Raw genomic sequence first — 57,671 nt, forward strand, 5'->3', positions numbered from 1 at the left:
TTGAATATTACTCAATTATTTATAACTTAATTAATGATGTTAAGGCTATTATGAGTGGGTTACTCAGCCCAGAATTGAGTGAAAATATTATTGGTATTGCCTCTGTTAAAAATATATTTAAATCTCAAAAAATGGGTGATATTGCTGGGTGTATGGTGGACGAGGGTACGGTTAAACGTGATAGCCTAATTCGAGTATTACGTGATAGTGTAGTTATCTTTGATGGTAAACTGGAATCATTAAGACGTTTTAAAGATGATGTTAATGAAGTTAAGTCAGGTACTGAATGTGGTATTGGTGTACTTCATTATACAGATGTACAGCCAGGTGATCAAATAGAAATCTTTGAACGTGTTGAAAAGGCACGTATACTTTAAGTTTTATATAAGTGTTAGAACAAGTTTCTTATAGAGTGGAAAGAATTAACGAATTAATTCGTCGTGAGTTGACGTTATTGTTAAGAACTTCTATTAAAGATCCAAGGTTATGTGACATGATAATTACTGATGTATTGATAAGTCGTGATTTAAGTAGTGCTAAGGTTTTTTATACGGTTATTAAAGAAGACAAAAAAATGATTGAATTACTACTTGATAAAGCCAGTGGCTTTTTTCGTATACATTTATCTAAAACAATTGATCTTCGTCACACACCTGTACTTAGGTTTATCTTTGACTCTTCGCCTAACACAGGAATAAGAATTGAACAACTACTATCTAAATTGTAAAAGACTATTACATTAACTATTATATGTTAAGGCGTAATTCAAAAGGTAGAAGTATTAATGGTATTGTTCTATTAAATAAAGATATTGGGTTGAGTTCTAACACTGCCTTACAAAAAGTAAAACGACTTTTTTTTGCTAAAAAGGCTGGACATACAGGTGCACTAGATTTTTCTGCTAGTGGTATTTTGCCAATTTGTTTAGGACAAGCTACTAAAATTGCACAGTTTTTACTAGAAGAAGATAAACGTTATTTTGTGCGTGGTAAGTTGGGGCAAATAAGTGATACTGGTGATTGTGAAGGTAGCATTATCAAAACCCAACCTTTTGAACATTTAAGTGATAGTGAAATTGCTAAGGTAACTGCAAGTTTTAAAGGTAATATTTTTCAGATTCCTCCTATGTATTCAGCACTTAAAAGAGATGGACAGCCATTGTATAAGCTTGCTAGACAAGGCATAGAAGTAGAAAGAGAGTCTCGTCTAGTTACCATTTATAAAATTATCTATCTTGGATATAAAAACGGTATACTTTCACTTGAAGTAACGTGTTCTAAAGGTACTTATATTCGTACTTTGATAGAAGATATTGGAAAAAAATTGAGTTGTGGAGCTCATGTTGTTGAGCTTAGGCGTACAGGTTTTGCACATATTGATATCAGTCAAACCTTAACATTTTCTGAACTTGAAATTTTATCATCTAATGGTTATCAAGCACTAGATGATAAAATACTTGCCAGTGAAGATATGTTATTAAACCTTGAAGGTGTTTATCTGAGTAAGGTCCAAAGTGTGGATATAAAATTTGGTAGAGAAATCCAGACAGATAAGCAAGGATTACTTAAAGTGAAGTTATTTAATGAGAAAAAACAATTTTTTGGTATTGGACAATGTCAAGGAAATGGAATAATTTTACCAAAAAAATTATTTGTATGAGCACAAAAAAAAGATACACTAGTTGGTAGTTGCTTTAATAAAAGTTCAATATATTCCATCAAGCGCGATAAAAGTTTGCGCGAAAGTGTTTTTAATTATGAAAATTTTTTAATTATATTACTATTTAGATAGGTCATTCTATAGTTGACTGTTTTTATTGATTAAATAAAAGCATATATTGTTTGTTGATTGAGTTACATCATTGTTGTATTGTTATTTGATCCGTTTAATGTTGAGATAAATTTAGCAGATTATTTGTTAAAGTATAAATATGTTGATTTTTATTTTAAAAAAATTAGTTTTTATGAAAAAGATAAATTTATTAAATGTATTTATTTAATGTTTACAAAAAATATTAAATTTTTGTCTTGTTCTCAATTTGTCATATAAAAATCAAAAAAATGTAATAGTTATTACATGAGATTAATTTGTATCAATGTTGATTAATGATTATAGTCTATAAATTATAGCACAACAAATTTAAGTAATTTATTACGGAATACTTATGAAGGTTTTAGTTATTGGTGGTGGTGGTCGTGAACATGCTTTGGCTTGGCAGTGTAGCAAATTTGATACAGTAAGTAACGTGTTTGTTGCTCCTGGTAATGCCGGTACACAGTTAGAAAGTAAATTGACTAATATTAATATTCCTACGGATGATATAGTAGGTTTAATTAATTTTGTAAAAAATAATCAAGTAGATTTAACTATTGTTGGCCCTGAAGCGTCATTAGTAATAGGTGTAGTTGATCATTTTCAATACGAAGGATTAGCAATTTTCGGACCAACTAAGGCTGCTTCTCAACTTGAGTGGTCTAAAGTATTTTGCAAGTATTTCTTAGATCGTCATAATATTCCTACAGCACATTATGGTGTATTTACTGAAATAGATCTTGCTATCGAATATGTTAAGAGTAAAGGTACACCTATTGTAATTAAGGCTGATGGTTTAGCTTCTGGAAAGGGTGTGATTATTGCTCATACACAATTTGAAGCTAAAAATATTATTTTTGATATGTTACAAGGTAATTGTTTCGGTAAGGCAGGTTTATGTGTGGTGATTGAGGAGTTTTTGAGTGGTGAAGAAGCAAGTTTTATTGTGATGTGTGATGGTAAAAATATTTTGCCAATGGCAACTTCACAAGATCATAAAGCTCGTGATAATGATGATAAAGGTCCAAATACTGGTGGTATGGGTGCTTATTCTCCAGCGCCTATTGTTACTGATGAAATTTTTCAATCAGTTATGGATACCATTATTTATCCAACCGTTAATGCAATGGCAGAAGAAGGAAATATTTATATAGGATTTTTATATGTAGGGCTAATGATCGACCAAGATAATAATTTTAAAGTATTAGAGTATAATTGTCGCCTTGGTGATCCTGAAACCCAGCCGATTATGATGCGTCTCAAGTCTAATTTAGCAGATTTATGTTTATTAGCAACACAACAAAGCTTAGATCAAGCGAATATTAAGTGGGATGAGCGTATTTGTTTAGGTGTGGTTTTAGCTGCAAAAGGCTATCCAAATACTTATGATACTAATGAATTAATTATATTGCCAGAAGATAGTCAAGATACCAAAGTTTTTCACGCAGGAACAAAACTAGAAAATGGTAAAGTGTTTTCTAGTGGAGGACGTGTTTTATGTGCAACTGCTTTGGGTGAAAATATTTCTATTGCACAAACAAAGGCTTATAAGTTGGTAAAAAGAATCAATTGGAATGGTTCTTATTATCGAGATGATATTGGATGTAAAGCTATTAAAAGGCTATATTCTATTTAAGTATTAGAATAATATTTAAATCTTTTTAAAAGGTTATCTTTTAGATAAGTTGATTAGAAGTTATAGTAACAAGTTTTAGTTTTTGCTTGGAAAACCGTTGTATTGAAATAATATATGTATTGATTTTGACTATTATAAAGATAATGTAATTAAGCTTTAGATTAGTAGTATCGTTATCGTAATAACATGATAAAAAAATGATTGAATTAGATTAAATCTAGATTAGATATGTTTTATTCAATGTATGAACTTTGCTAAATATAAATGAACGCTGCTAATAATTAACTCTGGTGAATATTTTTATTTAAAAACTTTATTTGGTGTTTTAGATTATCTTTTTAGTTTTTTTTATTTCAACTTTAGCTTTTGTTTAATTTTATCACACTTTATTTCAGCTTTTTAATCTCAGCCTTGGGGCGAGTTTTTATGTAATCAAATAATTTAATAACTTTGTAAACACCTCTGGCTTTAGCGGCAGTTTTGGCGGCCATATCAGCCTCTCGTTTAGTTACGGCTCCCATAAGATAAACTACCTGATCTTCCGTCATCACCTGAACGTGAGTTGGATGAAATACCTCTTGATTCTGAAATAGGAATTCAACCTGTATAGTGATGGTTGAATCTTTAGCTCTACTAAGTAGTCCATTTGAAGGGCTTAATTTAATTTCATTAAATATTTTTGAAATTTTTGGTACTTGAAGTTGTGCTTGTTTACTTGCATAAATACGTATCTTAGGTGTTTCTACTTCTCCAGTAATTAGTACTGTTTTGTTATAAACCATGAAATTAAGATGTGCATTGTTTAATGTTAAATCTTTTCTAGACCAGTTAAATAACCTTAGAGTAATGGTTTTATCATCTAACACTTCTCCAGCACTACGTCTGTCATTACTTATTGAGATAATTGAGCTAACAGTTGAAACACCTTGAATAGCTGATACACAAGCTGTTAGAAGTAAGAAGTTTGTCATTAGAAGTGTCGATAGAACGAATTTTTTCATGATGTTATATTTTTCAAGGAGTCTGTACTTTATAGACTATATTTAAAATATTTTAAATCAAATTTGTATAGATAATTTTGATATTTTTTTTGAGTAATTATTTATAGTATAGAACTAAAATAAGTGTTAGAACGATATATATTTTCAATAAAAACTAGTATTTAGTTGATTTTATCAAGCATAATAATATCTAATTTCACTCAATCATAGTATTAATATGTTATTTGAATAAATATGTTAATACAATTTCTTTCATCCAATATCTAATTTTTTGTAAAACTGAATATGAATGGAACACTTTATATTATCGCTACACCAATTGGAAATTTAAATGATATCACTTTTAGGGCTATTAAAACGTTGAAAACAGTTGATATTATTCTAGCAGAAGATATATGTCACTCTAAACACTTGCTTAATCATTATGATATTAAAACACCAATGCATACTTTTCATGAACATAATGAAATATGTAAAACTCCTGATGTAATTAATAAATTATTAGAAGGAAAGCATATTGCATTGATTAGTGATGCAGGAACACCACTTATTAGTGACCCAGGCCATGTATTAGTGATAGAAGCGAAGAAAGTAGGTATTAATGTATCCCCTATCCCTGGGTCTAATGCAATGATTAGTGCAATTAGTGTATCAGGAATTGCCAGTAATAAATTCAGTTTTTTTGGTTTTTTACCTAGTAAACAATCGGCTCGTCTTAAAGTGATTCAATCTATTGTAAATATCAATGAAATGGCTATTTTTTATGAATCACCTAATCGTATTCTTTCTTGTGCACAAGATTTACAAGCAGTATTAGGTGATGAACGCATTGTTTGCTTTGCTAAAGAACTGACTAAGTTGTTTGAGACCATTAAGACAAATACATTGCCACAATTGATTGATTATTTACAAGCAGATCATACACACCAAAAAGGTGAATTTGTGATTCTTATTTCTGCAGTAAAGAAAAACAATAAAGTCTCAGGAGAGGAAATGTTGAATAAAGTATTACCAATTTTGCTCATTGAGATGGGTACGGCAAAAGCAGCTAGACTTGTAGCTAAAATGACTGGTTTTGATAAAAGATACTGCTATCAAAGAGCTATTGAGTTTAAGTATCCTTTATGAACTTTTATACAAAGGATGTTTTAACACTAGTTAAAGACGTTAAAGTCTATTGTCTATAATTTATTAAAAAATGTATCGTTATATATAAGAATAGATTTTGTATAAAAATGTATTATAGGCGAGGAAGTAAGAAGTTATGCTATTTAAGATGTTGTATAGATAATATTGACGAAGAAGAACATATTAATAATATATCCAATAAACAGTAATATTGTTAAGAGATTATAAGTTAATTAGTTTTTTGTACAACTGATTAGTTTTATGGGCTAAATCAGTAATTTCTAGGTTATTTTTAATGATATCAGTAGGTAATTTGTAACGCAATTTTAAGCGTAATGAATGACTAAATTGTGCAGAAACCATATTTTTTGCTTCCTTTGTATTAATATTATCACGATTAATTAATCTTTTCAATTGTTGTTTTTTATTGCAGCTAATAATAATTGCTCTATTAAATAAATGAGTAAGATTCTTCTCAGCCAATAGTGGCACTTCAACTACCACTAATTTGGCTTTTAGTTTTCCAATTTCATTTTCCATACGTATTAATATTCTTGGATGTAGTATTGCTTCAATCAATTTTTGATTAGATTTTCTTTCTAATAAAATTTTTCTTAAAATACTACGGTTAAGACTTTTATTAGTATTAATAATACCATCACCAAAGTGTTTGATTAATTCTTTAAGTTCAATCGTATTAGGTCTAACAATTTTTTGTGCAAGTTTATCAAGGCTTATAATATTTAAGCCTAAATTACTTAAGATTTGACTTACTTTTGATTTACCACAAGCAATTCCACCTGTTAATGCTATTTTAATGATTGACATATTAATTTGATTTTATCAATATTACATCTTATCTATTGACATTTATACTAAATCTTTCGATAATGTTTCTTTTTATAGTTATGTGGTTATGTAGCTCAGCTGGTTAGAGCACAGCATTCATAATGCTGGGGTCGGTGGTTCAAGTCCACCTATAACCACCATATTATATAAGGCTTTTAGCTTTTTATACTTGTTCATAAACAACTCTAGGATAACATAAGGACCATATTTAGCGGTTAGTTTAGAGTTATAACTATGGTATACGTCTTTGGTTATATTTTAAGTCTATTATTTACACCAATTTAATTTCTTGCCACCATAATAACTATAAGCCAACTCATTATCAAGTAGCTCCTGTCCTAAACTAACACCATCAACCATTATATTGGCAATAACCCTGAAGTACTTACCTCTCTGTAAATTAGTTAACTTAATTTCTTCAGCATTGTTTAGTTTACCTCTTACAAAATTTCTTGCCTTAATGGCTATATTCTTTTCATACTGGCACTTTCCTCGAATTTCTGGAGTGTCTATTCCATTCACCCTAATAGGTATATTCTTACCTATGATAGGTGGTAGTAAGTCTATATTTACTCTGAAGGTATCGCCATCATAAACACTGATGACTTTTGATACTATTACTGTACCGTATTGGGGTTTTGATTGTACTTGAAAAACAAGAGTTCCTATTAGGATAGATAAAAATAGTTTCACAAATTTAATGATTAGAGTCTATTTCTTATATGCATCTTTAACTGTTTTACATAATTCTTTTTTAGTCTGGTTATATTCATCAATACAAAAAATATCAAACTTACTTATCTTTTTATTGTAGGATACAACATTGAATAGCCCTTTATTATCTGAGATAGTACTTTGAAAACAATCAGAGTCGATTATCCTTATTTTAGGATTTTTATCAAATTGTAAATATTTATATAATTAATACAAGTCATATGAATAGTAGCTGGTATTTTTTAATTTTATTTGTTATTTTTATTTAAATATCTAATAATTACAATCACTTTACTAAATACAACCATTACCAATTCTCAACAAAATTTTTATAAATTTCATTCTGTTTCTGCTTGCTCAATTCAACCATACAAGGAATATATGTGATAAATCTTGTACCTCTTTTATAGTTAAAAGTATATAGTATTACATTGATTAAGCCAATACGTTTGTAATTGTTTAATCTAATCAGAAATCCAGTCTAATTTCTTGGAAGCTTTGTTAAACATATCATCTAGTTTATGTCACTCTATTTCTAACTGTACCTTATAACAAGTAACCATAGCAGTTGGTTGTTAGTAACCCTAACAATGGATTATCTTTTTAATCTTATAATCTACCTGAACCTTTCTTTATACTCCAACACACACGCCTATATAAACATAGATAGTTATACTTCATCTGTCTAATAGGTTTAGTTTTATTTACCTTCAACTTTATAGACTTTACATACAAACACTACCTGACCGCATAATTTTATAGTTTTATTCAGTAGTTCAAACTGAGTAAAAGAACCTATTTGATTGAATGGAATATCAGTCAATAGAGTATTATTTTTATACACTATAAAGAAGTAAAAGAGAAGCTACGTAATGTATTTAGCTATATGGTTGTATGAGTTTCTAGATCCTATAATAGCATTATTTTGTCCCTTTGATTGAAACCCATAACTGACAAAGTTAAATAAGCATGCTTGAACATAAGTATAGTCTTATATTTATCGATGTAAATACTATTGGTACTAGTAGAAGACATTAGAATATATTTCTATCCTAAATACAGGTATCCATACTCTATCGGTTATTAAAATTAGCATTAGATGAAGAATGTGATTGATTTTATTTTGATCAAATTTATGTTTGATTTATTGTAGTTTTAGTTCTATTTTCCAGCTTTTAAGTTTTTAGATAAAGAGTTATTGATTGAATCATTTTTTAACTTCAGCTTTTTTATTAATTTTGCTACACTTGAATCTACTAAATTATTAATAATTTAGAGTCAAAATTAATATTGTTATTTCAATTACGCTAATAGCGTTAAAATTTTCCTTAATTTAGTTTCTGTTTCATTCTTTCTAGTTGTAGTTCATAATGATTCAATATATTTACCGCTTTGGTACCATTTCTATCTGAAGTACTACTTAATCATTATTTTTATTCCAATATATTAATGTTCATTACTACAACTATAGAACACTACTAGTACTTTTAACCATAAAGGAAGAATAACCTCCGTTCTTTAGTCTTTTTATTTAGCGAATAACCAATAATTATCTGAAGATAGTTAATCATATCTTAGTCATTATTAATAGCCTAATTTAGGAACTATATCCATAATGAGAACTTTGATTTAGAGTTATAGACAACTAACGCTTGTTTAGTAAAAAAGTCAGCTTTGGAGCTTTATTTAAGACTTTATATCCTTATTAGCTACACTTAATAAGTAAGGGTCTGTGTTTAGGTCTTATTATTAATGGAATTTCTAGTTCATTCTTTGCTAAATGAATGTTTGACTTGATAGTTTGTCTAGATTCAGATCGAGTTGCATATTTAGTCATCTAATGCCTTCTATCATAATACTTAATTCTGATATTTGGCTATATCGGAATAATGCATCCTTTTTTGTTAGTTTATAGATATATCTATCATCATTAAAACACCATCTATACCAATCCAAATACATTTATTTATCATACTTATGTGTAAACCATTTGTACTATCTAGCTTAGTTAAGTGTTCTGAACCTTCTTTTTCTGTACTGTTAAAGATACTTAATTATGAATAGTTAGGTGTTTTGCATTTAGTAGTATCTGTAGTTCGGCTGCTTCATAAGGCGTATCATCACCTTTCTAATTACTAGTAAATCTAAAGGTATTACAATTAGTGCTACTTTCTTGACACTATTAATAACATTAGAAGCCGGTATTTCAAAATGCATCGAGTCTAGTTGGTTAGTTAGTTAATACTATAAACAGTTCTTGAAGAAGTTTGGTAAGCTTTTTATCCTTATTCTAAAATTCGTAGGGGTTTACTGTCAATACTAAAACCTGGTACAACTATATATTCGCGATTAGTATGGATGTTGATACCTAGTTTTGTCTATTACCTATAGGGTAATTAAAATAGTAATACAAATTATCTGTGGATGTATGTACCTACTTTACTATTAAAACTCAACATATTTTAATAGTTGTTATACTTCTAGTATCGCTGTTCACATCTATATCAACGACAAACAAGTTGTTTATCTTATGAGTTGTGGCAACCATCGGCATCAGAGTTTGTCTAACCAGTAATTAATTGATGTATGTATCTTTATTAGCTATTAACGTATTCTTTTTATTATATATAAGGAAATACTTTTAAATTAAGTAGATATAATACTTAAGATATTCTTTAAGTTAATAGTTCACCTACTTGTTACCCAGTGTGATTAAACCTAGTTCCTTATATCAGATTTTGTATCTAAATAATTTATTTATTTTAATGTATAGGAGACTTGGAGGTCATATTTTTTGTATCTGCTGTTTACGAGAGGTTTACACGATATTCTAAGAATGGCACCGACTTCATTTTTATCGAGTAACTTCTATACTTTGTTATTAATTAGATTCATTAAATACTTTTTATGTAATTTATCCTTTTATCCTTCAGAAGTTGAAGTTCTTTTGTAAGGCATTAGTAACTTTGATGGGATTAAATGTAGTACAGTGTATTAGAGTTTACTTAGAATGAAAAATAATTTTAAATCTTTCTTCACATAAACGTAGAATTTTACGATAGGATGTTTAATAATCTATTTTTTCGAATTATATGACTTTATTATTGCTCTTCTACGTGTTTCTCTATTCCAGGTTTTAATGTGGCTAAGCCTTTTGGTTGAGTTATTAATTATTATAGGTCGACCATTATTTCATACTCACCTTGTGCTTAATTAACTAAGCAGTCTCATAGAGAGTGTTTGATTTTGTTGTAGATTTTTAAGTCATGTCTATGTGTTTTTTTTCCACATCGTAACGAGTAATACTTAATATTTTTATCTTTCTAATCATATAGATAGTTCTTAATAATATGAGTATTCAAGTTAGTACAACGACTTGTGATATAATTATCCAGTATCTGCTAAATGGCGATAATTGTAATAGATTCACTTTTTGCTTTTTTGATTAATTCCATTACTAATAGTGTTTAATATTTTTAAAGTTTTACTTCTTGCTTTCTATAATACTTTTAATATAACTACGTCTTTGTACAAGTATTCTAGTGAATATGATGCATGTAGGTTAAAACTGTAAGCATATATTTTATAATGTTGTGGTTAGTGGTTCAACTCCATTCATAACCACCATAATAATGTCATGATTGATATTATGTTTTAATGTGTATCTTTTATATTAATCTAACTTAGAAAGATTAGCCTCATAATTTAATCAATTTTTACCATGATTATGATTATTTTTTTTGTTGTAAGAAATCATTTTTGGAGTGGCTTGATTAAAGAGTAGTTTTTTACGTATAATTATTTAATATTTTGTTCAAGGAATTTTACTATGCCATCACGCAGAGATTTAGCAAATGCCATTCGTGTTTTAAGTATGGATGCAGTTCAAAGGGCAAACTCAGGTCATCCAGGTGCGCCAATGGGTATGGCAGATATTGCACAAGTGCTTTGGAATGATCATTTAAAGTATAACCCAATGAATGCTAAATGGTCTAATCGTGACCGTTTTGTGTTATCAAATGGACATGGTTCAATGCTTATTTACTCATTGCTACATTTGTCAGGTTACGACCTTAACATGGATGATATTAAAAATTTTCGTCAATTACATGCTAGAACTGCAGGGCATCCTGAATATGGTTATGTAGATGGTATTGAAACAACAACTGGCCCATTAGGACAAGGTATTACTAATGCAGTTGGCATGGCAATTGCTGAGAGAACATTGGGTGCACAATTTAATAAGTTGGGTCATAATATTGTTGATCATAATACATATGTGTTTATGGGTGATGGTTGTTTAATGGAAGGTTTATCTCATGAATCTTGTGCTATGGCAGGTACATTAGGACTTGGAAAATTAATTGTTTTTTGGGATGATAATGATATTTCTATTGATGGCCATATTTCTGATTGGATGGAAAAAGATGTGGCAAGTCGTTTTGAGTCTTATGGTTGGCATGTTGTTCGCGATGTTAATGGTCATGATCCTGATGCAATTAATTCTGCAATTAATGCAGCTAAAGATGAAATTACTAAACCTTCATTTATTTGTACACGTACAACTATTGGTTTTGGCTCGCCTAATTTATGTGGTACTCATAATTGTCATGGTGCTCCACTTGGTAATGAGGAGATTGCAGCAACTCGTAAAGAGTTGGGTTGGGATTTTGCTCCATTTGAAATTCCTGTAGATATTTATGAAGGATGGGATCATAAAAAAAAAGGCATTGCTGATGAATTAGCTTGGAATGTTAAATTTGCAGCTTATAAGGCGGAGTTTTCAGTAGATGCTGTTGAGTTTGAACGTCGTATGTCAGGTGATTTGCCTGCTAACTTTGAAGTTGAGATGGATTCATTTATTGCTAAAACACAAGATGAAATGCCAAGTATTGCTTCTCGTCAGGCCTCTCAACGTACTATTGAAGCTATGGGTTCATTATTGCCAGAAATGTTTGGTGGTTCTGCTGATTTAACTGGTTCTAATTTAACTAATTGGTCAGGAACTGTTAAAGTCAATGCACAAAATGCAAATGGTAATTACATTTCATGGGGCGTACGTGAATTTGGTATGGCACATATGATGAATGGTATAGTGCTTCATGGAGGTTTTAAGGTTTATGGTGCAACTTTCTTTATGTTTATGGAATTTATGCGTAATGCATTACGTATGTCAGCACTTATGAAAATTGGTACAATTTATGTTTATACCCATGATTCTATTGGTCTAGGAGAAGATGGACCTACGCATCAGCCAGTTGAGCAGTTAGCAACTATGCGTATGATTCCTAATTTCCAGTCTTGGAGAGGGTGTGATGCAGTTGAATCAGCAGTTTCTTGGAAGGTGGCGATGCTTAGAGGTGATGCACCAACAGGATTAGTATTTTCACGTCAAACTTTGATAGCAATGGAACGAACTTCTGAACAAGTAGAAAATATTGAAAAAGGAGGTTATGTTCTTAAAGATTGTGAAGGTGTGGCTGATATTATTTTTATTGCAACTGGCTCTGAAGTAAATTTAGCAATTAAAGCGGTAGCGGCAATAAATGTTAAGGTTCGTGTAGTTTCAATGCCTTGTACAAATGCTTATGATGATCAAAATCAAGCTTATAAGGATTCAGTTTTAACGCCAGGTGTTAAGCGTCTTGCGATTGAGGCAGGTGTTGCTGATGGATGGTATAAATACGTAGGCTTAGATGGTGGCGTGGTTTGTATGACAACTTTTGGTGAGTCTGCACCGGCAGATCAATTATTTAAAGCATTTGGTTTTACCATAGATAATGTTATTGCACAAGCAAAAGCCATTATTGGTTAGATAATACATTTAAACATGGTAAAAATGACTGACACTTTTTAAGTGTTTTGAATGAAATTTATATCTAAATGGTATAATTTAATGAAGTAAAAAAGGAGTAATAAAATGGCAATAAAAATAGGTATTAATGGTTTTGGTCGTATTGGTCGTATGGTATTTCGTGCAATTGCAAAAGATTTCCCAGAATTAGAGGTAGTTGGTATTAACGATTTATTAGAGAATGATTATTTAGCATACATGCTTAAATATGATACAGCCCATGGTCGTTTTGATGATGATATTACAGTTGATAGCGATAACTTTTTTATTAATGGTAAAAAAATTCGCTTGTCATCTGCACATGATCCTTCTAACCTTTCATGGGGTGATATTGATGTAGATGTAGTAATTGACTGTACTGGTTTTTTCTTAACTAAAGAATCTTGTCAATCGCATATTGATGCAGGTGCAAAAAAAGTGGTTCAATCAGCACCATCTAAAGATGATACACCAATGTTTGTTTATGGTGTAAATCATATCGAATATTCAGGTCAAGTTATTATTTCAGCTGCATCTTGTACTACAAATTGTCTTGCACCAATAGCTAAAGTGATTAATGATAATTGGGGCTTAAAGCGTGGTTTAATGACAACAATTCATGCATCAACAGCAACACAGAAAACAGTCGATAGTCCTTCAATGAAAGATTGGAGAGGTGGTCGTTCGGTATTTGAGAATATTATCCCTTCATCAACAGGGGCTGCTAAAGCAGTAGGTGTTGTATTGCCAGAACTTAATGGTAAGTTAACAGGTATGGCATTTCGTATTCCATCAGTTGATGTTTCAGTTGTTGATTTAACTTGTGAGTTAAACAAAAGTGCAACTTATGAACAAATTTTTGACGCTATGAAAGAGGCTTCACAAGGATCAATGAAGGGTACGTTGGCTTATACTAAAGATGCAGTTGTTTCAAGTGATTTTCGTGGTTTTAGCGCTTCTTCAATTTTTGATTATGATGCAGGTATTGCCTTGGATGATACGTTTGTGAAAGTTGTATCTTGGTATGATAATGAGTATGGCTATACCTGTAATATGCTTCGCTTGGTTGAGTATGTTGCTTAATTTATTAAAAAGATACGTCTTGTATTGCTTATTAGTTGTGCTCTTATGTTATATTTGTATATGGAAAATTCACAACTTAATTTTGGTTAGTTGATTGGAAAATTAAAACAAGTTATTATAAATAATCAGTTTAGTATTTTGATATTAAAGATATACTAGAGATTTTAGATATAAAAGACTAAAAATTAGCAGAGGAGTTTTGCATATTTAAAATTTGCAATTTAAAATCCGTAAAAGATATCCTTGAAAAGGATATCAATTTAGTTACAATGTTGTTGTGTTGAATTTCGGTATATATTAAGAATAATTTTACCAAAGTTGGGTTAGTATTACTATCTAAATAAATGATTCAACTATCGAATGCCAATATATGATTATCGTTAGTTGAGCTTGTTGAAAAATCCTGATTAAATTTGTTGATCAGACTATTGAATATAGGAGAATTATTATGTCAGTTATTAATTTATCAGATTTAGATTTAAACTCAAAACGAGTGTTAATTCGTCAAGATCTTAATGTGCCGATTTCTAATGGTGTTGTTACCAGTGATAAGCGTATCAAAGCTTCATTACCAACTATTAAAATGGCTTTGAAGCAAGGTGCTAAAGTAATGTTAATGTCACATCGTGGTCGTCCAATTGAAGGCGATCCCAGTGATGGATTTAGTCTGCAGCCTGTTGCAGATCGTTTGAGTGAGTTATTAAACATTCAAGTGCGTTTAGAAAAAGATTGGTTGGATGGTATTGAAATGAACAATGGAAAGGTAGTGCTTTGTGAAAATGTTCGCTTTAATGTCGGTGAAATGGTTAATGATGATAAGTTATCTAAGCGTATGGCGGCTATTTGTGATATTTTTGTGATGGATGCATTTGGTACTGCACATCGTGTGCAGGCATCTACTTATGGCGTTGCTAAATATGCGCCTATTGCTTGTTCTGGTCCTTTATTATCAGAAGAACTTGATGCACTTGGTAAGGCGTTAGACAATCCTAAACGTCCAATGGTTGCAATTGTTGGTGGCTCTAAAGTTTCAACAAAATTGACTGTGCTTGAGTCGTTATCCAAGATAGTTGATCAACTAGTTGTAGGTGGTGGTATTGCTAATACTTTTATTGCAGCCCAGGGCTTTAACGTAGGTAAATCTTTATGTGAGTATGATTTAATTCCAATAGCTAAAAAGCTTATGAAAGATTGTGAAATTCCAGTATCAAAAGATGTAGTATGTGGTAAGGAGTTTTCAGATGTTGCTAAGGCTGAAACTAAAGCATCAAAAGATGTTGCTGATGATGATATGATTTTTGATATCGGACCTAAATCTGCTCAGCAGTTAGCTGATATTATGAGAAATGCAGGTACGATCGTATGGAATGGTCCAGTTGGTGTGTTTGAGTTTGATCAATTTGCTGCTGGTACGGAAACGTTAGGTAAAGCGATTGCTGAGTCTAATGCATTTTCAATTGCTGGTGGTGGTGATACATTAGCAGCTGTTGATAAATACGGTATCGAGGATAAAATAAGTTATATTTCAACAGGCGGTGGTGCATTCTTAGAATTTCTTGAGGGTAAAAAATTACCAGCAGTAGAAGTTTTAGAACAAAGAGCTTTAGAGGTTATAAAACTTGCCTAGAAGAACTAAAATATTAGCGACACTTGGCCCTGCAACGGATAAAGATGGTGTATTAGTTAGTATTCTTGAGGCTGGTGTTAATGTTGTGCGCATTAATTTTTCACATGGTTCAGAGAAAGAACATTTGAACAGAGTTAAGGCAGTACGCGCTTGGGCAGAAGCTAATCAAACTTATGTAGGTGTTTTAATGGATCTTCAAGGCCCTAAAATTCGTATTGCTGCTTTTAAAGGTGGCATAAAGATTAAGTTGAATAATGGAGATATTTTTGCACTTGATGCTGATTTAGATGAAAACTTAGGTAATAAATATTCGGTGGGTATTGCATATAAAAAATTACCACAAGAAGTGCAACCTGGTAGTATTTTGCTTCTAGATGATGGAAAAATAATACTAGAAGTTACTGATATTAAAGGTAATAAAATTAATACCAATGTGGTTCAAGGCGGTATTTTGTCAGATAAAAAAGGAATTAATCTTCGTGGTGGAGGTTTATCTGCTAATGCACTAACCAAGAAAGATAAAAAAGATATTTTAATTGTAGCAAAAGCTAAAGCGGATTATGTGGCTTTATCATTTCCAGTTAGTGGTGATGATGTACGTGAAATTAAGAAATTATTAAAACAGGTAGATTGTGATGCTGGCGTAATTTCAAAAATTGAACGTGCTGAGTCCTTAGTAGAGAGTGTTATTTTAGATATTATCAGAGAATCAGTGGGAATTATGGTGGCGCGCGGTGATTTAGGTGTTGAAATTGGTGATGCACAATTACCTGCACAACAAAAACGTTTAATTAAGTTAGCTAGATCAAATAATCGAATAGTTATTACTGCAACACAAATGTTAGAATCAATGATTATTAATCCAATTCCAACTCGAGCTGAGGTTTTTGATGTCGCTAATGCAGTATTAGATGGTACCGATGCAGTAATGCTTTCAGCTGAAACAGCAGTAGGTAATTTCCCCGGTAATGCTGTTAAAGCCATGCACGATGTTTGTATTGAAGCTGAAAAAAATCCAATTGCTAAAATATCTCATCATCGTCTTGATGAAACCTTTACTTATATTGATGAAACCATTGCTATGAGCGCAATGTATGCCGCTAATCATATGGGCGCTAGAGTGATTTCTACTTTAACAGAAGGGGGTAAAACCGCTATATGGATGTCAAGAATTAGCTCAGGTATTCCTATTGTAGCAATGTCTGATAAGATATCTACTTTGCAAAAGGCTACGCTTTATCGGGGAGTTCATCCTTGTTTTTTGTCCACTAAAAAAGATTGGACAGAGATAAATAAGGCCGTTATTAAGCGCTTACAAATTGGAGATTTTGTTTATGATGGCGATACTGTTATCTTAACTAAGGGTATGTATAAAAATAAGTCTGGCGGTACAAACTTGATGAAAATTTTGACAGTTGGTGATTCAGAGTATTAAAATAAGAGTAAAAGTAGTTTTATTTATATAAATAATAAAAGTAGTAAATTTTAAAAAAACTTAAAAAGGAGAAAAATATGTTAATTTCGTTAAGAGAATTATTAGATCATGCTGCAGCTAATAACTATGGCATGCCAGCATTTAATATTAATAATATGGAACAAGTCCATGCTATTATGGAAGCAGCAGATAAAACTAATAGTCCTGTTATTATGCAAGGTTCTGCTGGTGCACGAGGCTACGCAGGTGAACCGTTTTTACGTCATTTGATTTTAGCGGCAATTGAAATGTATCCACATATTCCAGTGGTGATGCATCAAGATCATGGTTCTGATCCGTCTGTTTGTTTGCGTTCAATTCAATCTGGCTTTTCATCAGTGATGATGGATGGTTCATTAAAACCAGATATGAAAACGCCAGCTTCATTTAAGTATAATGTTAATGTAACTACTGAAGTTGTAAAAATAGCACATGCAGGAGGTGTTTCTGTTGAAGGTGAATTGGGTTGTCTAGGATCATTAGAAACTGGAATGATGGGCGAAGAAGATGGTCATGGCTCTGAAGGTAAATTAGATTTAGACATGTTGTTAACTTCAGTTGAAGAAGCTGCTGATTTTGTTAAATCAACTAATGTTGATGCATTAGCTATTGCTATCGGCACTTCTCATGGTGCTTATAAATTTACTCAAGAGCCAACGGGTGATGTGTTGCGTATTGATAGAATCAAAGAAATACACGCACGTATTCCAAATACTCATTTAGTGATGCATGGTTCTTCTTCAGTGCCACAAGATTGGCTAAAAATTATTAATAATTTTGGTGGTGATATGGGTCAAACTTATGGTGTTCCTGTAGAGGAAATTCAAGAGGGTATTAAGCATGGCGTACGTAAAGTTAATATTGATACTGATTTACGTATGGCGTCGACTGGCGCGATTCGCAAACACCTAGGTGAAAATACATCAAACTTTGATCCCCGTAAATTCTTAAAAGAAGCAACTAATGCGATGAGTGATATTTGTTCAGCGCGTTTTGAGGCATTTGGTTCAGCAGGTAATGCTGATAAAATCATCGTATCTTCATTAGAGACCATGAGTAAAAAATATCTTTCTATTGAGTTAGACTCTCAAGTAAAGTAGACATATAATAATTAATAATAAACAAGGCTCGTTAAAAGACGAGCCTTGTTTATTTAAACTTCATAAATATGAAACAATCTAAGCGTTATTTAGTTATTGTTATTGGAGGTGGTCATGCTGGTACAGAAGCGGCACTTGCGAGTGCACGTATGGGAGTTAGTACGTTGCTCATTTCTCATAATATTGAAACACTTGGACAAATGAGTTGCAATCCTGCAATTGGTGGGATTGGAAAAGGACATTTAGTTAAGGAAATTGATGCGATGGGTGGTATTATGGCACACGCGATTGATAAATCTGGGATACAATTTCGTACATTAAATGCCTCAAAAGGTTCTGCAGTACGTGCTACTCGTGCACAGGCTGATCGTATTTTGTATAAGTCAGAGATTCGTTATGCTTTAGAAAATCAAGATAATTTATCTTTATTCCAACAAGCAGTTGATGATTTAATTATTGAAGACGGTCGAATTAAAGGTGTAGTGACTCAAATGGGGCTTGCTTTAATGGCAAATAAGGTTATTCTTACATCAGGTACTTTTTTAGGCGGTATTATCCATATTGGGCAACGTAATTTTCAAGGTGGTCGTGCAGGCGATGCACCTTCCAATGCTTTATCAATAAAATTACGTTCTTATGATTTAGGTGTTAATAGATTAAAAACAGGTACACCACCAAGATTAGATGGAAGAACATTGGATTATTCTCTCATGCAAGTACAACCAGGAGATATGCCACTACCGACATTTTCATTTATAGGTGTTAAAGAAGAACATCCAAGACAGATTCCTTGCTATATTACTTATACAAACAATAGAACCCATGATTTAATTCGTAGTGGATTAAAAGACTCACCTATTTTTACTGGAAATATAGAAAGTATTGGCCCTAGATATTGTCCATCCATTGAAGATAAAGTAGTACGTTTTAACGAACGTGATTCACATCAAATTTTTGTTGAACCTGAGGGACTAAGTACTAATGAGGTTTATCCAAACGGAGTGTCTACATCGTTATCTTATAAAGTGCAACTAGATTTTATTAATTCAATCAAGGGTTTCGAGAATGCACAAATCATACGTCCAGGCTATGCGATTGAATATGATTTTTTTGATCCTAAAGGATTGAAACAAACATTGGAAGTTAAAAAAATATCAGGATTGTATTTTGCTGGACAGATTAATGGCACTACTGGTTATGAAGAAGCGGCAGCTCAAGGGTTGTTAGCAGGTGTTAACGCTGCATGTGCCATATTAGAAAAAGACGCTTGGTTACCGAAACGAGATGAGTCTTATATTGGAGTTATGGTAGATGATTTAATTACAAAAGGTACTAATGAGCCTTACCGAATGTTTACCTCGCGTGCTGAATATCGCTTATTATTAAGAGAGGATAATGCAGATGAGCGCCTCACACCAAAGGCTAAAGAACTTGGGTTAATTAGTGAGGCTCGTTGGCAGTCTTTTCAAGTTAAATATAAGGCTGTTGAACAAGAAAAAAAACGTCTTAAAAACACTTGGATACAAGCAAATGACACTCAGGCAAATACGATTTTAAATCAAAATATAAGTCATGAATATTCTTTATTTGAATTACTGAAACGACCGAAAATTGATTATCAAATATTAAGTAAAATAGAATCTGGTAAGCCATTTTTGACGGATATTATTTTAATGAGAGTGATCGAAAATCAAATTAAATATGCTGGCTATATTAAGCGTCAACTAGTGGAGATTAAAAAATATCGTAAGAACGAAAATACAGTATTATCTACAAATATAAATTATAACTCAATTAAAGCGCTCTCTGCTGAAGTTAGACAAAAACTTGAACTATATAAGCCAGAGACTATTGGTCAAGCAAGCCGTATTCAAGGTGTCACTCCCGCTTCTATTTCTATTTTATTAGTTTATTTAAAAACACGCATTATTCAAGATGAATGTTAAAGGACACTTTAATAGGCATGAAGTTTGAAAGTGAACAAGTCAATAAAGTTATGAACTATGTTACATTGATTATTAATTAGAATAAGGCTTACAATCTAAGTATTATTAGAATTTTGGAACAATGTAATTTTATGCAATTTGATAAATTTAATGATGATTAACAATTTTTAATTTAGTTAATTATAGACTAGAACTATGTCAGATTAAATTTTGCTTTAGATAGATTATTTTAATAGTTTTTTTAGAAGGTTGAAAAAATATTGAAATTGATTCAATAATTATTATGCGATAATAATGGATACTTGTTAATAAAAGGAATTGATTAGGAGAGGAATGAAAAAGATAGGGTATTTTTTAATAGTATTAATTGTTATTTTGGTTCTTATTATGATGTTTGTATTTGATCCAATAGTAAAAAAATACGTACAAAAGTATGCACAAAATATACTTAAAACACCGATAACTATTAGTCAATTTAGCAGTAGCTTTTTGGATAAGCGTTTAAATATTGATTTTATTGAAGTGCATAATCCACCAAGTTTTAATAATAAAAATGCTTTTTATTTGGATCACCTTGTATTAGAAATCGGTGATGATAGCACTCTAGATTTAATTGTTATTGATGAGCTATCTTTTGATGGAATACATTTTATTTTGGAGCAAAATAAGACTAATGTAAATTTAGTTACACTAATTGATAACTTAGGTAAAAATAGTAATAATACCACTTTATCTTCATCTGATAAAACTCATGGATTTATCGATAAAAGAATTAAGATTAATCAATTTAATGTTATTAATACCACATTAAAAATTGATACTAAATGGCTTAAAGAGACAATTAAAGTACCTAATATTAATCTTCAAAAATTTGGTGGTAGCAGTGGTATCACACTTAGTAAAGTTGGTCAAGAATTGATGGAAATTATTCTTAATAATTTAGAAGATGCTTTAGATAAAAAAAGTATTGAACTAGGAGAGAAAGAAATCAAAGAAACTCTAATTCGAAGATTATGGATTAATAATATTCAAGAAAATTTTAAATTGGATAAATTCAAAGAATCATTAGATTTTAGTGAAACTAATAAGATACAAAATCAAGCTAAAGATTTATTTCAGAAACTTGGTTTTTAATTAATTATGCAAATAGTTGACTCGCACTGTCATCTTAATAAGTTAGATTTTGTTAATTTTGGTGGTAATATTGAGAGTGTAATCGCTCATGCCAAAGAATTATCTGTTATAAAATTCTTGTGTGTGTGTATTGATTTAGAACATTTTGATGAAGTACTATTTTTGGCGAAAAAGTACCCCCAAATTTATGCTTCAGTTGGTGTACATCCTGTTAATACAAAAGGCAAAGATCCAAGTATTTGTCAGCTTTTAAAATTAGCAAATTATGAAGAGGTTATTGCTATTGGAGAAACTGGTTTAGATTATTTTCATATTGAAAAAGCAATAGCTGATTGGCAACGAAATCGTTTTAGGCGGCATATTAGAGCTTCGAATCAATCAGGCAAGCCAATGATTATTCATACACGTAATGCCAAAGAAGATACTATTAAGATTATGCAAGAGGAAAAAGCCAAACAAGGTGTAATGCATTGTTTCTCTGAAGATTGGGAAACTGCTCAGATGGCATTGGATTTAGGTTTTTATATTTCTTTTTCTGGTATTATCACTTTTAGAAGCGCTAAAGATTTACGTGAAGTTGCAAAAAAAGTACCAAGTGATAAATTATTAGTTGAAACTGATTCTCCCTATTTAACACCTATGCCTTATAGAGGCGCTTCTAACTTACCAGCTTATAGTTATTATGTTGTTGAGAAGTTAGCTGAAATTCGTGGTGTGAGTATTAATGACATCGCTTGTACAACTACAAGTAATTTTGAACAACTTTTTTTAACATGAATACTATCTTTCAAACTATTGATGAATTTTCACAGGGTCAACGTTTGGATAATTATTTATTTAAAACACTTAAAGGCGTTCCTAAATCTCATATCTATAGAGTTATTCGTAAAGGCGAAGTACGTGTTAATAAAGGTAGAAAAAAATCAGAATATAAATTAAACTTAGACGACATAGTTCGTATTCCACCAATTAAAGTGTCTACAACTAAGTTTATGCATACTTCATATGGTTTAAAAAAAATATTAACCAATTCTATTTTATATGAGGACAAAGGGTTACTTATTATTAATAAACCAAGTGACCTTGCGGTGCATAGTGGTTCTGGTGTTAATGTTGGTGTTATTGAAGCGCTTCGGCAAATGTATAAAGAACCTATTGAACTGGTACACCGATTAGATAGCGCTACTTCTGGGGTTCTGTTAGTTGCTAAAAAGCGTCTAGTGTTAAAAAATTTGCATGAGCAACTGAACCAACATACCATAGAAAAAAATTATATAGGCTTGGTGAAAGGGGTGTGGTCAAAAAAATTACATACTATTGATGCACCCCTATATAATAATTCAAGATATACAAAGGTAGATGCTAAAGGTAAATATTCAGTTAGTCATTTTCATCCACTTAAAAATTTTAGTACTGATAATTTTGCTGCTTCATTGGTTAATATTAGCATTGAAACTGGTCGTACTCATCAAATCCGTGTACACGCAAAGTACGCTGGACATGCGCTTGCTTATGATAATAAATATGGAGATAAAGAATTTGACAGGCAAGTAAAATTCAAAGGCCTAAAAAGATTATTTTTGCACTCGAATCAACTTATTTTTATTAATCCATTGACTAGTGATATTCAAAAAGTGAATGCACCTTTGCCGGTTGAATTAGAAGATTTCTTAGTTAGATTATGAGTTTTAATTTTAAGAGTACTTCTTTTGTGGCATATTTACGTCTAATGCGTTTGGATAATCCAATTGGTATTTATTTATTATTATGGCCAACATTATGGGCGTTATTTTTGGCATCAGAGGGGTTCCCTAATTTAAAATTATTATTAATTTTTGTTTTAGGTGTTGTCTTAATGCGATCAGCAGGTTGTGTGATTAATGATTATGCAGATAGATATATTGATAAACTAGTAGAACGTACTAAGCATAGACCTATTGCCTCAGGTGAAATTCATCATAGATCTGCACTTAATTTTTTTGTATTATTAATTATGTTGGCATTTTTATTGGTATTATTAACTAACTGGCTAACTATCAAACTTGCTATGATTGCGGCGTTATTAGCAATTTTGTATCCATTTACTAAGCGTTGGACTTATTTTCCACAATTTGTGTTAGGCTTAGCATTTGCGATGAGTGTATTAATGGCTTTTTCAGCAACCCTTAATGAGATTCCAATTACTGCTTGGTATGTATTTGCAGCAACAGTTGTTTGGACAGTAATTTATGATACGATGTACGCCATGGCTGATCGAGAAGAAGATTTAAAAATTGGGATCAAATCAAGTGCTATTTTATTTGCAAAATTTGATAGATTAATCATTGGAATTTTACAAATTATATTTTTGCTAATTTTGATAAAAATATCAAATGTTTTTAATTTGACTATTTCTTATAATGTTACGTTATTTTTAGTTGTATTATTAATGATTTATCATCAATATTTGATTAAAAATAATGATAATTATTCTTATTTACACGGATTTTTACATAATAATTATATAGGTATGGTAATTTTTATAGGGATTATGTTATCTGTTGTATTATAGATATTCTAATGAATTAAATAATACTAAAAAATTTGTAGATGGTAATTCTTGACTGGTCAAATAAATTAAGCTTGATTGATACTTGTAATCTTGTAAGATTCATATTAATTATAAGGTTGTTTGACTTTGTATAGGTTGTATAGATTTAAAGATATGATTAATTTTTATGATATTAATTTAGTTAGACAGTACAGTTGGTATCTATATTAAACATTATTAAAGTTATATTACTGAGAAGGTACTTATTGTTAAATTAATAGTAATTGGCAGGTATTTAAAGAAAATAGCAACAAAAAAAGATATTAGTATTCATAAAAATCTTAGTTTTGTGTAGGTTAACTTAGTTACAGAATAAATATAAGATTAAGTTTAGTATTAAAATCAAAGAAGGTTTATTGGTTTCTTATATGCCTCGTAAAAGCTCATTTATACCGATTTTATAACGTGTTTTTGCATCGACTTGTTTAACAATAACTGCGCAATAAAGTGAATAAGTACCGTCTTTACTTGGTAGGTTTCCAGGTACAACTACTGAACCAGCAGGAATACGTCCATATGTGATTTTATTTGTTTTACGATTGAATATTTTTGTGGATTGCCCAATATAAACACCCATTGAAATAACAGCACCTTCTTCAACAATCACACCTTCTACGATTTCTGACCTAGCCCCGATAAAACAATTATCTTCAATAATCGTCGGACTTGCTTGTAATGGTTCCAATACTCCACCGATACCAACCCCTCCTGATAGATGTACATTTTTACCGATCTGAGCGCATGATCCCACTGTTGCCCAAGTATCTATCATTGTGCCTGAGTCTACATAAGCACCAATATTAACATAACTTGGCATCATTACTGTATTTTTAGCAATAAAAGATCCGCATCGCGCACTTGCTGGTGGAACTATACGTATACCAGCTTTATTGAATTCATCTATTGACATGTTAGCAAATTTAGAAGGTACTTTATCGAAGTATTGAGTGAACCCCCCTTTCATAGGTATATTTTCTTCCAATCTAAAAGATAACAAGACTGCTTTTTTCAGCCATTCGTTAATCTTCCAATCACCTACACTTTTCTGTTGTGCAATACGTGCTTTACCAGAATCAAGTAAATGAATGGCGTCAGCAACGGCCTGTTTTACTTCTATATTGACTGTTTGTGGATTAAGATTAGCTCTATCTTTAAAGGCTTTTTCAATAATATTTTTCATGTTAAATTCTACCTCAATAAATTAAGAATTATATCAGTAATTATGCATTATTGATAAGTGGTAGATGTAAATTGTTGTATTTCTTGATAAAAATTAAGAAAAAATTAGGATTAATGATATGATACTTAAAATATAAAACTCCTCCTATAAAGAGGTAAAAGATGAAAGATAAGAAAATCCAAGTAGAAAATTTATATGAAGATGGTGAGTTATGGGTGCAGAATCTAGGAGATAAAACCATTCATGCAAAACGTATGAATGGAAAATTCCGTAATTTAAAATGGTTAGCTATTGTTGTTTGGGTGCCATTTTTTATGGGCCCATATTTTACTTGGAACGACAAACAGGCTATTTTATTTGATATAGATAACAGGCAATATCACTTATTTAATATTACTATTTTCCCACAAGATATTTGGATGTTGACTATGGTATTACTATTTTTGTCTATTTTACTTGCAATAATGACCGCTGTTTTAGGTCGGATATTTTGTGGTTATTTTTGTTTTCAAACAATTTGGACAGATATTTTTACCAAAATAGAGCAATGGGTTGAAGGTACACCAGTACAACGTCTAAAATTAGATAAAGAACCAGTGAGTTTTAATAAACTTAGACTCAAGTTAGTAAAACACTCTATTTGGATAGCAATTGCACTTTTCTCTGGTGTTACTTGGATGTTGTATTTTGGTGTTACTTGGACTGATTATGTTAAGGGTGAGATTACCTCTACAACTATGGTTATCACTGCTATTATTTCATTTGGTGCTTATGTATTTGCTGGATTTATGAGAGAGCAAACTTGTTTGTGGATTTGTCCATATGCGCGTATTCAGGGGGCTATGATTGATGAACAGAGCATTTTACCAACTTATGATTATTATCGTGGCGAGCGTCGTGGCAGACTTAAGAAAGGTAAGTTTGTCAAAGGTTTTGGTGATTGTATTGATTGTCATCAGTGTGTTGCTGTTTGTCCAACAGGTGTTGATATTCGAAAGGGCCAAGAATATGGTTGTATTACTTGTGGGCTATGCATTGATGCTTGTGATTTAGTGATGGAAAAAGTTGGCAAGTCTAAAGGTTTGATTTGCTATACCTCCTTAGCTGAGATGAAATCTAATAAGCCAGTTAAGGTGTTTTATAAACGCCCAAGGGTTATTATTTATGCTTCAGTATTATTTTTGGCATTATCAATATTGGTTTATGGTATTTTAAATCTTGTACCAATGGATTTAAAAGTACTACATGATAGACAACCATTATTTGTACAGCTTTCTGATGGCTCTATTCGCAATAAATACGAACTTAAAGTTATGAATAAGACAGATAAAATTATGCCAATTAGTATTAGTTTTAGCAGTAAAATTAAAAATCTAAAATCTAAAAAATCGTTCAAGACAGTGATGATTCCAAGTGGTAATGTTAAATCTATTTATGTTTATTTAATAGCTTTAGAAAGTGATGTAGGTTCTGATAATAATGTTATATTTGTGGTTAAAAGCGAACAGGTTACTTTAGAATATAAAACTTTATTTTTTACGTCTAAGAGTATGTAATGAGTATTCATAAAAGTCCAATAATGATGATTATGCTAATACTTTTTATTATTTTAGTGGGCGCAACTGTCTATCGAATTATTATTGCACTTGAAACTCATCCAGGATTGGTAGTAGAAGATGCGTATTCAAGTGGTCAACGCTATGCAATAACATTAAATCACAAAAATCAATTAGCAGAGCTTGGCTGGGTATTAAATCTTGTCACTCCAGAAGCGGTAACTCATAATATTAAACAAATTTACACGGTTAATAGTACACAGCATGGTAAGACTTTGTCAGATGCTTTGGTTATAGCATATTTTTATCGTCCTTTAGAAAAAGAACACGATTTTTCTATTAATATGGTATTTCGTCAAGGAATTGATCAATACCAAGCATATATAATATTACCTTTAAAAGGACGTTGGGATTTGGTGGTTGAAGTGGTTAAAGAGGGATTAGTGCAAAGAGCTTCTAAAAAATTATTTGCTCAATAGTTTCAATTTTATTAGGTTGTAATTAGTTAATAGATTCTTCTTTTAAATTCTTTTAATAAAAATCTTAAAAGATTGAATTAATAATAATATGTATTACTATGGTTGATTTACATTTAAGAGTATTTATAAATTATCGCTTTTTGCTCTTTATTGGTATCGCTTTTTGCTATTTCTTTTATTTAAAGCGATATAGAATTTATCAACACTTTTTTTATTGTTATCAAAATAATAATTAAATAATTTTTTCAATAGCAACAATCTTAATAAAATTGTTGCTATTGAAAATGAAATACAACCATAATTTTTATCCATATCAGGATAAAATAAATTTAGAAAACCTGAATATATTAAGCTAAATAAATATTGAATACTAAGTCTGATAAAATCTAATAGATATTTTCATTATAAACAGTAAACTTATTGACTACAAAAAACATTATTATGGATTCAATTATTTAGAATGGTTTAACTATTGTTGTAGGTTATGAAAAACAATTATTAAAAATACCATGATCGTTGGTGTTGGCTATGACAATTATAATAATAATAACAAATGAAATAAGTGGGACTATACTTTCAAAATATGAACCTCCTTTTATTTGTTATTATTAATACTTATGTTCATGATTATGATGATGTTCATAAGTAGCCATTAGTTCATCTATTTGGTCAGCAAATAGATCATTAAATTGCGCATCTTTTAAAATAGTATCTGGTCTCCCTATGCAACAAATATGGTGGTATAGGCATAAGACTTGGGTTGATTCTTTCATTACTCTATGAAGGTCGTGTGATACCATAAGTACAGAACAATTTTGTTGTTTATGAATATCTTGAATGAGTTTATAGAGATGTATTTGACCACTTACATCAAGGTTTTGAGTAGGTTCATCAAGGATTAAGACATTTGGCTTTGCAAGTAAGGCACGTGTTAGTAGTACACGTTGCATTTCACCACCAGATAAATTTTTTAATGCTAAATGTAGTAATTTTTCAATACCTGTGAGTGTGGTTGTATTTTTTAAGAACTTGGCGTCAATTTTTTGGTTAAGTTTGAGAAAATCAACCACTGAAATTGGGATAAACTCATTAGGAATGAATTTTTGTGGTGTGTAGCTTAGTCTGATATGTTTAGATTTTTTAATCTTGCCATTGTCAGGAGTAATTAGCCCAAGTAGAATTTTAATTAATGAGCTTTTTCCAGCACCATTTGGGCCAATTAAGGTAATGAATTCTCCTATTTTTAATTCAAAGCTAACGTTATCAAGCACTTTTTTACCATTATGGCTAAGACTAATATGATTCGCACTAATAAGGATTTCTGACATGGAGTAATAAGGATTACTGACTAGCTTTTATTTTATACGTATAATCGTCTTTGTGTTTAAAAATTGATAAAACATGGAATTTTATGCCATATAAACTAATTTTAATGGATGGCTCTGCTTTTTTATTCAGAGCTTATTTTTCTACGTTAAAGCAGAACTTAACTAATAAAAATGGATTTCCTACAGGTGCTATGTTCGGTGTTATTAATGCTATAAAAAGTCTTCAAAGGAAGTACCAAGAGGCTAGAATAATTATTATATTTGATGCGAGAGGTAAAAATTTCAGGCATGATATTTACCCACAATACAAGGCGAATAGAAAACCAACTGATAGTGGATTGGTGGTTCAAATTGAACCTTTGCATGAGATGATTCAAGCCATGGGTATTCATCTTATATGTGTGTCCAAGGTTGAGGCAGATGATGTAATTGCTACTTTAAGCTGTTATGCTAATCAAAATAATATTAAGACTATTATTGCAAGTGGTGATAAAGATTTAATGCAGTTAGTGGGTACGAATATTTCGCAATTAGATATGAAAGGTATTTTGCATGACCGCCAAAGTGTGATTGAAAAAATTGGTGTTGCACCAGAGAAAATTTTAGATCTCTTAGCCTTGACTGGTGATAGTATAGATAATATTCCTGGTGTACCTAGTGTTGGTCCTAAAACAGCTATTAAATGGCTACAAATTTATAGTGATATCTTAGGAATCAAGGAAAATGCAATGCAGATTAAAGGAAAAGTGGGTGAAAAACTACGTGATAATTTTGATCTTTTAGATTTATCTTATCAACTAGTTAAGCTTAAATTTGATGTAGTGTTGCCTTGTAATATTTTATATGATGATCCAGTGAAAAATATTGATAAATTGGCTGATTTATATCAGCAATATGGTTTTTTTATGTGGTTAAAACAATTAGATAATGTGTCTGTATTAAAGCAAAAAAGTATTCAGGTTATGGGAACAGATACAGGAATTAATAATTCGGTTGATATTCTTAAAGGTTATTCACAGACATTAGTATTAGATTTGGATCTATTTAATACAATAGTTGGTCGTCTTAAAATCTTAAAGACATTTGTATTTAGTTTAGAAGCTACTTCTCTAGATTATATGAATGCTTCTATTGTTGGTTGGGTATTTTTAATTAATAAGGATAGTTTTTATGTGCCTGTTGGTCATAATTATTTAGATGTACCAAAGCAGTTGAATTTTAATAATGTGCTTAATCAACTAAAGCCAATTTTAGAGGATGTGTCTATTAGTAAAATTGGACAAAATTTAAAATACGATGCACATATTTTATCTAATTATAAAATTGATTTGAAAGGCATTAGTGATGATATTATAGTGAAATCCTATTGTTTAAATTCAGTTGCTACAAGGCATAATATGAATGATTTGAGTGAATATTATTTGAATTATCAAGCCATTCATTTTGATGATATATTAGGTAAAGGTAAAAAACAAGTTACTTTTAATCAAGTTAATGTGGAAATTGCTCTTCTTTATGTTTGTGAAAATGTGATAGTTACAAGTTTATTAAATCATATTTTAGATGAAGAAATTGCTCAATATCCTAGATTAGTTAAATTGTATCAGAATCTAGAATTGCCATTGATTAAAGTTTTATTATGCATGGAACGTAATGGTGTTGAATTAGATGCGAACGTACTAAGTATTCAGCAGTTAGATATTACGCAACAAATGGAGGATATTCAGAATCAAGTATTTGAACTGGCAGGCAATGTTTTTAACCTTGAATCTCCTAAACAAATTCAACGAATTTTATTTGAGTCTGAAGGTTTAGGCCTAATTCCTTTGAGAAAAACGCCTAAAGGCGTACCTTCTACTAATGAAGAGGCTTTAAAACTTTTAGACCATCCGGTGGTAGATCTAATATTAAGTTATCGAACATTAGTGAAACTTAATTCTACTTATCTTGAAGTACTTCCAAGTAAGATTGATTTAAATACGCATAGACTTCATACTTCTTATAATCAGGTAGTAACTGCTACAGGTCGGTTATCATCAAGTAATCCAAATTTGCAAAATATTCCTATTTTCTCTAAACAAGGTTCATGTATTCGTGATGCATTTATTACAGGTAAAGACAATGTTATTATTTCCGCTGATTACTCACAGATTGAATTAAGGATTATGACACAATTGTCCAAAGATCAAAACTTATTAGAAGCTTTTAATAATGATAAAGATATACATAGCGAAACCGCATCAACTATGTTTAATATACCAATTGATGAAGTAACATCAGAATATCGTAGGCGCGCTAAAGTGATTAATTTTGGTTTGATTTATGGTATGAGTGTATTTGGATTAGCAAAGCTAATTGGTGTATCTAGAACAGAAGCAAAGCAATATATGGATACTTATTTTGATAAGTATCCTAGTGTGCTACATTATATAGACAATATCAAAGAAATTGCAAAAATACAAGGTTATGTTGAAACTATTATGGGTAGACGTTTGTATTTACCACAAATTAATGCCAAAAATAAAATGTTACAACAACATGCACTTAGAACTGCTATTAATGCTCCCATGCAAGGTTCTTCAGCAGATATAATTAAAAAATCCATGCTTGATGTTTATACATGGATTGGACAAGATAATCCAGATATTAGAATGATTATGCAAGTACATGATGAGTTGGTATTTGAGGTGAGTGCGTCAAAAGCTGATGAATTTTCCCGTAAAATACAAGCTTTAATGGCCAATGCTTATTTATTGGATATTCCTCTTAAAGTAGATGTAGGGATTGGCAGCTCTTGGAAAGAGGCACATTAATGATTTAATTTACAAGTTTTATTTTGTTATGTTGTTTCTTGATTTTAATCAGTCATTTATGTTTGTTATACTCCTTTGTAAAAAAAATAGTAAATTAGCAAGGTTCTTGTAAAAATATAGATTGACTTATTTATTAAATCAAATAATTATTTTAATTTAGAAGGTGAATTTTTAGAGTTATAGGCCGAAAAGGTTTTGAGGTAAAATCATAATTATCATTTACAAGAATGACAGTTTTACGTCAAAGATATAAAAAAATATATATAATCAATTAAAATGAGTAAAAATACTACCATTTCAGATAAAATAACTTTAAAAATATTAATAATTTTTGCTTAAATTGGTATCGATATATTTGGATATTTAGAATTTTTTCTATTGTATTGTATTGCTTATTTCTTTGTAGTTTATCTAATGTTTATAATGCATAATATTGGAAGGATTATTCATGGTTTATAAATTTAACACATAAAGTAGAATTGATAGCAAAAGAATGCTGAAGCGATTATTTTTTGCATTCAGAAAGTACAGAAGATAATTATGAAACAACGATTAAAACAATTGCTAATACAATCTTTAGAAGTATTAATCGACAATAATATACTTGAAAGTATACCTGAGAATATTCGTATTGATCATTCTAAAGATAAAATTCAAGGAGATTTTGCTTCTAATATTGCGATGTTATTGTCTAAACAAGCGCAGTGCCACTCCAAAGTATTGGCACAAAAAATTAAAGCTAATTTTCCAGACTCTGTTGATGTGGAAAAGATTGAGATTGTAGGTCCTGGTTTTATTAATTTTTTTATGTCGCAGAGTTCGAACGCTTTAGTGGTAGAGGATATTATTAAGCAAGGTGGGAATTATGGTTTGTCTAATATTGGTATGGGACAACGAGTTTTATTGGAATTTGTTTCTGCTAACCCAACAGGCCCACTTCATGTAGGACATGGTCGTGGTGTAGCATATGGTGCAGCGATTGCTCATCTTCTACGTGCAGTAGGTTTTAAAGTTGATTGTGAATATTATGTGAATGATGCAGGTCGGCAGATGGATATTTTGGCGATTTCGGTTTATTTACGCTATGTTGAAACTAAACAATTTCCAGATAACGGCTATAAAGGGGATTATATTTTTGATATTGCTAAAAAAATTAGTGGTGTCAAAAAACTTGATATTTTTACTAATACTTGTAAAGATACATCCGAATGGAAGGTTCAAAAAAATAGTATCGACAAGGAAAAATATATTGATGATTTGATTGCTAATTGTAAGTCCCAATTAGGAAGTGATTATAGAAAAGTTTTTGATTTTGCGATTAATAGTATTTTGAGTGATATTAAGATTGATTTAGCTGATTTTGGTGTTGAATATTATCAGTGGTTTTCTGAACAGTCTTTAGTGGATAGTGGCTTGAGTAAAGAAATTGTTAAAAAATTACAAGATTTAGGATATATTTATGAAAAAGGAGGCGCTCTTTGGTTTAGAACTACTGATTTTGGTGATGATTTAGATCGTGTTGTAGTTCGTGATAATGGAATACATACTTATTTTTCCTATGATATTGCCTATCATTTTGGAAAGTTTGAACGTGGTTATGATAGGATTATTAATATTTGGGGTGCTGACCACCATGGTTATATCGCAAGGGTGAAGGCATCAATTAAGGCGCTTAATTATAATCCTGATAAGTTGGAAATCTTATTGGTACAGTTTGTTAATCTTTTTAGGGGTGGTAAAAAGGTTTCTATGTCAACCCGTAGTGGTTCGTTTATTACTTTAAAGGAATTGCGTGAAGAAGTGGGTAATGATGCAGCACGTTTTTTTTATATTTTGCATAAATCAACACAGCACATGGATTTTAACCTAGATTTAGCCAAATCAAAAAGTAATGAGAATCCAGTATTTTATATTCAATATGCTTATGTACGTATTTGTTCAGTTTTAAAACAAGGTAATCCTGTTATGGTAGATATTGATCTATTAGTATTAAATAATGAGTTAGAAATTTTATTAATTAAAGAACTTAATCGCTATAAAGATATCTTACAGTCATCTGCACTTAATTATGAGCCACACGTATTAGCTTGTTATTTACGTAAATTAGCTGGATATTTTCACAGCTATTACAATAATAGTGAGTTTTTGGTAGATGACGATAAATTGAGGAATTCAAGGTTATTGCTCATTACAGCAGTTCAGCAAATATTGGCGAATGGTTTAAATTTATTGGGAATTAGCACACCTAATTCAATGTGAATGATCAAAAACAAAGGAGACAAGCATTAGACGTTAGTCAATCTTTTATTATTCAAGCGCCTGCTGGCTCAGGGAAAACAGAGTTATTAACGCAACGTTATTTGAAATTATTATTAGTCAGCACTTCGCCTGAGAGTGTGATTGTGATGACCTTTACTAAAAAAGCGGTGAGTGAGTTGACCACTCGAGTGATTGAATCATTAGGATTGGCTCAAGGAAATCGACCAAAAGATCCACATAAACAAATTATTTATGATTTAGCTTTTCAAGTATTAGAAAGATCTAAGGCGCTTGATTGGCAATTATTAAACACACCTGAGCGATTTAAGATTTTAACGATTGATAGTTTGTCAAGTTTGATTACCAATCGTTATCCAAGTAAAAATCAATTAGTGCCTAAGAAAGTTATATCGCAAAATTGGGCACGATATTGTATGTATTTTCAGGCCGCTAAGCAAACTTTATTAGCGATCGATGAACTTGAATATCAAGATAGTGTTGAGTCGATTCTTTTATATTTGGATAATAATGTTGATAGATTTTATCAGTTGGTTACGGATATGTTGGCTAAAAGAGATCAGTGGATTTTGAAATTGTATCAAGATGGTACGCTTAATATTGAAACTTTGCGGTTAAGTTCTGAAAAGGTTATTATTCAACATTTATTTTTGTTAAAAAATGAAGTAGAATATTATTTTGATCCAACTTTTTTTAAATTGTTAGAATATAATTCTAAGCTAGAATTTGCTCAGATTAAAGGCGTTCCAGATGCCACTATTAAATCGCTAGAAGTTTGGAAAAATTTGAGTAGGTTATGTTTGACTGTGCAAGGCAAGTGGCGTTCATCATTGAATAAAAATAATGGTTTTCCTACAGAGTTAAAAATGCAAAAACGTGCTATTATCAAAATATTTCAATCCTTGTCTAGTCATCAACAATTAAGAGAGTTATTAGCAGGTGTTGAACAATTACCTGATATTAATTTTTCAACTGATCAAATTAATGCTCTGCAAGATATTGCACAAGTATTAAAGTTGGCTGTTTCTCAATTGAAAATTTTATTTGATGTTAACCAAACGCATGATTTTATTCAAGTCTCCTTGGATGCAGATCAGGCTTTAGATGAATATCATGTCAGTGATATAGCGTTATTCTTGGATAATAAAATCCAGCATATTTTGATTGATGAGTTTCAAGATACCTCAGTTATACAGTTCTCTTTATTAGAAAAATTAATTGCCAACTGGCACTCAGGTGATGGAAAAACACTATTTTTAGTAGGTGATCCTATGCAGTCTATTTACTTATTTAGGCAATCTCAGGTGGGTTTATTTTTGCAGGTTAGAGCACGAGGAATTGCTAATATTAAGCCTGAATTTTTACAACTTTGTACTAATTTTCGTTCCTCTCAATCTGTGGTTGAGGGAAATAATAAAATATTCTCAAAGATATTTCCTAATCAGGAAGAGGTTTATAAGGGCGCAATTAAGTATGATTATTCAAAGGCTTATTCTACGGATAAAAGTAAAAGAGCTATTAATTTTTATCCATTTGCATATAAACGTTATGATTTTGAGGCACAACAAGTATTAAAAATCATTCAGAATAATCCAACAAAAGAGATTGCTATTTTAGTTAGAAATCGTTCACATTTAAATAATATTGTGCCTGTTTTAAAGCAGGCTAACATTAAATTTAATGCAGTGAAAATACTTCCATTAAAAGATGACTTATTTACCCGTGATTTGCTTAGCTTAACTCGTGCATTAATATATTTAGGTGATAAACTTGCTTGGTTAGCTATTTTAAGAGCTCCTTGGTGCGGATTGTTGTTAGAAGATTTACTTGTATTATCACAAAATAATGAACGTGTTATCTTTGATCTTATTCGGGATGATCAGATATTACAAGATCTGAGTTCAGATGGACGTATTCGTGTGGATAATTTTGCCAATGTTTTAGGTGATATTGTTAATCAACAATCTAGATTTAGTTTTACTCAAGTACTTGAATTTGCAATTAATCAATTAGTCCCTCCAAATTCTTTATCTGTTAAACAGTCTATGATTAAAATGCAGTTCTTGCAAATTATTTATGACTGTGAGTTTGAGCAACAGTTGGATATTGAAACTATTAATCAAATGTTAGATGAATTGTATACACCTAGTGTGAATGTATTGAATGCACGAATTAAGTTAATGACTATTCATGAAGCGAAAGGTTTGGAATTTGAATTGGTGATTATTCCTGGGTTGGGAAGAATGTCACAAAATAATAAATCACCTATCATTCACTTACAAGAATTTAGTAATCAGTCTTTATTATTAGCGCCGATAAGATCTTATACACAATTAAATGATAGTTGTACTTATGTTTATTTAAAGCATATTAAATCACAACAAGATAGGTTTGAAACCATGCGTTTATTGTATGTAGCTATGACACGTGCAAAATATAAAATTCATTTATTAGCAACATTAAGTCAAAGTAATCAAGCTACTAGAAATACTTTTTTAAAATTATTAGAACCTATATTTCAAAACCAGTTTAACCAGATCAAGCCATCAGTTATTGAAGATAATAAACAACCCATCCGAGCGCCAGAGTTAGTACGTTATATTAAGCCTATAGAATATAATATTTTGCCTGATAGAAGTAAGAAAAAAATGAACTTTCAGCTTAATGTTGATTTGCAATATAAAAGCTTACTTGGTACTTTATTACATCAATATTATGCAGATGAATTGTTCGTGCCAGATAGGCAAAATATAAGACTAAGATTAGTTGAATACGGTATTGGTAATATGGATATAGATGATTCTATAGACTTTATTATTAATATGCTTAATTTAACGAAGCAAGATAAATATTTTTCGTGGTTGTTTAAACAAAGGGTATCAACTCAGGTTGAAGTAGAATTTATTAATGATAAACGTAACATTATTATTGATAGATTATTTATTGATAAAGGTACTTTGTGGGTTATTGATTTTAAAACTGAAAGACAAGCAAATAATGAGTCAATAGTACAATTTATACAAAGGCAAAAAATTAAACATAGCCATCAATTATTATTTTATAAAGATGCTTTATCAGAATGTTATTCAATGGAGGTAAGGTGTGCTTTATATTGTCCAGCAGTACAAGAATTGATTAGAATTAGCTAAATATTTTTTTCTTTTATTTTTTAATATTGCTTAGTTGATATGAAATTCATATTATGTTTTTCGACTAAATATATATAAGCTATAACCAATACGGAGAACATGATTTAACGGTTTTTATATTGGTTTTTAATAAATTTTTTAGTTTTTCTAAAACCATTTCACTTATGATAAGTTTATACTTAATAGTATTATACTTAGTAATATTTTTATTAAATGCATTGTCAGTAATTTGTAATAAATATTGGGTGGATAAAGTGAATAGTGCTAGGTTTTTTATCGAGCATATTTTTAGTTTTTACTAAAATCAATCATTTTTTATGAACTACTATGAGTGATGATTTATTTAGAGTTAACTTATTATTTAGATAAATAAGTTTTTTAACTTGTATCCGAATGAATTAAAAGATTTTTTGGTTTAAGTAGTTTGAAGATAGATGTTTTAAGTTAAATTTATTTTGTGTTCGGTTTTGAATTTAACCTTAATATTTATTTAAAAAGATTAGACACAAGATTAATTTAGTGATATTAAATCAGACTTTAAGTTTAAGTATTGTGTACTAATCTAAATTTATACGAAAGAGTTTATGATTTCTAGTGATAATTTTTAAACAGAGTATTAATCATTGCTACTGCATCACATCCAGCATCAAAAGCTTGTTGTTGGTTGTAAAGGTCAACACCACCAATACCAACAATTGGTATGTGTAATAGTTGTTTTGCTTTAGTAATTAGATTAAGTGGGCAATATGATGCATTGGGTTTTGTTTTAGAATCAAATAGCGCGCCAAAGGCTACATAATTAGCACCTTGCTTTTGAGCTTGAAATGCTAAATTAATATCATTATAGCAAGATATACCAATGATAGAATCAATACCTAATTGCTGTCTTGCTTGTTGTATTGAACCATCATCTTTTCCTAAATGTACACCATCAGCATGGACTTTTTTTGCTAGATTAATATCGTCATTTATTATAAATAAAGTATTATGAGCTAAACATAGTTGACGTAATACATATGCCTCTTTGAGTTTTATATTGTCGTTATTAGTTTTGTGTCGATATTGGAGTATACTAATCTGATGTTTAGTAATGACCCATCTTATTAGAATAGAATTGAGTGAAGCGTCTGGGGTTATTGCATATATATGGCTAATTTCTTTATTAAATACCATGTTTGACTCTCGGTTAAGACATAGTTTGTTAAGTGTAGTTTTTATAATAGCAATAATTGCTATTATATGGTTTTTTATAGGATTATTTTTGGTTTCATGTTCTGTCCAGGAAGATAAACAGAAAGAACTATTAATACATGATCAAACTTCTTTTGAAGAAGTGACCTATCTTGAAAAAATTGATAATTTTTCTTTACAGGTGTTTGATGCTAAAGCAGAATTATCATATTTCGTTAAAGCTAAAAGCTATTTTAGTTTTAAAGACTCCCCAGCACTATTAATAGAGCCGAAAGTATCATTTTATGATTTAAAAGGTAATAAAAATTATGTATTAAATTCTCAACGTGCTCATTATGTTAACAATAGTGGAATTAAGTTTAAAGGGGAAGTTGGTATTCATTCTTGCAATGGACTTAATCATAAGATAAATACAGAAGAATTATTAGTCGGTTTTGAGACTAGAGACTTGATGAGTAAGAAACAAGTAACTTATTTAGGTGAAACCGTCAAGATTATATCTCAAGGTATACAGATACGAGCTAAAGATGATATAATAAAGTTAGTAGGTAATATTAAGATTAATCAAAGTGATGGTCAACAAATTTTGACTAAAGACTTGTATATTAATCAAATTGAAGGTCAAAAACATTTTTATTCAAAAAATAAAATTGTTTATATATTTCAGAAAGATAAGATTTATGCTGATGGTGTAGATATAAATGAACAAGAACAAATTATAGAATTATTAGGTAAAGTAAGAATTATAAAAGACTCTGGTTCTAAGATTAGTACTAAAGATTTGTCTATTGATCAATCAAATAGTTTGGAAATATATAGAACTAAAGAAAAAGTGCACTACCAATCTGATACTGCTGATATTCATGCTGTTGGTATGATTTATGATGTAATTAAGCAAAAAATAAAGTTGATAAGTGATGTGGTGGGGATACTATAAATAAGATTAATTTTTAATTAAAAGTCTCTGTAAAAATTTTTATATTATCAATAATCCAAACTAAATTAGTCCTATTTTAAGGACGCTAGTATTTAAATATAATTTATATGACTGAAGAAGAACCTGCACATCTTAAAGATAAAGCATATCTCGTATAGGATTTTAGCACTAAATATAGTTATATTTTTTATTATTCCTGCTTAGATATTATTAATTTATATATCTATAGGGGTATGTTTAAATATCCCCATAGAGTGATATAGGTAAAAATGACCATAGGTATAATTTTTGGTTTTATATTGAATATAGGATTATAATATGTCAAAACTAGTTCCTCCACATGGAGGTGACAAATTAAAGCCTTTAGCTTTAGAAGGTAAATCTCTAATATCTGAGGTAGAAAAAGCAAAATTACTACTAAAAGTTATCTGTTCTTCAAGAGAAGTTGGTGATATTATTATGATGGGTATTGGTGGTTTTACCCCGTTAGAAGGCTTTATGGATAATGTAAATTGGCAAAGTGTATGTGATAATATGACCATGTCAAGTGGTTTATTCTGGCCAATCCCTATTACTTTGTCTACTAATAATGAAGATATTAAGCAGGGTGATGAGGTTGCTTTGGTTAATGGAGAAACGAATGACATTATTGCTACTATGGTTGTCAGTGAAAAGTATTCGATTGATAAATCTTATGAGTGTAATACTGTTTATAAAACAACTGAAATGGCGCATCCAGGAGTTGTGATGGTAATGGCTCAAGGAAAATACAATCTTGCTGGTTCTATCAAGGTATTATCAGATGGTAATTTTCCTAAAAAATATGGCAACTTATACATGACTCCTATGGAAACTCGTGCTTATTTTTATGATAAAGGTTGGAAGACAATAGCAGCATTTCAAACACGTAACCCAATGCACCGTTCACATGAATATTTAACTAAGATTGCAGTTGAGATTTGTGATGGTGTTATGATTCACTCAGTATTAGGTGGTCTTAAGGATGGAGACATTCCTGCTGATGTACGTTCAGAGGCAATTTCAGTATTAATTAAAAATTATTTTGTAGATAATACAATCTTACAATCTGGTTATCCATTAGATATGCGTTATGCAGGCCCTCGTGAAGCATTATTACATGCATTATTCAGACAAAATTATGGCTGTTCACATCTTATCGTTGGTCGTGATCATGCCGGTGTTAATGATTATTATGGTCCATTTGATGCACATAATATATTTGATGTGATTGCTAATGATGCGTTAGTGATAAAGGCGTTAAAGTTTGATTGGACATTCTGGTGTCATAAATGTGGCGGCATCTCTTCAATGAGAACTTGTCCTCATAGCTCAGAAGATCGCGTATTACTATCAGGTACTGAAGTTCGTAAGATACTTTCTGAGAATAAAGAGTTACCAGAGACTTTTTCTCGTCCTGAAGTAGCTAAAGTGTTACAAGTATACTATGCTAGCATTAAAAATGAAGATAAGGTAGAAAAATTGAATAATCATTCTACTCAATAGTGTTGAATATCTTAATTTTGTATATCTAAAGAGATACGCCGTAATATTACCATAAAGCAATAGGTTTGATTTTGTGAGTTAACTTTATGCAAGTATAATAAGTCGAATTTTGACAAAATGCTATTAAGTGTTGAAACAAAAAATAGGGAATGCTAATTAAAAAAAGTTGGCACAATTTAGGATGAGAGTGATTTAACTTAAGGAGAAGAACTAATGATCGATATCAATTCAACACCAATTGCTAGCTTATTAGCAGAAGGTATTTCATATGTAAATATGCAAATATACGTAGTTATTATGATTGCTTTAGTGGTCATTATGACAGTATTAGATTTGTTACATAAGAAAAGTTCAATCTACTTTTTTAGAGCATCAGCAAAATCTGAGAAGGATTTATCTGCTGGTAATGCGCCATGTTCATTGGGTAAAGAAGAAGATAGACTTAAAATATTAAGCGTTAGTGATAAAGTAAATATATTGGCAAGTACGGTTGTAGTAGATATTTCAACAGCTGGTGAATTTAGTAATGGACTTCGTAGATTAGTACATATTTTAACTATGTGGGGTTTTATTTTCTTTAATGTAGCAACTATAATTATTATTTTTGGTGCGCAAGAAACTCAGATGTTAGCACAAGTATGGAATATTGGTGCAATAATGCTATTTATTGGTACATTTTGGTATTGGTTTGGGTTTAAAGTAGACAGTCAAGCAGAAGGTTATTCTTGGACAAGAGTGGTTATTAGAAGAGATATGTTTAGTTTGTCATTAATGGCAACTTCGGTATCTGTGCTAGGTTGGAATATATATGGCGGTGGTACTGGTGTATGGTTCATTTTAGTTATTTTAGCTACTATATCACTCTTTGGTGGTGTATATTGGTCTAAATTTTCTCATATGTTTTTTAAGCCTATTGCTGCATATAATAAGCGAATTATTAAAGCTAATGGTACAAATGAGAACTTGCCTCATGAGACAAGAAATGATGTGTGGCAACAGAACAGACATTCAATGGAGCTTTTAAAAGATGCTCCTATGGATATGGGCCTTGGCATTAAGCGTGAAGCGCCTAAGCATTATTAATATTAATTAAATAAGAAGAGAGGAAAATAATATGCCAACTTTTGTATATATGACTCGTTGTGATGGTTGTGGACATTGTGTAGATATCTGCCCATCTGATATTATGCATATTGATGATAAATATCGTCGTGCTTATAATATTGAACCAAACATGTGCTGGGAATGTTATTCATGTGTTAAAGCATGTCCACATCAAGCAATTGATGTACGTGGTTATGCAGACTTTGCGCCATTAGGACATAGTGTTCGTGTTATTCGTGATGAAGAGAAAGGCACTATTGCATGGAGAGTTAAATTTCGTGATGGACGTGTAAAGAATTTTTTATCACCAATTACGACTCAGCCATGGGGAACTAAGATTCCTGATCTAAGAAATGAGCCTGAGCCTAGTGATGATATGCGTAACTCACAGTTATTAGCATTTGAACCTAAATATATTCGCATGGATGATGGTGATATTCATACATTAGAATCTAATGGCTTGAAATTTAAAGAAGGAGTGTACTACTAATGGGTATTAAAACAATTGTAGAAGATAACATTGATATTTTAGTTGTTGGTGCTGGATTAGGCGGTACAGGTGCTGCTTATGAAGCTAGATATTGGGGTCGTAATAAAAAAATTATAATTGCAGAAAAAGCAAATATTAATCGTTCAGGTGCTGTTGCTCAAGGTTTGTATGCGATTAACTGTTATATGGGTACTCGTTTCGGTGAAAATAATCCTGAAGACCATGTGCGTTATGCGCGTATGGATTTGATGGGTATAGTCCGTGAAGATTTATTGTTTGATATGGCTCGCCATGTTGACTCTGCAGTACATAAGTTTGAAGAATGGGGTCTTCCACTAATGAAGGATCCTAAGAGAGAAGCTATTGGCGCTTATATGCGTGAAGGTCGTTGGCAGATTATGATTCACGGTGAATCATATAAGCCTATTGTTGCTGAAGCTGCAACTAAGCAAGCTGATAAAGTCTATAACCGTATTATGGTTACTCACTTATTAATGGATGATAAGAAAAAGAATCGTGTTGCTGGAGCTGTAGGTTTTAATGTACGTACTGGTAATTACCACGTGTTTAAGTCTAAGACTACTATTGTTGGTGCTGGTGGCGCCTCTAATATTTTTAAGCCTCGCTCAGTCGGTGAAGGTATGGGTCGTGTATGGTATGCACCATGGTCTTCTGGTTCTGCTTATGGCTTGTTGATCGAAGCTGGTGCGAAAATGACACAAATGGAAAATCGTATTGTTCTTGCAAGGTTTAAAGATGGTTATGGTCCTGTTGGTGCATACTTTTTACATCTTAAGACTTATACCCAAAATGGGTATGGTGATGAGTACGAGTCTAAGTGGTTTCCAGCACTATCAAAAATGGTAGGTAAAGAATATTTAGATACAGAAGGTCAACATTTATCTCATAAACCAATTCCAACTTGTTTGCGTAATCATGCATTTATTAGCGAGGTAAACGCTGGTCGTGGTCCAATTCATATGGTAACAATGGAAGCATTTAAAGATCCTCATCTAGAAGAAGTTGGTTGGGAAAATTTCTTAGGTATGACTGTTGGTCAAGCAGTACTTTGGGCTGCAACAGATGTTGATCCTAAATACGAAAATCCTGAATTAACAACTTCTGAGCCATATGTAATGGGTTCACATGCTACTGGTTGTGGTGCATGGTGCTCAGGTCCTGAAGATATTTCTCCTGATGAATACTTTTGGGGTTATAATCGCATGACGACGGTAGATGGTTTGTTTGGTGCTGGAGATACTGTTGGTGGTACGCCACATGCGTTCTCATCAGGTTCATTTACAGAAGGCCGTTTAGCCGCTAAGGCCGCTTGTAAATATATTGATGAAGGTAAAGCAGAAGGTATTGTTGTATCTAATAAGCAAATTGCTGAGCGTAAAGAACAAATTTATAAGCCTTTAGAGAATTATACGATTGGTCGTAATGAAATTGTTGCTGGTACAGTATCTCCAAGCTACATTCTTCCAATGAGTGGATTACAACGTTTGCAAAAGATTATGGATGAGTATTGTGGCGGCGTTACTGTTTCTTATGTAACTAATGATAAGTTGCTTAATATAGGATTGAAGAAGTTATCTATTTTAGAAGAAGATTTAGAACATATTGGCGCAGAAGATCTTCATCAGTTGATGCGTGGATGGGAATTAAGACACCGTCATCGAACTTCTGAATGTGTGACTCATCATACATTGTTTCGTAAGGAAACTCGTTGGCCTGGATATTATTATCGTGGAGATGCTATGAAATTAGATGATAAAAATTGGCATGTATTAACAGTTTCTCATCGTAATCGTGTTACTGGTGAATATACATTAGAGAAGGCACCTTGTTACCATTTAGTTGATGAAGGGGATGAAAAAGTAGAGGTTTAATTAAAATTTCTATTTTAATTAAAAGACCAATACTCATATGTTGGTCTTTTTTTATTTATCGTGTATTTTAAGAAAAAACGTTTTATTGGAGTTATTGAATCAATGAACATTATTGATAAAACAGATGAGGAAATTTTAGCAATTGCAAATCCAATGTGGAATAATTTAGTTAAATATTCTAATAATGGTAATTACGGTGCTTTTAGTCGTCATTTTTCAGAGGATTTTTTGCGTGGTGCTAATGAAATTGAAATGGGAAAGCAATTTGCTCGTAGTGAATTAACTAAAGGTCTTGAAAAAGGTGCGGGATATTTAGGTATGATTCGCCGTGGTCAATATGTAACTGTGTTGTATAAACAAACTCATTCTAAAAAAGAAGGCGAGTATTTAGGAAGACTGGTGCTTGGTTATGAAGATGATGTGGTTAAAATTTTTGGTACAACAATTTTTTAGAAATTGTGGATAATATTATTAAAGAGTTTAAATATGTTGAGCTGATCTATAAAGTTATTGATAAAAAGACTGGTAATATTTTTTTATCAATTGAGTACCCAGTCGGCTATGTGCATGGTATTAATGATACATTAGGTAAAGAGGTTATTAATGAATTAGAGGGTAAAAAGCAAGGAGATGTTATTGAGGTTGATATTGATGTAGACAAACTCTATGGGATTCGTGATGAATCTTTAGTTTTTATTGATAATATAGAAAATATTCCCCAGAAATATCAGAAAGTTGGTATTAAGATTGTTATGGAGAATTCTAAAGGAGAGTTTAAGGATTTTTTGGTAACTAAAGTTGATGATAAAACAGTTACTATTGATGGTAATAATCCTCTTTGTGGTCGTGAGGTTAAGTTTATTCTTGACATTCATTTGGTTCGTGATGCAACAGATGGAGAGATGGAAGTAGGTGGTATGACAGATGAACATCCAGATATAGAACAATTATTAACAGTGCATTAATGATGAGTATTGATTTTTTAGAATCAGAAATAAAAACCATTCAAAGTGCAGTTAATAAGCGTTGGAAAAAAGAAAATATTAATGTTAATTTAGCTGATATTGAAATTACTAAAGAAGGTGTATTAACACTTATTCCAGCTGCTGTTTGGGAAGATGAAAACTCAACTTTTATTATTTTAAAGATGGGTATATTCTCTTACAAAAGTTTATTTTATTATCTAACTAGTAAGCGTTTTGATACTGGTGTTTCTGAGTATAACGATTTGTATGAATGTGCGAATACATTGTTAAAAGCGCAAGCAGATTTTATTTTAAGTGAACATACTAAAGACTTGAATTTACATAGTCTTAAATAAATATTATTTAAGACTCAAATTTTAAAAAAGACATATTGCATAAGGAATATTAATTTTTACAAAATAGGGATAATCATGATTGCAACAATATTGATAATTTTAATTAATGGATTGATTGCAGGTCCAGCTGTATCTTTATATGGATCTCCTACCGTATCACCAGTAATAGCAGCTTTATGGGCGTCTGATCCCTTTCCGCCAAAGTGACCATCTTCGATGTATTTTTTAGCGTTATCCCATGCCCCCCCACCAGTGGTCATTGATATTGCAACAAAAATACCAGTTGTGATAGAACCAATTAATAATCCACCTAACGCTTCAGCACCTAATAATAAACCAACCATAACTGGAAATACGATTGGTAGGATAGAAGGTAGTATCATTTCTTTAATGGCTGATTTGGTTAACATATCAACTGCTTTAGAATAATCAGGTTTTTGTGTGTAATTCATAATACCTGGTATTTCTTTAAATTGACGACGTACTTCGTTAACAATTCCACTTGCAGCACGACCAACAGCTTCCATTGCCATTGAGCCAAATAAGTAAGGTATCAAGCCACCTAGGAATAAACCAATAATAACTTTGTGATTTGAGAGGTCAAATGGTATATTACTACCAAATTTAATTGAAATTTCATTGGTAAAATCTGCAAATAAAACTAGTGTTGCTAAACCGGCAGAACCAATTGCATAACCTTTAGTTACTGCTTTAGTAGTATTACCAACAGCATCTAAAGGATCGGTAATATTGCGAATTTTTTCTGGAAGTTTAGCCATTTCTGCTATACCTCCAGCATTGTCCGTAATTGGACCATAAGCATCCATAGCCACAATAACGCCTGTCATTGATAACATAGCGGTTGCTGAAATTGCAATAGCGTATAAACCGCCAAGTTCATACGCACCCCAAATACTTGCGCATACTGCAAGGATAGGTAAGGCAGTGGATTTCATGCTTAGGCCAATGCCAGCAATAACGTTAGTGCCATCGCCTGTGAGAGACGCTTCTGCAACATGTTGTACAGGGCTATATTGAGTTGACGTGTAATACTCTGTTACTACAACCATAACAGCTGTTAGTGCTAAACCAATGAGTGATGCGTAGAATAAATTTATTCCCATATTCATGTTATTGGTAATAAAGTAGAAAGTAATTGCAGCTAGTATTGCTGAAATGGTTAGGCCTTTATATAAAGCACCCATGATAGAACCAGTATCAGAAACTTTAACAAAAAAAGTACCTATAATGGATGTAATAATTGAAATTGCCCCTAGAGCTAACGGGTATAAAATAGCATTATCACTTAAGCCTAAAATGCCTGCAAGCATCATAGTTGCAATAATAGTCACTGCATAAGTTTCAAATAAATCAGCAGCCATACCTGCACAATCACCAACGTTATCACCAACGTTATCAGCGATTACTGCAGGATTGCGTGGATCGTCTTCTGGAATACCAGCTTCAACTTTACCAACAATATCAGCACCAACGTCAGCACCTTTAGTAAAGATGCCACCACCTAAACGCGCGAAAATTGAAATGAGTGAACCACCAAATGCAAGACCAATCAGTGCATGTAATGCGTCTTTTTGTGCAATGCCGTATTCAATCATACCGGTGTAGTAACCAGAGACACCTAATAGCGCTAAACCAACAACTAACATACCTGTAACAGCGCCACCCTTAAAAGCAACTTGGAAAGCAGCATTTATACCATTATGAGCTGCTTGTGCTGTTCTAGCATTAGATTTAACTGATACATTCATGCCAATATAACCTGTTATACCTGATAATACTGCACCAACTAAAAATCCAATACCAACTGTGTAGCCTAAAAAGTAAGTAATAATGATAAGTAAGATAGCACCTGCTATAGCGATGGTTGAATATTGACGGTTTAAATAAGCACTTGCGCCTTGTGCGATTGCGTTTGAGATTTCTTTCATTTTGTCATTACCTAAAGGTTGTTTGTTAATCCAGGTAATTGTTAATAAGCCATATAAAACAGCGACAGTTGATGCCGAAATGGCAAGGATAAGAATTATGTCCATTATTTTATTTTCTCCTTTCTAGTTGTGTGTTTGAATTTTATTCAAGGTTGATTATAGTTAATAATTTCCTATATAGTGAAATGATAATTAAAATAATTTTATAGAATAAAACTTATTTTAATTATCATTTAGAGTGTTAATAAATGCTAGTATTTGTTTCAGTATTTATATGATCAAATTTTCCATTATTTAAATATAAACTAAAGTTTTAAGTAGTTTTTAATAAAATTAGGTTTAGCTTGTTAACCGAAAATATTTGAGGTGTAATTATAAGAATTATTGTTGATTGAGTTTTAGGGAATAGTAAACTTTAATTGTTGGTTAATAAACTGTTTTTTTTATTATATTTTGAATATATTTATTTTATTCTCTGATGTTATTTACAAGAAACAGGATGAAATAGTATGTTACTTTTTCTTGCATTATTTTTAATCATAAGAAATTAAACTGTTTAACTTAATTGGGTATAGATACGATCTTTAACTTCATCAAGCGTACCTATACCAATGGCTGCAGCATATTTAGGTGCGCTACTATCCTTATCCATCCAGGATTGGTAGTATTTAACTAGTGGTTGAGTTTGATTATGATATATATCTAGGCGTGATCTTACCGTATTTTCGGAATCATCTGAACGTTGTACTAGTTTTTCGCCAGTAATATCATCAATTCCTTCAATTTTAGGTTGATTATAGGTAACATGGTAAGTACGACCTGATTTTAGGTGAGTTCGACGACCTGACATACGGGCAATAATTTCTTGATCTGGCACTTGAATTTCAATCACAAAGTCAATTTTAACATTATCTTTTTTTAAAACCTCTGCTTGAGTTATTGTACGTGGAAAGCCATCAAATAAAAAGCCGTTTTTACAATCATTTTGTTGTATTCTTTCTTTGACTAAATTAATAATAATATTATCAGAAACTAAACCACCAGAATCCATGATTTTTTTAGCCTCAATACCTAATGGTGTACCTACCTTAACAGCAACGCGTAACATGTCCCCAGTTGAAATTTGAGGTATTGAATATTTATGACAAATATTGGTTGCTTGGGTGCCTTTACCTGCCCCCGGAGGGCCTAATAAAATTATGTTCATTTTTTCCTTGTTTGTTTTTATTTAATGGCTTTATCTTAGGAGTAAAATTTAAACTTCAAATGGAGGTAATTTCTTATCCGCCATTAATTTTTTCATTACTACATAATCAGGTAAACCATTTTTGTATGGTGGATAGTCCTCACCTTCTATAAGTGGTTGTAAATATTCACGACAAGCCTCAGTAATGCCAAAGCCGTCATTAGAAATATAGTTCATAAGCATCGTCTTTTCAATGTTAGCAATATCTTCTAACTTTCCTGAACCAATTTTCCAAGTATAGGGATTATTTGATGTTCGAATAATAGCAGGCATGACTGAGTTTTTACCTTCAAGCGCCATGTTAACAGCTGCCTGACCTAATGCATAGGCTTGTTTAACATCGGATTTTGAGGCTAAGTGACGAGCAGCACGTTGCAAGTAATCTGCAACTGCCCAGTGATACTTATAACCTAAGGCATTTTTGATTAATTTAGCAATAATTGGTGCTACGCCACCAAGTTGAGCATGACCAAAATCATCGTGTGTATTTTGCTCTGATAGGAAACGACCATCTGGCCATTTTGTACCTTCGGATACAACAATTGTACAGTAGCCAAATTCTTTGACATTTTTATCAACTTTATCTAAGAATTTTTTTTCATCAAAACCAATTTCTGGGAATAAAATCACGACAGGGATAGAGTTGTCAACTAAACCACCTGCTGATGCAATCCAACCTGCATGACGACCCATAACTTCAAGGACAAATATTTTAGTTGAAGTTGCTGCCATTGAGGCGACGTCAAAACTAGCTTCCATGGTAGAAACAGCAATATATTTAGCTACTGATCCAAAACCTGGAGAATTGTCTGTAATAGGTAAGTCGTTATCGACTGTTTTAGGTATATGAATAGCTTGAATTGGATAGCCCATTGATTCAGATAATTGAGAAACTTTTAAACAAGTATCTGCTGAATCACCACCACCGTTGTAAAAAAAATAACAAATATTATGCGCTTTAAAAACTTCGATTAGTCTTTCGTATTCTGTTTTGTTTGTCTCTAAAGATTTCATTTTATAACGACAAGAGCCAAAGCCACCAGAAGGTGTGTGTTTTAAGGCTTTAATATCGGTAATAGATTCTTTTGAAGTATCTATTAAGTTTTCAGTTAACGCACCGATAATACCGTTTTTACCTGCATAAACTGTACCGATTTTATTTGAATGTTTACGAGCTGTTTCAATTACACCACAAGCTGATGCATTAATTACAGCAGTAACACCCCCTGATTGTGCATAAAAAGCATTTTTCATTATTTTTCCTTAATTTCTTAAAGTTTTAATAATTATACCTTTAAATTATTGATTTCAATTGAAAATATAAGGAGTAATTTTCCATTTTTGTAAGTGGTTAATTTTAAGAATAAAGCATTTTGAACCACCATGATTACGTATTTTCCCAGCAGCACCAGGGTTAATAATCCAAGGTGTTTTTATTTTATCTATGACTTGTTTGTGAGTATGTCCATAAATGATAATTTTTGAATTGGGATAGGCGGCTCTTAACGAATTATGAGAAGGTTGATGATGTCCATGTTTGTGTCCATGTTCGATAATGATGTTTCCACTTGAAAAACTTAATTTTTCTATTAAATTTAGATGAGTTATGTGTGTGTCATTATTACCTTGGATAGCGATTAATTTTTGTTTAGGTTTAAGTGCTTGAAGGGTTTTCTCATCAATAATATCACCAGCATGAATAATAATATCGCATTTGTTCATCAACTTAACAATGTTGGGATGAATAAATCCATGTGTGTCTGAGAGAATGCCAATTGATGTATTCATCATATGTTAATATTCCTTGATAGGTCACAATCTTGTTCAAAATTTTTGATGTTTAGTAAGTTATTTTATTGATTTTATTAATGTCAATGACAATGCTAATGCCATATTGTTTAGATGAATTTAGCATAGATAAAGAGTTGTCAAAAAAAGATATTTTTGTTTGTTAGACTTATTTTAGTTTTCTATTTTGTGCCAAAATTACTATTCTTTTTTTGTTTTCAATTGGAATGGTGTTCCATGAATGTTAGTAACTAAATAAATGCACTTTCTCCTGTGCCTTCTTGTCTATAAGACATAGTTTATCATAAAAGGATGTATTTGAGTCATATGAACTATATTCTTTTTTTGGTTTGTTAAAATCCAGTTTAAATACTTCTTTATCAAAAATTCAAAGAATATGAATGCAGCCTTATTTTACGAAAAATAAGATAGATCTTATTATTTATATTTTGATTTTTTGGGGATTAGATTGTGATTTATTATTACAATTAATAAATGGATTGTATCATATTTTATATTGAAAAATTCAAGTTTAGCAAAGTACTATTTATGTTTAATAAAATTAAAACAGTGTCTATTGAAGATTAGTTAATACTATTTTTTATGCCAAGTTGTACCATTAATATGATCCTCTAGTATAATATTAAATTTAGCTAGTTCATCTCTGATATAGTCACTTAGTGTAAAATCTTTATTGATTCTGGCTTTATTTCTATTTGTGATTTTTGTATTAATTTGTTCATCAGATAAAGAAATACCTTGTTTTAAAAATTTATCTGCATTCATCTGTAAAATACCAATGTAACCACCGAGTTTTTTTAATAATTGTGCCAAGATGTTGGCTTGATCAGTGTTATTTTCACGTTGTATATTGACTGTTTTTGCTAATTCAAATAAAACACTTAAAGCAATAGGTGTGTTAAAGTCATCGTCAAGTGCTTCATTAAATCGGACTGAATAATCAAAATGTATAGATATTTCCTCAGTTCTTATATTAGAAGTATTTAAGCCGCGAATAGTGTTGTATAAACGAGACAGTGATGATTTTGCTTTATTAAGATTTTCATCTGAGAAGTTTAGTGGACTGTGGTAATGAGAACTCATGATGAAATAACGCAATATTTCGCCATTATAGTTTTTTAATACATTACGAATTGTGAAAAAATTATTCAGCGATTTGCTCATTTTCTTATTATTAATATTCACAAAACCAACGTGCATCCAAATATTAACAAAAGTGCAATTGTTTGCACCTTCAGATTGGGCAATTTCGTTTTCATGATGAGGGAAGGTTAAATCCATGCCCCCCCCATGGATATCAAAATGATTACCCAAGTGATGTGTGGACATAGCAGAGCATTCAATATGCCAACCAGGTCGACCCTTTCCCCAAGGAGATGACCAACTTGGTTCGTTAGGTTTGGACATTTTCCAGAGGACAAAATCTAGTGGGTCTTTTTTGGCACTTTCCATCTTAATTCTAGCTCCTACTTCAAGTTTATTAAGGTTTTTCCTTGAGAATTTCCCATAATTTTTAAAATGTCGTACTGAATAATAAACATCACCATTATGAGCTTGATAGGCAAAGCCTTTCTGAATTAGCGACTTAATCATACAAAATATTTGTTCCATTGTGTTGGTTGCACGTGGTTCAATATCAGGTGGTAGTATGCCAAGCGCGTGTTCATCTTCGTGCATGGCGTCAATAAAGCGATTGGTCAATGTGTGTATATCTTCTTTATTTTCAATGGCGCGCTTGATAATTTTGTCATCAATATCGGTGATATTACGCACATATTCAACATTTGAGAAATGTCGTCTAAGATGGCGGGTGATGACATCAAACATTACCAATACTCGTGCATGACCCATATGACAATAATCATAAACTGTCATTCCACAAACATAGATACCCACTTTATCATTATTAATTGGGTGAAAAATCTCTTTTTGTTTACTTAGAGTATTGTAAATTTTAAGCATAAGTAGTATTTTACTTAAGTATTTGTCCAGTTTTGTCTTGTCAATAAAATATAAACCCTTACTTGCTGAATAATGAATTATTAGTACAATTAACTGTATAATTGACTTAATAATTATTTAAATTATATCATAGGATAAATATATGAATGTTTTAGTAACACAACAAGCTCCAGATTTTAAAGCTGCTGCTGTTTTAGCAGATAGTACTATTGTTAATAATTTTCAACTTTCTGACTTAAAAGGTAAGAAAATTGTATTGTTTTTTTATCCATTAGATTTTACCTTTGTTTGTCCTTCAGAAATTTTAGCGCATCATCATAGAATGATACAGTTTAATGACAAAGGTGTTGAAGTGATTGGTGTTTCAGTAGATTCTCAATTTACGCATAATGCATGGCGTAAGATTGCTCCAATGGATGGCGGGTTAGGCATTATTGATTTTCCATTGGTAGCTGATACTAATCATGCTATTATGAAGTCTTATGGTATTGTGCATCCAACAGGTGTTGCATTGCGTGCATCGTTTTTAATTGATGAGAATTTTGATATTCGTCATCAAGTAGTGAATGATTTACCACTAGGACGTAATGTTGATGAAATGTTGCGGATGGTTGATGCACTTGATTTTCATAGTAAGCATGGCGAAGTTTGTCCAGCAGGTTGGAATAAGGGTGATGAAGGTATGAAAGATACACCTGCAGGCGTAGCTAATTATTTATCACAATATGCCGATAAATTGTAAGTGAATAAGTATTATTTTCTTATAATCTTATGCATGGAGGATTGGTAATGGTAATGAAGAAGTATAGATGTATTGTGTGCGGTTGGGTATATGATGAATATTTAGGTACATCTAAAGAAGAGAATGAGTTAGGCCAAAAATGGGAAAATATTCCTGATGATTGGGTGTGTCCGGATTGTGGTGCCAGCAAGTCTGAGTTTGAAATTGTTGAAATCTAGTTAAATACTATTTAAAGATTAATTATAAAGAAAAAATGTCAAAAGTATTAATATTACCAGGTGATGGCATTGGTCAAGAAGTTGTAATACAAGCACTTAAAGTTATTGACTCTTTGAATGTAAATTTTAATCTTGGTATGACGCTTGAACATGGCCTGATTGGTGGTAGTGCTTATGATGCGACTGGCTCTCCTTTACCACAAGATACTTTGGATGTTGCACGTAAATGTGATTCTATTTTATTAGGCGCTGTAGGTGGTTATAAGTGGGAATCTTTATTACGTGATTTGCGACCAGAGCAAGGTTTATTAAGACTACGTGCAGAAATGGATTTGTTTTCTAATTTACGTCCTGCAATTCTATATTCACAACTCGTGAGTGCTTCCACATTAAAAGAAGAAGTGGTATTAGGACTTGATTTGATGATTATTCGTGAGTTGGTCTCTGGTATTTATTTTGGAAAACCGCGAGGTATAGAGATACGTAATGGGCAAAGATATGGTTTTAACACAGCTACTTATTTTGAGTCAGAAATCAGGCGTATTGGGCATTCAGCTTTTGAAATTGCACAACTCCGTAATAAGCGTGTTTGTTCTGTAGATAAAGCAAACGTGTTAGAGGTGTGTGAATTATGGCGTAAGGTTATGATAGATCTGGCTAAAGATTATCCAGATGTTGAACTATCACATATGTATGTAGATAATGTCGCAATGCAATTAGTTAGAGCACCTAAGCAATTTGATGTAATAGTTACCTCAAATATGTTTGGTGATGTATTGAGTGATTGTGCAGCTATGTTGACTGGTTCAATTGGCATGTTGCCATCAGCTTCACTTAATCAATATGGGTTTGGTATGTATGAACCTATTCATGGTTCAGCTCCTGATATTGAAGGCAGAGACATTGCTAATCCTTTAGCGAGTATTTTATCGGTTGCCATGATGTTGCGTTATTCACTTGATCAAGTGAATTTGGCGTTTAAAATTGAAACGGCAGTTAATGCTGTATTAGATAAAGGTTATCGCACTCGTGATATTTTAACAGAAGGTGGCATAGTTGTTGGTACGAACGAAATGGGTAATTTGGTGGTAGAAGAATTAGTATAAAGATTCTAGTCTCTGAATAAAAATGTTTTTATAGTTTATATTATTAATCTATAAAGTTATTGTTTGATAAGATTTATTATCTAATAGTAAGACATTATTTATCTATATAGTTTTGTCAAAAAACTTTTGACTATATTATAGAAAGTTACTCTTGGTTAACTATAGATATAATTTTAATTATAGATAAGAAGTCTTAATTTTTTTTAAAATTAAAATTGTACAAGATAGTATTATTACTTATTTTTAATTTGAGGTTTTAAAGTTTAAAATGATACAAGATTATCTTAAGAATTAGTTTGATCTTACAAAAGTAAAAGGCTATGTATTTATAGGTATTATAGTTAATTATGATGATATTTATGTTCATAATAACATGGTCAAGAATAATCATATTATTGAGAATGAATACTTAAGAAAATAGGAAAATATAGAAACTTTAGTTGGCGTTAATGAAATTTTAGAAAGTAGTATATTTATTATTTCTTAAGATGAATCAATTGATAATTATCAACTATGTACACTAATAATTTTTCATATTATTTTGATTATTTTTAACAGTTAATTGTATATATGTTACTTTTTTGTGAAATATTAGAGTCAATATCTATATTTAATATTATATTTATGTGAGTTTATATAATGTTTAATAGATAATTAATTTTATTTTTCAAACTTTTGTTTGATGCTTATGAACAGGTAAGAATTAAGTTTAAATTAATTAAAATATATATTTTATAAATCCTGTTATATAAATCCTGCTATTTATCGTTAGTTTTATTCTTTTTTTGTAAACTAAATATATTATATATGAACGTTATTTTACTAAATAACTAGGTTCAATACAGATTTTATGTGTATATTATTCTAATATATTGGTTATAAATTTGATGGTTTTGTTGTATAAATTAAGGTGTTTTTTTAAAATATCTTTTTATTAAAGAGTATTATATAACACTAATTATTTAGTGTTAATTTTTGATTTTTTAACGCTTTTTATGCCATTAATTCATTATTAATTAATATCATATGTTAATGTTTATCCAATAGATAACCCCCTTTTATTTGACTCAATTTATTGAGTTTTGCGGTGTGACTTTTAGGTCTTTATTCAAGTTTTGTTAAAATTTAGTATAAATTATTTTTAATATATCATTGCTAATCTATGGTATAATTAAAAAAGTATTTTTATAGTATAACTTTTTGTACTTAACTCATGAACAATATAAAAAGTTTAATTAGAATTCAATTCTATTATGGGATCTATTATTTGAGCAAAACATTATTTGATGAAGATCGTATACTTGTGGTACTTTTATTAAAGATAACGGAGTTAATATGGTAATAAAGATTGTTATTGACTATCAACATATGTATATATTGATTAATCTAACTAAGTTACATAACTAATAATTTTTATATATCTTGTTATATAACTTTTATAACTCTAGTGCTTCAATTTCAAGTAGTACTTTACTAATGTGATTACCAAGTTGGTCATCAAATCCATGCCAATTTTTATAGGAATTTAACTTTTTAATAGCGATAGGTTTAATTTCATAGTCAGTAAAATCTTTTTCATAACCTTTTTTAGCTTCAGATTGAATGATTAGCAAGTAATCTAAAAATGGCTTAACAGCATGTTTTACATTGCCTGATGAACCATGTCCAGGCACGTAATAATTTAGATCTAGATTTGTTGCATATTGCAATACTTTGATATTATCATGTATGCTAGAGCTATTGTCAAAACGACCCATACGATTAACAAAACTATTATCTCCTAAGAATAAAGTTTTACTGTTAATATGTTCAATCATAATATCTGTATTAGTATGTGATTTGATAGTAGGGTTGTGAATTTTAAATTGTTCAGAGTCTGATCTGATTACTTGTAAATGTTTGGTTGGATTAGTTGGGTAAGTGGCAATTGTATCTTTTACTGAACCGTTAGTCAGTTTTGTCATTAGATTAATCCATTTATTACCTTTTCCACTTCTAGCTTCAATAATCATTTGTGGATGGGCATAAATCTTAGTATTGGGATATTTTTCGATAATTGCATGATTACCTAACCAGTGATCGCCATGAATATGCGTATTAAAGACAGAAATAATAGGTTTTTTGGTAATTTTTTCAACTTCTTTAATCACTTTTTTACCAATATCATAAGTGCTACCTGGGTCAATGATAATAACACCTTCTTTTCCAATAATAATGCTAGGGTTGTTTATAAATCCTTGGTTTTGAATATTTGGATCCCCAAATATACCATGAATGACAAATAGATTATTGCTAATCTTTTCAGGTGAGAATTCACCTATTCCCTCAATTTTCCAGGCGTTTGATATGGTGGATAGAGTTAAAGTAAATAAAAGATAGACTGTTTTCAACATTTTATTCAACAAAATTGTTGTATCTTATCAGATTTATAGGTATAATCAATTCAACAGAGATGTTTTTTATATATTATATAACTGTTAAATATATAACAGTTAAGAGGAATATAATTATATTGATGATAATAAGTTATACTTGGAAATAAATTATAAATTATTTTTTAATGAATACAAATTTTGTTGTATATTTTTTTGATGAGTATTACGAGAGTAATTATTACTAGTTTATTAGTAGATGCAGAATTTTTAGGTAAGTAATAATGCTTATTGTTAATTTTCTTTGTTGTATTTTGTGTGATTTTGTCTATGCTGCGATGGCATGAATATTGGATATAGTTGTACAAATAATTTAAGTATTAATAGCGTTAATTTTTATTAGCATAATTAATTGATATGATTGTATCTAAACTATGCGTTTAATGATGATGCTAAATCGTAAGATTTGTGTTTGGCATTAATCAATGGCATTAATCAATGGCATAATCTAACTATGCGCAAGAAACCAACAGTACTAAATATTAAAACTATTGCTACAACTAATTTTTTCAATATTGAGGAAATGTATATTAAGTTCTCAAATGGTGAAAAAAGAATATATGAACGTTTAAAGCCATTTAAAAATGGTGCAGTATTGATTGTTCCTATGCTGGATGATGAAACTGTGCTTATGATTTATGAATATTCTGGTGGTACAGATAAATATGAGCTTGTATTAACTAAGGGAAAAATTAATGATAATGAAATAATTGTTGAGGCTGCTAATAGAGAGTTAATTGAAGAAATTGGTTTTGGCGCTAATAAATTAACCTTTATTAAAGAAATGACCATTGCACCTAGTTATCAATCTAGTGTTACTTATATTGTATTAGCACAAGATTTATATAAGGCAAACGCACAAGGTGATGAGCCAGAATTATTAGAGGTGGTTACATTTAGGATGGATGATTTGGAAAACTTGGTTTACAACGAACACTTAACTGAGGCTAGAAGTATTGCAGCTTTATACATGGCGAGAGATATGATTAATAACCAATAATATAATAGCTTAGTTGTTGAAATATCTTAGAATTTTTGT

The 57,671-nt window shown here is 31.0% G+C and carries 44 protein-coding genes and 1 tRNA gene (1 of these 45 only partly in view); 33 read left to right on the plus strand and 12 right to left on the minus strand.

The window, feature by feature from the left end; translation table 11 throughout:
- From infB to purD, 4 genes are all read left to right on the plus strand, one after another.
- Window positions 1–377, plus strand: partial view of a translation initiation factor IF-2 gene (infB, locus tag HUW60_RS00290; protein WP_190600466.1) — the end only. 2,074 nt of this gene lie to the left of the window's left edge; only the last 377 of its 2,451 coding nucleotides appear in the window; its start codon lies beyond the left edge, outside the window; its stop codon occupies window positions 375–377.
- 35 nt (window positions 378–412) lie between these two features.
- Window positions 413–727, plus strand: coding sequence for a 30S ribosome-binding factor RbfA (gene rbfA / locus HUW60_RS00295; RefSeq protein ID WP_238924480.1), 315 nt, complete (start codon window positions 413–415; stop codon window positions 725–727).
- A 23-nt stretch (window positions 728–750) separates the two neighbouring features.
- Window positions 751–1,659 (plus strand): tRNA pseudouridine(55) synthase TruB, encoded by a 909-nt coding sequence (gene truB, locus HUW60_RS00300; RefSeq protein ID WP_190600468.1) that lies wholly within the window; start codon window positions 751–753, stop codon window positions 1,657–1,659.
- Window positions 1,660–2,164: 505 nt separating this feature from the next.
- On the plus strand, window positions 2,165–3,448 hold the full coding sequence (purD, locus tag HUW60_RS00305; protein ID WP_190600469.1) for a phosphoribosylamine--glycine ligase: 1,284 nt from the start codon (window positions 2,165–2,167) through the stop codon (window positions 3,446–3,448).
- 386 nt (window positions 3,449–3,834) lie between these two features.
- Here the strand turns inward: purD and HUW60_RS00310 are convergent, their stop codons facing one another.
- Window positions 3,835–4,419, minus strand: a complete 585-nt coding sequence (locus HUW60_RS00310; RefSeq protein WP_238924482.1) for a BON domain-containing protein — start codon at window positions 4,417–4,419, stop codon at window positions 3,835–3,837.
- A 315-nt stretch (window positions 4,420–4,734) separates the two neighbouring features.
- On the opposite strand from HUW60_RS00310, the gene rsmI reads away from it, so the two are divergent.
- Entirely contained in the window at window positions 4,735–5,577 is an 843-nt protein-coding gene (rsmI, locus tag HUW60_RS00315; RefSeq protein ID WP_190600470.1) for a 16S rRNA (cytidine(1402)-2'-O)-methyltransferase, read from the plus strand.
- Window positions 5,578–5,799: 222 nt separating this feature from the next.
- Here rsmI and coaE read toward each other — a convergent pair whose 3' ends face one another.
- A complete protein-coding gene (coaE, locus tag HUW60_RS00320) occupies window positions 5,800–6,405 on the minus strand; it encodes a dephospho-CoA kinase (protein ID WP_190600471.1) in 606 nt (201 codons plus the stop codon).
- A gap of 84 nt (window positions 6,406–6,489) precedes the next feature.
- Here coaE and HUW60_RS00325 point away from each other — a divergent pair.
- Window positions 6,490–6,566, plus strand: a tRNA-Met gene (locus HUW60_RS00325).
- A gap of 127 nt (window positions 6,567–6,693) precedes the next feature.
- Here the strand turns inward: HUW60_RS00325 and HUW60_RS04940 are convergent.
- Window positions 6,694–6,948, minus strand: coding sequence for a thermonuclease family protein (locus HUW60_RS04940; RefSeq protein ID WP_238924484.1), 255 nt, complete (start codon window positions 6,946–6,948; stop codon window positions 6,694–6,696).
- Between the two features lie 4,021 nt (window positions 6,949–10,969).
- Between HUW60_RS04940 and tkt the strand changes: the two genes are divergently transcribed.
- The 10 genes from tkt (at window position 10,970) to ubiA (ending at window position 23,888) form a co-directional block, all read left to right on the plus strand.
- Window positions 10,970–12,955 carry a transketolase gene (gene tkt / locus HUW60_RS00335; protein WP_190600472.1) on the plus strand — a complete coding sequence of 662 codons (1,986 nt, stop codon included), beginning with the start codon at window positions 10,970–10,972 and terminating at the stop codon, window positions 12,953–12,955.
- A 105-nt stretch (window positions 12,956–13,060) separates the two neighbouring features.
- Window positions 13,061–14,056: a type I glyceraldehyde-3-phosphate dehydrogenase gene (gene gap, locus HUW60_RS00340; RefSeq protein ID WP_190600473.1), complete on the plus strand. Its 996-nt coding sequence runs from the start codon at window positions 13,061–13,063 to the stop codon at window positions 14,054–14,056.
- Window positions 14,057–14,504: 448 nt separating this feature from the next.
- Window positions 14,505–15,683, plus strand: coding sequence for a phosphoglycerate kinase (locus tag HUW60_RS00345; protein ID WP_190600474.1), 1,179 nt, complete (start codon window positions 14,505–14,507; stop codon window positions 15,681–15,683).
- Window positions 15,676–17,118, plus strand: coding sequence for a pyruvate kinase (pyk, locus tag HUW60_RS00350; protein ID WP_190600475.1), 1,443 nt, complete (start codon window positions 15,676–15,678; stop codon window positions 17,116–17,118). The genes HUW60_RS00345 and pyk overlap by 8 nt, the downstream gene beginning before the upstream one ends.
- Before the next feature lie 77 nt (window positions 17,119–17,195).
- On the plus strand, window positions 17,196–18,257 hold the full coding sequence (fba, locus tag HUW60_RS00355; protein ID WP_190600476.1) for a class II fructose-bisphosphate aldolase: 1,062 nt from the start codon (window positions 17,196–17,198) through the stop codon (window positions 18,255–18,257).
- A 68-nt stretch (window positions 18,258–18,325) separates the two neighbouring features.
- Window positions 18,326–20,203: a tRNA uridine-5-carboxymethylaminomethyl(34) synthesis enzyme MnmG gene (gene mnmG / locus HUW60_RS00360; protein WP_190600477.1), complete on the plus strand. Its 1,878-nt coding sequence runs from the start codon at window positions 18,326–18,328 to the stop codon at window positions 20,201–20,203.
- Between the two features lie 333 nt (window positions 20,204–20,536).
- Complete coding sequence (locus tag HUW60_RS00365) at window positions 20,537–21,337, plus strand: hypothetical protein (protein WP_190600478.1); 801 nt, start codon at window positions 20,537–20,539, stop codon at window positions 21,335–21,337.
- A 6-nt stretch (window positions 21,338–21,343) separates the two neighbouring features.
- Complete coding sequence (locus tag HUW60_RS00370) at window positions 21,344–22,114, plus strand: TatD family hydrolase (protein WP_190600479.1); 771 nt, start codon at window positions 21,344–21,346, stop codon at window positions 22,112–22,114.
- On the plus strand, window positions 22,111–23,022 hold the full coding sequence (locus tag HUW60_RS00375) for an RluA family pseudouridine synthase (RefSeq protein ID WP_190600480.1): 912 nt from the start codon (window positions 22,111–22,113) through the stop codon (window positions 23,020–23,022). Before HUW60_RS00370 ends, HUW60_RS00375 begins: the two co-directional genes overlap by 4 nt.
- The gene (ubiA, locus tag HUW60_RS00380) at window positions 23,019–23,888 is read left to right on the plus strand and encodes a 4-hydroxybenzoate octaprenyltransferase (RefSeq protein ID WP_190600481.1); all 870 of its coding nucleotides are present in this window, start codon (window positions 23,019–23,021) and stop codon (window positions 23,886–23,888) included. Before HUW60_RS00375 ends, ubiA begins: the two co-directional genes overlap by 4 nt.
- A gap of 403 nt (window positions 23,889–24,291) precedes the next feature.
- On the opposite strand, the gene dapD is transcribed toward ubiA, so the two are convergent.
- A complete protein-coding gene (dapD, locus tag HUW60_RS00385; RefSeq protein ID WP_190600482.1) occupies window positions 24,292–25,107 on the minus strand; it encodes a 2,3,4,5-tetrahydropyridine-2,6-dicarboxylate N-succinyltransferase in 816 nt (271 codons plus the stop codon).
- 161 nt (window positions 25,108–25,268) lie between these two features.
- On the opposite strand from dapD, the gene ccoG reads away from it, so the two are divergent.
- Window positions 25,269–26,663 carry a cytochrome c oxidase accessory protein CcoG gene (gene ccoG, locus HUW60_RS00390; RefSeq protein WP_190600483.1) on the plus strand — a complete coding sequence of 465 codons (1,395 nt, stop codon included), beginning with the start codon at window positions 25,269–25,271 and terminating at the stop codon, window positions 26,661–26,663.
- Window positions 26,663–27,142: a FixH family protein gene (locus HUW60_RS00395; protein ID WP_190600484.1), complete on the plus strand. Its 480-nt coding sequence runs from the start codon at window positions 26,663–26,665 to the stop codon at window positions 27,140–27,142. The genes ccoG and HUW60_RS00395 overlap by 1 nt, the downstream gene beginning before the upstream one ends.
- 608 nt (window positions 27,143–27,750) lie before the next feature.
- Here HUW60_RS00395 and HUW60_RS00400 read toward each other — a convergent pair.
- The gene (locus tag HUW60_RS00400; protein WP_190600485.1) at window positions 27,751–28,470 is read right to left on the minus strand and encodes an ATP-binding cassette domain-containing protein; all 720 of its coding nucleotides are present in this window, start codon (window positions 28,468–28,470) and stop codon (window positions 27,751–27,753) included.
- Between the two features lie 83 nt (window positions 28,471–28,553).
- On the opposite strand from HUW60_RS00400, the gene polA reads away from it, so the two are divergent.
- The 3 genes from polA (at window position 28,554) to HUW60_RS00415 (ending at window position 36,709) form a co-directional block, all read left to right on the plus strand.
- Window positions 28,554–31,283, plus strand: coding sequence for a DNA polymerase I (gene polA, locus HUW60_RS00405; RefSeq protein WP_190600486.1), 2,730 nt, complete (start codon window positions 28,554–28,556; stop codon window positions 31,281–31,283).
- A 540-nt stretch (window positions 31,284–31,823) separates the two neighbouring features.
- Window positions 31,824–33,542, plus strand: coding sequence for an arginine--tRNA ligase (argS, locus tag HUW60_RS00410; RefSeq protein WP_190600487.1), 1,719 nt, complete (start codon window positions 31,824–31,826; stop codon window positions 33,540–33,542).
- Complete coding sequence (locus HUW60_RS00415; protein WP_190600488.1) at window positions 33,539–36,709, plus strand: UvrD-helicase domain-containing protein; 3,171 nt, start codon at window positions 33,539–33,541, stop codon at window positions 36,707–36,709. Before argS ends, HUW60_RS00415 begins: the two co-directional genes overlap by 4 nt.
- 591 nt (window positions 36,710–37,300) lie before the next feature.
- Here HUW60_RS00415 and thiE read toward each other — a convergent pair.
- Window positions 37,301–37,882: a thiamine phosphate synthase gene (thiE, locus tag HUW60_RS00420; protein WP_190600489.1), complete on the minus strand. Its 582-nt coding sequence runs from the start codon at window positions 37,880–37,882 to the stop codon at window positions 37,301–37,303.
- Between thiE and lptC the strand changes: the two genes are divergently transcribed.
- From lptC to HUW60_RS00460, 8 genes are all read left to right on the plus strand, one after another.
- On the plus strand, window positions 37,881–38,837 hold the full coding sequence (gene lptC, locus HUW60_RS00425; RefSeq protein WP_238924486.1) for an LPS export ABC transporter periplasmic protein LptC: 957 nt from the start codon (window positions 37,881–37,883) through the stop codon (window positions 38,835–38,837). The genes thiE and lptC overlap by 2 nt on opposite strands.
- Before the next feature lie 318 nt (window positions 38,838–39,155).
- The gene (sat, locus tag HUW60_RS00430) at window positions 39,156–40,361 is read left to right on the plus strand and encodes a sulfate adenylyltransferase (protein ID WP_190600491.1); all 1,206 of its coding nucleotides are present in this window, start codon (window positions 39,156–39,158) and stop codon (window positions 40,359–40,361) included.
- A gap of 213 nt (window positions 40,362–40,574) precedes the next feature.
- Window positions 40,575–41,444 (plus strand): adenylylsulfate reductase, encoded by an 870-nt coding sequence (locus tag HUW60_RS00435; RefSeq protein ID WP_190600492.1) that lies wholly within the window; start codon window positions 40,575–40,577, stop codon window positions 41,442–41,444.
- 31 nt (window positions 41,445–41,475) lie between these two features.
- Window positions 41,476–41,955, plus strand: coding sequence for an adenylyl-sulfate reductase subunit beta (gene aprB / locus HUW60_RS00440; RefSeq protein ID WP_190600493.1), 480 nt, complete (start codon window positions 41,476–41,478; stop codon window positions 41,953–41,955).
- Window positions 41,955–43,847, plus strand: coding sequence for an adenylyl-sulfate reductase subunit alpha (aprA, locus tag HUW60_RS00445; RefSeq protein ID WP_190600494.1), 1,893 nt, complete (start codon window positions 41,955–41,957; stop codon window positions 43,845–43,847). Before aprB ends, aprA begins: the two co-directional genes overlap by 1 nt.
- A 102-nt stretch (window positions 43,848–43,949) precedes the next feature.
- The gene (locus HUW60_RS00450; RefSeq protein ID WP_190600495.1) at window positions 43,950–44,300 is read left to right on the plus strand and encodes a hypothetical protein; all 351 of its coding nucleotides are present in this window, start codon (window positions 43,950–43,952) and stop codon (window positions 44,298–44,300) included.
- Window positions 44,301–44,305: 5 nt separating this feature from the next.
- Window positions 44,306–44,812, plus strand: coding sequence for an FKBP-type peptidyl-prolyl cis-trans isomerase (locus tag HUW60_RS00455; protein WP_190600496.1), 507 nt, complete (start codon window positions 44,306–44,308; stop codon window positions 44,810–44,812).
- Between the two features lie 2 nt (window positions 44,813–44,814).
- A complete protein-coding gene (locus HUW60_RS00460) occupies window positions 44,815–45,168 on the plus strand; it encodes a hypothetical protein (protein ID WP_190600497.1) in 354 nt (117 codons plus the stop codon).
- 56 nt (window positions 45,169–45,224) lie between these two features.
- Here the strand turns inward: HUW60_RS00460 and HUW60_RS00465 are convergent, their stop codons facing one another.
- From HUW60_RS00465 to cysS, 5 genes are all read right to left on the minus strand, one after another.
- Complete coding sequence (locus HUW60_RS00465) at window positions 45,225–47,222, minus strand: sodium-translocating pyrophosphatase (RefSeq protein WP_190600498.1); 1,998 nt, start codon at window positions 47,220–47,222, stop codon at window positions 45,225–45,227.
- 451 nt (window positions 47,223–47,673) lie between these two features.
- Window positions 47,674–48,324 carry an adenylate kinase gene (gene adk, locus HUW60_RS00470; RefSeq protein WP_190600499.1) on the minus strand — a complete coding sequence of 217 codons (651 nt, stop codon included), beginning with the start codon at window positions 48,322–48,324 and terminating at the stop codon, window positions 47,674–47,676.
- Between the two features lie 48 nt (window positions 48,325–48,372).
- Entirely contained in the window at window positions 48,373–49,617 is a 1,245-nt protein-coding gene (locus HUW60_RS00475; protein WP_190600500.1) for a 6-phosphofructokinase, read from the minus strand.
- A gap of 54 nt (window positions 49,618–49,671) precedes the next feature.
- On the minus strand, window positions 49,672–50,151 hold the full coding sequence (locus tag HUW60_RS00480) for a metallophosphoesterase family protein (RefSeq protein ID WP_238924488.1): 480 nt from the start codon (window positions 50,149–50,151) through the stop codon (window positions 49,672–49,674).
- Between the two features lie 594 nt (window positions 50,152–50,745).
- Window positions 50,746–52,134 carry a cysteine--tRNA ligase gene (cysS, locus tag HUW60_RS00485; protein WP_190600502.1) on the minus strand — a complete coding sequence of 463 codons (1,389 nt, stop codon included), beginning with the start codon at window positions 52,132–52,134 and terminating at the stop codon, window positions 50,746–50,748.
- A 142-nt stretch (window positions 52,135–52,276) separates the two neighbouring features.
- On the opposite strand from cysS, the gene HUW60_RS00490 reads away from it, so the two are divergent.
- Genes HUW60_RS00490 through leuB form a run of 3 tightly spaced genes read left to right on the plus strand, consistent with a single transcriptional unit; the run spans window position 52,277 to window position 54,200 of the window.
- Window positions 52,277–52,876 carry a peroxiredoxin gene (locus HUW60_RS00490; RefSeq protein WP_190600503.1) on the plus strand — a complete coding sequence of 200 codons (600 nt, stop codon included), beginning with the start codon at window positions 52,277–52,279 and terminating at the stop codon, window positions 52,874–52,876.
- Window positions 52,877–52,929: 53 nt separating this feature from the next.
- Window positions 52,930–53,094, plus strand: coding sequence for a rubredoxin (locus tag HUW60_RS00495; RefSeq protein ID WP_190600504.1), 165 nt, complete (start codon window positions 52,930–52,932; stop codon window positions 53,092–53,094).
- A gap of 35 nt (window positions 53,095–53,129) precedes the next feature.
- Window positions 53,130–54,200 (plus strand): 3-isopropylmalate dehydrogenase, encoded by a 1,071-nt coding sequence (gene leuB / locus HUW60_RS00500; RefSeq protein WP_190600505.1) that lies wholly within the window; start codon window positions 53,130–53,132, stop codon window positions 54,198–54,200.
- Window positions 54,201–55,636: 1,436 nt separating this feature from the next.
- On the opposite strand, the gene HUW60_RS00505 is transcribed toward leuB, so the two are convergent.
- Complete coding sequence (locus tag HUW60_RS00505) at window positions 55,637–56,593, minus strand: MBL fold metallo-hydrolase (RefSeq protein ID WP_238924490.1); 957 nt, start codon at window positions 56,591–56,593, stop codon at window positions 55,637–55,639.
- Between the two features lie 493 nt (window positions 56,594–57,086).
- Between HUW60_RS00505 and nudE the strand changes: the two genes are divergently transcribed.
- A complete protein-coding gene (gene nudE, locus HUW60_RS00510) occupies window positions 57,087–57,632 on the plus strand; it encodes an ADP compounds hydrolase NudE (protein WP_190600855.1) in 546 nt (181 codons plus the stop codon).
- Window positions 57,633–57,671: the final 39 nt, after the last annotated feature.

It is taken from the genome of Candidatus Vesicomyosocius sp. SY067_SCS001, assembly GCF_014706615.1.
Taxonomy (GTDB): Bacteria; Pseudomonadota; Gammaproteobacteria; order PS1; family Pseudothioglobaceae; genus Ruthia.

Coding starts and splice junctions, on each gene's coding strand:
- HUW60_RS00375 (WP_190600480.1), top strand. CDS start 22,111: ATGAATACTATCTTTCAAACTATTGATGAATTTTCACAGGGTCAACGT.
- ccoG (WP_190600483.1), top strand. CDS start 25,269: ATGAAAGATAAGAAAATCCAAGTAGAAAATTTATATGAAGATGGTGAG.
- rsmI (WP_190600470.1), top strand. CDS start 4,735: ATGAATGGAACACTTTATATTATCGCTACACCAATTGGAAATTTAAAT.
- leuB (WP_190600505.1), top strand. CDS start 53,130: ATGTCAAAAGTATTAATATTACCAGGTGATGGCATTGGTCAAGAAGTT.
- cysS (WP_190600502.1), bottom strand. CDS start 52,134: ATGCTTAAAATTTACAATACTCTAAGTAAACAAAAAGAGATTTTTCAC.
- HUW60_RS00480 (WP_238924488.1), bottom strand. CDS start 50,151: ATGAATACATCAATTGGCATTCTCTCAGACACACATGGATTTATTCAT.
- aprB (WP_190600493.1), top strand. CDS start 41,476: ATGCCAACTTTTGTATATATGACTCGTTGTGATGGTTGTGGACATTGT.
- HUW60_RS00475 (WP_190600500.1), bottom strand. CDS start 49,617: ATGAAAAATGCTTTTTATGCACAATCAGGGGGTGTTACTGCTGTAATT.
- truB (WP_190600468.1), top strand. CDS start 751: ATGTTAAGGCGTAATTCAAAAGGTAGAAGTATTAATGGTATTGTTCTA.
- HUW60_RS00490 (WP_190600503.1), top strand. CDS start 52,277: ATGAATGTTTTAGTAACACAACAAGCTCCAGATTTTAAAGCTGCTGCT.
- HUW60_RS00505 (WP_238924490.1), bottom strand. CDS start 56,593: ATGTTGAAAACAGTCTATCTTTTATTTACTTTAACTCTATCCACCATA.
- mnmG (WP_190600477.1), top strand. CDS start 18,326: ATGAAACAATCTAAGCGTTATTTAGTTATTGTTATTGGAGGTGGTCAT.
- HUW60_RS00345 (WP_190600474.1), top strand. CDS start 14,505: ATGTCAGTTATTAATTTATCAGATTTAGATTTAAACTCAAAACGAGTG.
- ubiA (WP_190600481.1), top strand. CDS start 23,019: ATGAGTTTTAATTTTAAGAGTACTTCTTTTGTGGCATATTTACGTCTA.
- adk (WP_190600499.1), bottom strand. CDS start 48,324: ATGAACATAATTTTATTAGGCCCTCCGGGGGCAGGTAAAGGCACCCAA.
- thiE (WP_190600489.1), bottom strand. CDS start 37,882: ATGGTATTTAATAAAGAAATTAGCCATATATATGCAATAACCCCAGAC.
- HUW60_RS00460 (WP_190600497.1), top strand. CDS start 44,815: ATGAGTATTGATTTTTTAGAATCAGAAATAAAAACCATTCAAAGTGCA.
- polA (WP_190600486.1), top strand. CDS start 28,554: ATGCCATATAAACTAATTTTAATGGATGGCTCTGCTTTTTTATTCAGA.
- sat (WP_190600491.1), top strand. CDS start 39,156: ATGTCAAAACTAGTTCCTCCACATGGAGGTGACAAATTAAAGCCTTTA.
- HUW60_RS00370 (WP_190600479.1), top strand. CDS start 21,344: ATGCAAATAGTTGACTCGCACTGTCATCTTAATAAGTTAGATTTTGTT.
- aprA (WP_190600494.1), top strand. CDS start 41,955: ATGGGTATTAAAACAATTGTAGAAGATAACATTGATATTTTAGTTGTT.
- purD (WP_190600469.1), top strand. CDS start 2,165: ATGAAGGTTTTAGTTATTGGTGGTGGTGGTCGTGAACATGCTTTGGCT.
- HUW60_RS00395 (WP_190600484.1), top strand. CDS start 26,663: ATGAGTATTCATAAAAGTCCAATAATGATGATTATGCTAATACTTTTT.
- HUW60_RS00365 (WP_190600478.1), top strand. CDS start 20,537: ATGAAAAAGATAGGGTATTTTTTAATAGTATTAATTGTTATTTTGGTT.
- HUW60_RS00450 (WP_190600495.1), top strand. CDS start 43,950: ATGAACATTATTGATAAAACAGATGAGGAAATTTTAGCAATTGCAAAT.
- gap (WP_190600473.1), top strand. CDS start 13,061: ATGGCAATAAAAATAGGTATTAATGGTTTTGGTCGTATTGGTCGTATG.
- lptC (WP_238924486.1), top strand. CDS start 37,881: ATGTTTGACTCTCGGTTAAGACATAGTTTGTTAAGTGTAGTTTTTATA.
- argS (WP_190600487.1), top strand. CDS start 31,824: ATGAAACAACGATTAAAACAATTGCTAATACAATCTTTAGAAGTATTA.
- HUW60_RS00465 (WP_190600498.1), bottom strand. CDS start 47,222: ATGGACATAATTCTTATCCTTGCCATTTCGGCATCAACTGTCGCTGTT.
- HUW60_RS00495 (WP_190600504.1), top strand. CDS start 52,930: ATGAAGAAGTATAGATGTATTGTGTGCGGTTGGGTATATGATGAATAT.
- tkt (WP_190600472.1), top strand. CDS start 10,970: ATGCCATCACGCAGAGATTTAGCAAATGCCATTCGTGTTTTAAGTATG.
- fba (WP_190600476.1), top strand. CDS start 17,196: ATGTTAATTTCGTTAAGAGAATTATTAGATCATGCTGCAGCTAATAAC.
- nudE (WP_190600855.1), top strand. CDS start 57,087: ATGCGCAAGAAACCAACAGTACTAAATATTAAAACTATTGCTACAACT.
- coaE (WP_190600471.1), bottom strand. CDS start 6,405: ATGTCAATCATTAAAATAGCATTAACAGGTGGAATTGCTTGTGGTAAA.
- dapD (WP_190600482.1), bottom strand. CDS start 25,107: ATGAAAAATATTATTGAAAAAGCCTTTAAAGATAGAGCTAATCTTAAT.
- HUW60_RS00310 (WP_238924482.1), bottom strand. CDS start 4,419: ATGACAAACTTCTTACTTCTAACAGCTTGTGTATCAGCTATTCAAGGT.
- HUW60_RS00400 (WP_190600485.1), bottom strand. CDS start 28,470: ATGTCAGAAATCCTTATTAGTGCGAATCATATTAGTCTTAGCCATAAT.
- HUW60_RS00435 (WP_190600492.1), top strand. CDS start 40,575: ATGATCGATATCAATTCAACACCAATTGCTAGCTTATTAGCAGAAGGT.